The 56,438-nt window shown below is 41.2% G+C and carries 61 protein-coding genes, 3 pseudogenes and 2 riboswitches; of the genes and pseudogenes, 46 read left to right on the top strand and 18 right to left on the bottom strand.

Annotation, left to right across the window (positions count from 1 at the left end; genetic code table 11):
- Window positions 1–64: 64 nt before the first annotated feature.
- Window positions 65–910 carry an alpha/beta fold hydrolase gene (locus D1970_RS02120; RefSeq protein ID WP_119111232.1) on the top strand — a complete coding sequence of 282 codons (846 nt, stop codon included), beginning with the start codon at window positions 65–67 and terminating at the stop codon, window positions 908–910.
- Between the two features lie 165 nt (window positions 911–1,075).
- On the opposite strand, the gene D1970_RS02115 is transcribed toward D1970_RS02120, so the two are convergent.
- Complete coding sequence (locus tag D1970_RS02115) at window positions 1,076–1,963, bottom strand: DMT family transporter (protein ID WP_246370243.1); 888 nt, start codon at window positions 1,961–1,963, stop codon at window positions 1,076–1,078.
- A gap of 194 nt (window positions 1,964–2,157) precedes the next feature.
- Here D1970_RS02115 and D1970_RS02110 point away from each other — a divergent pair, with 194 nt between their 5' ends.
- From D1970_RS02110 to D1970_RS22155, 3 genes are all read left to right on the top strand, one after another.
- A complete protein-coding gene (locus D1970_RS02110) occupies window positions 2,158–2,529 on the top strand; it encodes a VOC family protein (RefSeq protein WP_119111230.1) in 372 nt (123 codons plus the stop codon).
- A gap of 16 nt (window positions 2,530–2,545) precedes the next feature.
- Window positions 2,546–3,361 carry a lipid II flippase Amj family protein gene (locus D1970_RS02105; protein WP_119111229.1) on the top strand — a complete coding sequence of 272 codons (816 nt, stop codon included), beginning with the start codon at window positions 2,546–2,548 and terminating at the stop codon, window positions 3,359–3,361.
- Window positions 3,362–3,519: 158 nt separating this feature from the next.
- Complete coding sequence (locus D1970_RS22155; RefSeq protein WP_181213403.1) at window positions 3,520–3,687, top strand: hypothetical protein; 168 nt, start codon at window positions 3,520–3,522, stop codon at window positions 3,685–3,687.
- A gap of 94 nt (window positions 3,688–3,781) precedes the next feature.
- On the opposite strand, the gene D1970_RS02100 is transcribed toward D1970_RS22155, so the two are convergent.
- Window positions 3,782–5,068 (bottom strand): TolB family protein, encoded by a 1,287-nt coding sequence (locus D1970_RS02100; RefSeq protein ID WP_119111228.1) that lies wholly within the window; start codon window positions 5,066–5,068, stop codon window positions 3,782–3,784.
- Window positions 5,069–5,512: 444 nt separating this feature from the next.
- Between D1970_RS02100 and D1970_RS02095 the strand changes: the two genes are divergently transcribed.
- From D1970_RS02095 to D1970_RS02075, 6 genes are all read left to right on the top strand, one after another.
- Window positions 5,513–5,989 carry a hypothetical protein gene (locus D1970_RS02095; protein ID WP_142920987.1) on the top strand — a complete coding sequence of 159 codons (477 nt, stop codon included), beginning with the start codon at window positions 5,513–5,515 and terminating at the stop codon, window positions 5,987–5,989.
- Between the two features lie 60 nt (window positions 5,990–6,049).
- Window positions 6,050–6,412: a hypothetical protein gene (locus D1970_RS02090; protein WP_119111226.1), complete on the top strand. Its 363-nt coding sequence runs from the start codon at window positions 6,050–6,052 to the stop codon at window positions 6,410–6,412.
- Window positions 6,413–6,440: 28 nt separating this feature from the next.
- Complete coding sequence (locus D1970_RS02085) at window positions 6,441–6,923, top strand: PaaI family thioesterase (RefSeq protein ID WP_119111225.1); 483 nt, start codon at window positions 6,441–6,443, stop codon at window positions 6,921–6,923.
- Window positions 6,924–7,116: 193 nt separating this feature from the next.
- The gene (locus D1970_RS22150; RefSeq protein WP_181213404.1) at window positions 7,117–7,281 is read left to right on the top strand and encodes a hypothetical protein; all 165 of its coding nucleotides are present in this window, start codon (window positions 7,117–7,119) and stop codon (window positions 7,279–7,281) included.
- 45 nt (window positions 7,282–7,326) lie between these two features.
- On the top strand, window positions 7,327–7,605 hold the full coding sequence (locus D1970_RS02080) for a hypothetical protein (RefSeq protein WP_119111224.1): 279 nt from the start codon (window positions 7,327–7,329) through the stop codon (window positions 7,603–7,605).
- Between the two features lie 109 nt (window positions 7,606–7,714).
- Complete coding sequence (locus tag D1970_RS02075) at window positions 7,715–8,245, top strand: GNAT family N-acetyltransferase (RefSeq protein ID WP_119111223.1); 531 nt, start codon at window positions 7,715–7,717, stop codon at window positions 8,243–8,245.
- Window positions 8,246–8,265: 20 nt separating this feature from the next.
- Here the strand turns inward: D1970_RS02075 and D1970_RS22145 are convergent, their stop codons facing one another.
- Window positions 8,266–8,436 carry a hypothetical protein gene (locus tag D1970_RS22145; RefSeq protein WP_181213405.1) on the bottom strand — a complete coding sequence of 57 codons (171 nt, stop codon included), beginning with the start codon at window positions 8,434–8,436 and terminating at the stop codon, window positions 8,266–8,268.
- 214 nt (window positions 8,437–8,650) lie between these two features.
- Window positions 8,651–8,914: a hypothetical protein gene (locus tag D1970_RS02070; protein WP_142920986.1), complete on the bottom strand. Its 264-nt coding sequence runs from the start codon at window positions 8,912–8,914 to the stop codon at window positions 8,651–8,653.
- A gap of 49 nt (window positions 8,915–8,963) precedes the next feature.
- Here D1970_RS02070 and D1970_RS02065 point away from each other — a divergent pair.
- Window positions 8,964–9,676 (top strand): annotated as a pseudogene (locus D1970_RS02065) (IS1595 family transposase); the annotation flags it as partial.
- Here D1970_RS02065 and D1970_RS02060 read toward each other — a convergent pair.
- Window positions 9,673–9,855, bottom strand: a complete 183-nt coding sequence (locus tag D1970_RS02060; protein ID WP_119111221.1) for a DUF4083 domain-containing protein — start codon at window positions 9,853–9,855, stop codon at window positions 9,673–9,675. The pseudogene D1970_RS02065 and the gene D1970_RS02060 overlap by 4 nt on opposite strands.
- Before the next feature lie 393 nt (window positions 9,856–10,248).
- Here D1970_RS02060 and D1970_RS02055 point away from each other — a divergent pair, with 393 nt between their 5' ends.
- Both D1970_RS02055 and D1970_RS02050 read left to right on the top strand, forming a co-directional pair.
- Window positions 10,249–10,812, top strand: coding sequence for a GNAT family N-acetyltransferase (locus D1970_RS02055; protein WP_119111280.1), 564 nt, complete (start codon window positions 10,249–10,251; stop codon window positions 10,810–10,812).
- Window positions 10,813–11,181: 369 nt separating this feature from the next.
- Window positions 11,182–11,988, top strand: coding sequence for a trypsin-like serine protease (locus D1970_RS02050; protein WP_209796917.1), 807 nt, complete (start codon window positions 11,182–11,184; stop codon window positions 11,986–11,988).
- Window positions 11,989–12,308: 320 nt separating this feature from the next.
- On the opposite strand, the gene D1970_RS02040 is transcribed toward D1970_RS02050, so the two are convergent.
- Complete coding sequence (locus D1970_RS02040) at window positions 12,309–12,833, bottom strand: MerR family transcriptional regulator (protein WP_119111219.1); 525 nt, start codon at window positions 12,831–12,833, stop codon at window positions 12,309–12,311.
- 244 nt (window positions 12,834–13,077) lie between these two features.
- On the opposite strand from D1970_RS02040, the gene nadE reads away from it, so the two are divergent.
- On the top strand, window positions 13,078–13,896 hold the full coding sequence (gene nadE / locus D1970_RS02035; protein WP_119111218.1) for an NAD(+) synthase: 819 nt from the start codon (window positions 13,078–13,080) through the stop codon (window positions 13,894–13,896).
- Between the two features lie 257 nt (window positions 13,897–14,153).
- Here nadE and D1970_RS02025 read toward each other — a convergent pair whose 3' ends face one another.
- Complete coding sequence (locus D1970_RS02025) at window positions 14,154–14,741, bottom strand: GNAT family N-acetyltransferase (protein WP_181213406.1); 588 nt, start codon at window positions 14,739–14,741, stop codon at window positions 14,154–14,156.
- Window positions 14,742–14,964: 223 nt separating this feature from the next.
- Window positions 14,965–15,117 carry an aspartyl-phosphate phosphatase Spo0E family protein gene (locus D1970_RS02020; RefSeq protein ID WP_119111215.1) on the bottom strand — a complete coding sequence of 51 codons (153 nt, stop codon included), beginning with the start codon at window positions 15,115–15,117 and terminating at the stop codon, window positions 14,965–14,967.
- A gap of 219 nt (window positions 15,118–15,336) precedes the next feature.
- On the opposite strand from D1970_RS02020, the gene D1970_RS22710 reads away from it, so the two are divergent.
- The 5 genes and pseudogenes from D1970_RS22710 to D1970_RS22695 all read left to right on the top strand — a co-directional run.
- Window positions 15,337–15,540, top strand: a complete 204-nt coding sequence (locus D1970_RS22710) for a hypothetical protein (RefSeq protein ID WP_246370245.1) — start codon at window positions 15,337–15,339, stop codon at window positions 15,538–15,540.
- Window positions 15,541–15,542: 2 nt separating this feature from the next.
- Window positions 15,543–15,641: a DUF1259 domain-containing protein gene (locus tag D1970_RS23325; protein WP_246370246.1), complete on the top strand. Its 99-nt coding sequence runs from the start codon at window positions 15,543–15,545 to the stop codon at window positions 15,639–15,641.
- A gap of 190 nt (window positions 15,642–15,831) precedes the next feature.
- Window positions 15,832–15,990, top strand: a complete 159-nt coding sequence (locus D1970_RS22705) for a hypothetical protein (RefSeq protein WP_246370247.1) — start codon at window positions 15,832–15,834, stop codon at window positions 15,988–15,990.
- On the top strand, window positions 15,987–16,388 hold the full coding sequence (locus D1970_RS22700; protein WP_246370248.1) for a hypothetical protein: 402 nt from the start codon (window positions 15,987–15,989) through the stop codon (window positions 16,386–16,388). Before D1970_RS22705 ends, D1970_RS22700 begins: the two co-directional genes overlap by 4 nt.
- Window positions 16,384–16,590: pseudogene (locus D1970_RS22695) on the top strand (STAS domain-containing protein); the annotation flags it as partial. The gene D1970_RS22700 and the pseudogene D1970_RS22695, both read left to right, overlap by 5 nt.
- A gap of 161 nt (window positions 16,591–16,751) precedes the next feature.
- Here the strand turns inward: D1970_RS22695 and D1970_RS02005 are convergent.
- Window positions 16,752–17,642: a VanW family protein gene (locus D1970_RS02005; RefSeq protein WP_246370249.1), complete on the bottom strand. Its 891-nt coding sequence runs from the start codon at window positions 17,640–17,642 to the stop codon at window positions 16,752–16,754.
- Between the two features lie 167 nt (window positions 17,643–17,809).
- Between D1970_RS02005 and D1970_RS02000 the strand changes: the two genes are divergently transcribed.
- Genes D1970_RS02000 through D1970_RS01985 form a run of 4 tightly spaced genes read left to right on the top strand, consistent with a single transcriptional unit; the run spans window position 17,810 to window position 21,575 of the window.
- The gene (locus D1970_RS02000) at window positions 17,810–18,199 is read left to right on the top strand and encodes a GntR family transcriptional regulator (protein WP_119111214.1); all 390 of its coding nucleotides are present in this window, start codon (window positions 17,810–17,812) and stop codon (window positions 18,197–18,199) included.
- Complete coding sequence (locus D1970_RS01995) at window positions 18,192–19,094, top strand: ABC transporter ATP-binding protein (protein WP_119111213.1); 903 nt, start codon at window positions 18,192–18,194, stop codon at window positions 19,092–19,094. Before D1970_RS02000 ends, D1970_RS01995 begins: the two co-directional genes overlap by 8 nt.
- Window positions 19,066–21,036 carry an ABC transporter permease gene (locus D1970_RS01990; RefSeq protein WP_119111212.1) on the top strand — a complete coding sequence of 657 codons (1,971 nt, stop codon included), beginning with the start codon at window positions 19,066–19,068 and terminating at the stop codon, window positions 21,034–21,036. Before D1970_RS01995 ends, D1970_RS01990 begins: the two co-directional genes overlap by 29 nt.
- A 17-nt stretch (window positions 21,037–21,053) precedes the next feature.
- Window positions 21,054–21,575 (top strand): RNA polymerase sigma factor, encoded by a 522-nt coding sequence (locus tag D1970_RS01985; RefSeq protein WP_119111211.1) that lies wholly within the window; start codon window positions 21,054–21,056, stop codon window positions 21,573–21,575.
- A 39-nt stretch (window positions 21,576–21,614) separates the two neighbouring features.
- On the opposite strand, the pseudogene D1970_RS01980 reads toward D1970_RS01985, so the two are convergent.
- Window positions 21,615–21,871, bottom strand: a pseudogene (locus D1970_RS01980) (transposase); the annotation flags it as partial.
- Between the two features lie 224 nt (window positions 21,872–22,095).
- Window positions 22,096–23,325: a MerR family transcriptional regulator gene (locus D1970_RS01975; RefSeq protein WP_119111210.1), complete on the bottom strand. Its 1,230-nt coding sequence runs from the start codon at window positions 23,323–23,325 to the stop codon at window positions 22,096–22,098.
- Between the two features lie 185 nt (window positions 23,326–23,510).
- Here D1970_RS01975 and D1970_RS01970 point away from each other — a divergent pair, with 185 nt between their 5' ends.
- The 8 genes from D1970_RS01970 (at window position 23,511) to D1970_RS01935 (ending at window position 33,601) form a co-directional block, all read left to right on the top strand.
- Window positions 23,511–24,797, top strand: coding sequence for an NAD(P)/FAD-dependent oxidoreductase (locus D1970_RS01970; RefSeq protein ID WP_119111209.1), 1,287 nt, complete (start codon window positions 23,511–23,513; stop codon window positions 24,795–24,797).
- A gap of 13 nt (window positions 24,798–24,810) precedes the next feature.
- On the top strand, window positions 24,811–26,283 hold the full coding sequence (locus D1970_RS01965; RefSeq protein WP_119111208.1) for an aldehyde dehydrogenase family protein: 1,473 nt from the start codon (window positions 24,811–24,813) through the stop codon (window positions 26,281–26,283).
- A 45-nt stretch (window positions 26,284–26,328) separates the two neighbouring features.
- Window positions 26,329–27,747 carry an MATE family efflux transporter gene (locus tag D1970_RS01960; protein ID WP_119111207.1) on the top strand — a complete coding sequence of 473 codons (1,419 nt, stop codon included), beginning with the start codon at window positions 26,329–26,331 and terminating at the stop codon, window positions 27,745–27,747.
- Between the two features lie 45 nt (window positions 27,748–27,792).
- The gene (locus tag D1970_RS01955; RefSeq protein ID WP_119111206.1) at window positions 27,793–28,074 is read left to right on the top strand and encodes a cupin domain-containing protein; all 282 of its coding nucleotides are present in this window, start codon (window positions 27,793–27,795) and stop codon (window positions 28,072–28,074) included.
- Between the two features lie 184 nt (window positions 28,075–28,258).
- Window positions 28,259–29,719: a CoA-acylating methylmalonate-semialdehyde dehydrogenase gene (locus D1970_RS01950; RefSeq protein WP_119111205.1), complete on the top strand. Its 1,461-nt coding sequence runs from the start codon at window positions 28,259–28,261 to the stop codon at window positions 29,717–29,719.
- Window positions 29,720–29,764: 45 nt separating this feature from the next.
- Window positions 29,765–31,105, top strand: a complete 1,341-nt coding sequence (locus tag D1970_RS01945) for an aspartate aminotransferase family protein (RefSeq protein WP_119111277.1) — start codon at window positions 29,765–29,767, stop codon at window positions 31,103–31,105.
- Between the two features lie 107 nt (window positions 31,106–31,212).
- A complete protein-coding gene (locus D1970_RS01940) occupies window positions 31,213–32,832 on the top strand; it encodes an amidohydrolase (protein WP_119111204.1) in 1,620 nt (539 codons plus the stop codon).
- A 574-nt stretch (window positions 32,833–33,406) separates the two neighbouring features.
- Entirely contained in the window at window positions 33,407–33,601 is a 195-nt protein-coding gene (locus D1970_RS01935) for a hypothetical protein (protein WP_119111203.1), read from the top strand.
- 159 nt (window positions 33,602–33,760) lie between these two features.
- On the opposite strand, the gene D1970_RS01930 is transcribed toward D1970_RS01935, so the two are convergent.
- Window positions 33,761–34,405 carry a phosphatase PAP2 family protein gene (locus tag D1970_RS01930; RefSeq protein ID WP_119111202.1) on the bottom strand — a complete coding sequence of 215 codons (645 nt, stop codon included), beginning with the start codon at window positions 34,403–34,405 and terminating at the stop codon, window positions 33,761–33,763.
- 664 nt (window positions 34,406–35,069) lie between these two features.
- Between D1970_RS01930 and D1970_RS01925 the strand changes: the two genes are divergently transcribed.
- The 5 genes from D1970_RS01925 to D1970_RS01905 all read left to right on the top strand — a co-directional run bounded on the left by D1970_RS01925 (window position 35,070) and on the right by D1970_RS01905 (window position 40,274).
- Window positions 35,070–35,798 (top strand): ZIP family metal transporter, encoded by a 729-nt coding sequence (locus D1970_RS01925; protein ID WP_119111201.1) that lies wholly within the window; start codon window positions 35,070–35,072, stop codon window positions 35,796–35,798.
- A gap of 653 nt (window positions 35,799–36,451) precedes the next feature.
- Window positions 36,452–36,559: riboswitch (TPP riboswitch) on the top strand.
- Between the two features lie 150 nt (window positions 36,560–36,709).
- Entirely contained in the window at window positions 36,710–37,390 is a 681-nt protein-coding gene (gene tenA, locus D1970_RS01920) for a thiaminase II (RefSeq protein WP_119111200.1), read from the top strand.
- Window positions 37,391–37,415: 25 nt separating this feature from the next.
- Window positions 37,416–37,997, top strand: a complete 582-nt coding sequence (locus D1970_RS01915) for an ECF transporter S component (RefSeq protein ID WP_119111199.1) — start codon at window positions 37,416–37,418, stop codon at window positions 37,995–37,997.
- Window positions 37,998–38,007: 10 nt separating this feature from the next.
- Window positions 38,008–39,468 carry an ABC transporter ATP-binding protein gene (locus D1970_RS01910; RefSeq protein ID WP_119111198.1) on the top strand — a complete coding sequence of 487 codons (1,461 nt, stop codon included), beginning with the start codon at window positions 38,008–38,010 and terminating at the stop codon, window positions 39,466–39,468.
- 14 nt (window positions 39,469–39,482) lie between these two features.
- The gene (locus D1970_RS01905; RefSeq protein WP_181213407.1) at window positions 39,483–40,274 is read left to right on the top strand and encodes an energy-coupling factor transporter transmembrane component T family protein; all 792 of its coding nucleotides are present in this window, start codon (window positions 39,483–39,485) and stop codon (window positions 40,272–40,274) included.
- Window positions 40,275–40,317: 43 nt separating this feature from the next.
- On the opposite strand, the gene D1970_RS01900 is transcribed toward D1970_RS01905, so the two are convergent.
- The 4 genes from D1970_RS01900 to D1970_RS01885 all read right to left on the bottom strand — a co-directional run bounded on the left by D1970_RS01900 (window position 40,318) and on the right by D1970_RS01885 (window position 44,288).
- A complete protein-coding gene (locus tag D1970_RS01900; protein ID WP_181213408.1) occupies window positions 40,318–41,007 on the bottom strand; it encodes an ABC transporter ATP-binding protein in 690 nt (229 codons plus the stop codon).
- Window positions 41,007–42,107, bottom strand: coding sequence for an ABC transporter permease (locus D1970_RS01895; RefSeq protein ID WP_119111196.1), 1,101 nt, complete (start codon window positions 42,105–42,107; stop codon window positions 41,007–41,009). Before D1970_RS01895 ends, D1970_RS01900 begins: the two co-directional genes overlap by 1 nt.
- Before the next feature lie 127 nt (window positions 42,108–42,234).
- On the bottom strand, window positions 42,235–43,614 hold the full coding sequence (locus tag D1970_RS01890) for a sensor histidine kinase (RefSeq protein WP_119111195.1): 1,380 nt from the start codon (window positions 43,612–43,614) through the stop codon (window positions 42,235–42,237).
- Window positions 43,611–44,288: a response regulator transcription factor gene (locus tag D1970_RS01885; protein ID WP_119111194.1), complete on the bottom strand. Its 678-nt coding sequence runs from the start codon at window positions 44,286–44,288 to the stop codon at window positions 43,611–43,613. Before D1970_RS01885 ends, D1970_RS01890 begins: the two co-directional genes overlap by 4 nt.
- A gap of 444 nt (window positions 44,289–44,732) precedes the next feature.
- Between D1970_RS01885 and D1970_RS01880 the strand changes: the two genes are divergently transcribed.
- From D1970_RS01880 to D1970_RS01860, 5 genes are all read left to right on the top strand, one after another.
- Window positions 44,733–46,976 carry a PAS domain-containing protein gene (locus tag D1970_RS01880; RefSeq protein WP_119111193.1) on the top strand — a complete coding sequence of 748 codons (2,244 nt, stop codon included), beginning with the start codon at window positions 44,733–44,735 and terminating at the stop codon, window positions 46,974–46,976.
- Between the two features lie 255 nt (window positions 46,977–47,231).
- On the top strand, window positions 47,232–48,767 hold the full coding sequence (locus D1970_RS01875; protein WP_119111192.1) for a spore germination protein: 1,536 nt from the start codon (window positions 47,232–47,234) through the stop codon (window positions 48,765–48,767).
- Between the two features lie 19 nt (window positions 48,768–48,786).
- On the top strand, window positions 48,787–49,878 hold the full coding sequence (locus D1970_RS01870; protein ID WP_119111191.1) for a GerAB/ArcD/ProY family transporter: 1,092 nt from the start codon (window positions 48,787–48,789) through the stop codon (window positions 49,876–49,878).
- Complete coding sequence (locus D1970_RS01865; protein WP_119111190.1) at window positions 49,875–51,056, top strand: Ger(x)C family spore germination protein; 1,182 nt, start codon at window positions 49,875–49,877, stop codon at window positions 51,054–51,056. The genes D1970_RS01870 and D1970_RS01865 overlap by 4 nt, the downstream gene beginning before the upstream one ends.
- 180 nt (window positions 51,057–51,236) lie before the next feature.
- A riboswitch (cyclic di-GMP riboswitch) is annotated at window positions 51,237–51,323 on the top strand.
- Window positions 51,316–51,675, top strand: a complete 360-nt coding sequence (locus D1970_RS01860) for a hypothetical protein (RefSeq protein ID WP_246370250.1) — start codon at window positions 51,316–51,318, stop codon at window positions 51,673–51,675. Its footprint overlaps the riboswitch before it by 8 nt.
- Window positions 51,676–51,898: 223 nt before the next feature.
- On the opposite strand, the gene D1970_RS01855 is transcribed toward D1970_RS01860, so the two are convergent.
- Window positions 51,899–52,369 carry a YjfA family protein gene (locus D1970_RS01855; protein WP_119111189.1) on the bottom strand — a complete coding sequence of 157 codons (471 nt, stop codon included), beginning with the start codon at window positions 52,367–52,369 and terminating at the stop codon, window positions 51,899–51,901.
- Window positions 52,370–52,622: 253 nt separating this feature from the next.
- On the opposite strand from D1970_RS01855, the gene D1970_RS01850 reads away from it, so the two are divergent.
- From D1970_RS01850 to D1970_RS01840, 3 genes are all read left to right on the top strand, one after another.
- Entirely contained in the window at window positions 52,623–52,817 is a 195-nt protein-coding gene (locus D1970_RS01850; protein ID WP_119111188.1) for a hypothetical protein, read from the top strand.
- Between the two features lie 135 nt (window positions 52,818–52,952).
- Window positions 52,953–53,702, top strand: coding sequence for a DUF8453 domain-containing protein (locus D1970_RS01845; protein WP_119111187.1), 750 nt, complete (start codon window positions 52,953–52,955; stop codon window positions 53,700–53,702).
- Between the two features lie 95 nt (window positions 53,703–53,797).
- Window positions 53,798–54,121 (top strand): hypothetical protein, encoded by a 324-nt coding sequence (locus tag D1970_RS01840; RefSeq protein ID WP_142920985.1) that lies wholly within the window; start codon window positions 53,798–53,800, stop codon window positions 54,119–54,121.
- A gap of 15 nt (window positions 54,122–54,136) precedes the next feature.
- Here the strand turns inward: D1970_RS01840 and D1970_RS01835 are convergent, their stop codons facing one another.
- The gene (locus D1970_RS01835) at window positions 54,137–54,319 is read right to left on the bottom strand and encodes an aspartyl-phosphate phosphatase Spo0E family protein (protein ID WP_119111185.1); all 183 of its coding nucleotides are present in this window, start codon (window positions 54,317–54,319) and stop codon (window positions 54,137–54,139) included.
- An 819-nt stretch (window positions 54,320–55,138) separates the two neighbouring features.
- On the opposite strand from D1970_RS01835, the gene D1970_RS22140 reads away from it, so the two are divergent.
- Together D1970_RS22140 and D1970_RS01830 are read left to right on the top strand one after the other, a co-directional pair.
- Window positions 55,139–55,306 (top strand): hypothetical protein, encoded by a 168-nt coding sequence (locus D1970_RS22140; RefSeq protein WP_181213409.1) that lies wholly within the window; start codon window positions 55,139–55,141, stop codon window positions 55,304–55,306.
- Window positions 55,270–56,217 (top strand): hypothetical protein, encoded by a 948-nt coding sequence (locus D1970_RS01830; protein WP_119111184.1) that lies wholly within the window; start codon window positions 55,270–55,272, stop codon window positions 56,215–56,217. The genes D1970_RS22140 and D1970_RS01830 overlap by 37 nt, the downstream gene beginning before the upstream one ends.
- Window positions 56,218–56,438: the final 221 nt, after the last annotated feature.

The following is a 56,438-nucleotide window of genomic DNA, read 5'->3' as shown; positions in this document are numbered from 1 at the left end:
AACGATGTGCGGGCGTTTTTTTATGTGCTTGTGCTATCCTTAAAGTGGAAAAGGAGGAGAATATATGGGGAATTGGGAAAGGAAATTGGTGGCAACAACACGGGGAGAGTTTGAAGTTTTTATAAAGGGGGATGGTCCTCCTGGCGTGGTGACACATCACTATTCGGAGTTTAATGAATCTGGTGATTATTTTGCCGACAGCTTTACCCGTTCGCATAGGGTCATCCTTGTTAACCTTAGGGAGGCAGGGCATTCCGAAAAAGCTACAGAGCCTTACCGGTTAAGTATGCTCGATGCGGTTCTCGATTTGGAGGCTATTCGCGAGGAATTTGGCTATAGTACATGGAGTTATGCAGGCCATTCAACGGGAGGGATGATTGGCGTTCTTTATGGGATTCATTTTTCAGAGTCTCTGACGGCCCTGATCCTCGTCGGGGCTGCTGCACGGGAATACGCTTCTGATTCCAGTGAATGCATTTATCATCCTGAACACCCCCAATTTGAGAACATGCAGGACTTGATGGAAAAGCTGAAATTGCCAACTCTTTCGGCTGATGAACGTAAAAATTTATCTAAAGAACGAACAAAGCTATCGCTGTATCATCCGGCTATGCATGGCAAGTATTTTTCTAAGCCGATTTCAAAAAAAATGTGTGTTGTTCGGCTGAATTTTTTTAACAGGGAGTTTTCAATTTACGACGTGACAAGGCAATTGCACAAAATAAAAACAAGAACCCTTATTCTTTGCGGTAGGCATGATGTGCAATGCCCTGTCGGTTTCTCAATCGAAATGGACCAGCACATCCCCAATTCGAAACTGCACATTTTTGAAAGCAGCAACCACTATCCATTTTTGGAAGAAAAGAAGTTGTTTAAGAGGGTAGTGGAAGATTTTGTTACTAGAAAATAAGATTGTTTGGAAAAACGCCATAACATAATTTGGATTGGCAGCAGTGCGTAAAGATGTGAAAATGTCCAAGGCTGAATTCATTAATATTTATAATGAAATTGGGAAGCGGGCCCTTGCCGTCAACTGACCCAGAATGCAAAAAGGAGTCTATTTAAGGCTCCTTTTTTATGCTGCCTGATCTTTATATACTCTGCCTCTTTGCTGTCTTGCCAGGAAGACAAAAACTCCACAAAGAACGAGGACTCCTCCGGCTGCCTGGACGAGGCTGACTTTTTCATCAAGCAGGAGGATGGCCAGCGCTGTGGCTCCCACTGGTTCGCCGAGAATACTCATCGAAATGGCAGTGGCATTGATATAGTTCAAGAGCCAGTTGTTGATTAGGTGTGTAATGGTCGGAACAATCGCAAGCAGAAGGAAGATTCCCCACTCATGCTGGCTGTATCCAAGGATATGCACGCCTGCTGCCAGGTTATAAACCGTCAATGCAATGGCGGCGAAAAAAAAGACGGTGAAGCTGTATATCCAGTGGGATACTTTTTTTACGACGCTCTGTCCAATCAAAAGGTAACCCACAACGGCAATGACACTTAAGAATGACAGGATATCACCGAGAATGGCCATCTCGCTAAGGGCAAAGTCACCCCAGCCGACCATGATTGCTCCTATCACAGCGATTCCCATGCTCAGTAATGCCGCTGCGGTTGTACGCTCTTTAAAAAGAAAGAATCCTCCTACAAGCGAAATAATTGGCTGCAGCGCGAGTATAATCGTTGAGCTAGCCACAGTCGTAAGCTTTAAAGACCCAAACCAAAGGGCGAAATGCAACGCCAAGAATAATCCTGATAACAATAAAAATGCCCAATCACGCTTTTTTATTTTTGAGAACTCAGTCCGCTTTTTCCACATGATTGGAAGCAAAAACAGGCTGGCAAGCCACATCCTGTACATACTCAAAATCGTGGCGGGCGCATCGGACCATTTGACAAAAATCGCTGCAAATGAAACAGCAATAATTGAAATGGTCAGTGGTATCGCAACCGATCGCTGCTGCAAAACTATCCCCTCATCTTCCCCGATAACTTTTCCTGCAGTATCGTAACGTAGTGTAACACAATCCGCGTTCTTTTTGGAGAGGAACATTTGGTATTTTCAAATAGTTCCTGTTTGCCTCTGTAAAAGTTATACTTTTCAGAAAAAATAATGATAATATGATAATGTATGGATAAATAATGTAAGGATGGTGTCAAATGGGTATTCGGTATAAAAAAATAGACCATGTCCAACTTGCTGCACCTGCTGGGAGCGAAGATCAGGCAAGAAAATTTTATGGACAGATTTTAGCTATGCAAGAAGTCCCTAAACCTGCAAACCTGGCGAAGCGGGGCGGGGTGTGGTTCCAATGCGGGACTAACCAGGTCCATATTGGCATTCAGAATGAGTTTTCACCTGCAGTGAAAGCTCATCCGGCTTTTGAAGTGGAGAACCTTGAAGAACTCCAGCAAAAACTGACTGAGCAAAACATATCTATAAAGGATGATGATTTGCTGGAAGGAGCGGAACGGTTTTATGTTAATGATCCCTTTGGTAATCGGCTTGAATTCTTGAAATGGAAAAAATAAGGAGATTGTTTTAACGATGGATTTGTTTACAGATAAGCTATTAATTATTTCGTTCTTTTTAATGACTGTGACAGTTATTGAGACGCTGGCTTATGCAACGAGGATTTCAGGAGCAAGGGTGAGGCTGATTAGCACAGCGGTATCGCTGTTCAGTACAATGGTCATCTTCTCACGTATGTCTGTTATGTTCCAGCAGCCTCTAATGGGGAAACTCATCGTTGAAGCGCCGAACCGTGATCCGCTTTCGTTTTTACAAGATCAGTACCGAATCCTTATTGCTGTGACAACGCTTGGGGTATTGGTGGGGATTATTATGTTTCCTACTTTTATCAGCATTTTTTCGCGGGGAATCATCGAATTGTCGGAAGAGAAGGGATCTGTTTTAGCAGTGGTGCGAAAATGGGCCAATCTCAGGGGGGGAAGGAAGGTTTTAGCATACATCAGGCTGCCCAGGTTTGCCGACCTGAGAGGGATTACACTGCAAACAATACCAAAACGGCTTTTTGTGCTGAATATTGTTATTTCTGCTGTTTATACGACAGGCGTGATGTCTGCATTATACGCATCCCTGATCGTTCCGGAAGATTATAGACAGGCAGCTGTTCTTTCTTCAGGTATTATCAACGGTATCGCGACCATTCTATTGACATTGTTTATAGATCCAAAGGTGTCCGTGCTCGCCGACAGGGTCGCAAAAAAGGAGAGCAGTTATATTTATTTGAAAAGTTACTCCGTGACTATGATTGGTTCCAAGCTTGCTGGCACCGTCGCAGCACAGCTCGTCTTCCTACCCGCGGCCCTTTACGTCGCCTGGTTTGTCATGTGGATATAGAAAGGGAGTTATTCGGCCGGTTTCCTATTTTTATTTATTGTGGGTATGGTAGGCGTACATGTATGAAAATGTAATGGACTTTTCCATGCTCGTTGGAGAAGGTACGGGAACTATCTTTCTGCTATGCTTACACTTTTTGCTGGAAGAAAGCAGGTACAGTGATTAATTTCGCTGTGCCTTTTCTTTTTGTCTTGGTCAAATCACCTGATGTAGAAAATAAAACTTCCGAAGCAGGCCTCATACCGCGCCAGGAAAATAAAAGTGACAAGCAGGGAAATAAAATCGGTATCTTGGAATGTAAATTAGAGGGGAAAGAAAAAAAATAAAATGTGAAAATAGGAAAATAAAATTTTCGTATCGTACGATCCAACCCAATTAACAAAAGCCCCTGCATTAGCAAGGGCAAAAAATTGAATAATGTTATGATACAAATCTTTTTACAATGAATGCAAAGATCAATGCAAGAATGCTGCAGATGAATACTGCTACTGCCAGTCCTCCCACGGCTATACCGGCCCATGGATCATACTTTGCAGCGATAATAAAGCTGGAAGCAAAAGTAAGCAGGGATAATCCCAAACTAATTAGTCCCGGACGGTACACCTTGCCATGTCGCAGATAATAAGTCGAAAGACAGAGGAGCGCGGTATAGAGCAGTCCAACTGTCCAATCGTTCACCGAGTAGTCAATAGCTTTCATAATTATATTGCTTCTTATAGATTTAGGTAAATCCAATCCAATTTCAGCTGTTTCTTTCGTTTCAGTATTAACTGTCATCAGTTTAAATTTTACAGGTTCACCCGCCCAGTTTGTATTATGAAGAAAAGCGATTTTATTTTCCTTATGGAAAAAGACGGGTGAGTCAATTGCAGATTTCAAGTTGGTCAGCTGTTTTTTCTTGCCTGTTCCAAAGTCTGTGAAGAACAGTTCATACTTGTAAAGGGAACTGTTTTTTGATTCTTTTGTTACTGCTGTATAGGCTGCTTTGATGTTGTCAGGGGACATGGCAATGTTATAGGACTGGGATGGCAGTTTGCCAAGTATACTTGAACTGCTTACTGATGTATCTTTCAAGTCGTATTCTTTCAAGTCATCAAAGTCTTTTAATATTATTTTGTCACCATTGGAGGAGAGCATTAAATTTTCCATTGTATAAAAATCTTGATCTGTCAGCTTCTTTTGGTTTTTGCCATCAATAGAAACGGAGAATAAATCAGAACCTTCCTTTGACTCCCCCTCAGCTTTTCCCAACTCTTTAGAGGGAAAGCCAGAAAAGAAAATTTGCTTTCCATCGGCTGAAAAAATGGCCCCCCCGACAGAAAGTTTATCGTTGGTCAGCTTCTTATCGTGGCTTCCGTCAGCATTCATGATATGCAAACTCTGAACTTTGTCAGGGTTAGCTGATAAATAAAGGATTTTTTTACCGTCGCTTGAAAAGACAGGCTGACGATGACGATCTTTTGCCGGATTTGTGAGTTTTTCAGTTTTTCCGCCTTCCGTCCTTGATGCATAGATAGCTTCTTTTCCATCCTGGTAATAGGAAAAAGCAAACTTTCGGTCATCGTGCGAAAGGGAAATCTTGTTGCCCAAACCAGTGAAATACTTATAATGATCATTTTCTCGCATAAGTAAAAACGCCACACTCGAGATTAATAATATAGCAACCAATGCTATCGCTGTTAACAATCTTTTGTTCGTTTTTTTCATGAAAATCCTCCAGACATTATGGATGTAATCAGCCAGACTCCTTTAGTATTTATTAGGTGGAGACACACTAACTTTTCCTATATTATACTACATTTGTAAATATTAGAATGTAATTTTCCCTTCTTTATAAAACGAATGATTATTTCGGAAAACATAATTTTATAGCAAAAAGTCCATAATTTGTATTTATTAAACATCATTTTTGGTGTAATATTACACAAAAAGGGTGTATTTATGTTGTTGTATATTATAATTGTTCCGTTTCTTTTATCATTTTCAATTTTTTTCTTATCTCCGCTTGCATATTTGGCAATGCTTCTTCCCGCGGGGCTATTGATGGGTCTACTATACGGTAATAAGGAGAATCTTAATGAAATATTCCAAACACGTTATTTGCCTGTATACTTACCGATTTTTTTGGTTACCGGCACGGCGGCTGTTTTAATGCTTATCACCAAAGGATTCCTTGGTCATGATTACTGGCTTGCGTTTATTTTGCTCACCTTTCCTTTCTTGCCATCTAGTGTAATCTCGGCTCTCAATGGTGAGATATTAAATGTCTTTCTGGTTCCGTTTTTCTACTATTTATTCACTCTATTAGGATTTATTATTTTTGAACGCCAAAGGAAAGACAGGGTGATTTTTGATAAAAAGCAAGTTCTCATTGGCACCGGGGCAATTGTCCTTTTCCTTGGAATAAGTGGGGGAGTGATGTGGGAGCGGAGCAAAACGGTTCTTCCGCCTTCATATGGTTTCGGATATGAAAAAGGTTATTCCAGTGTTGATCTGGGACCATACGATGTGACGAACAAAAAGAATAAGCTGGCAAAGCTCAATGGTTCGTCGTCCCTTGTCATTTTATACTTTCTTTCATTTAAGCTTTCCTGTCGGATAATAGGTAAAAAAGACTATAGCTGTTGAAGGATTTTCCGATTCCTAAGGCGAATTATTACTCGATAGAGAAAAAAAGGAGGAAAGAAAATGAAAGCTATAGGATCTCTTCTTTGTGCTGGTGTCATTGCAACATCGCTTGTGTTTGTACCCAGCGGTGCCGTACTGGCATCAGATGATGATTGTAACTGTGATGTCACGATGTTGAATGGTGCAGAAAGGAATAAACTGGTTGCCGGTTTGTTTAAGAGTGACAGCTACAAATCAGCGAACAAGCAGCTGAGAGAAAAGGGTCTGAAGAGGGAAGGTGCCAATAAACTAGAAGTTATTCGCTTTAATGCAGATGGCAGTATGTACATAGGAGTACCGTTTGCTGATGAAAAAGGTGCAATTGAATTTTTTCCGTTCTCAGTGACGGAAACTGGATTCGTACCAATGTTTCCACTGAATTAAAAAGCTCAAAGGGGAATGGGGAGGAAAAATGGAAAAAATATTGAATGCTATTCAGGATGATTATCCGGATGATTTTGCCTGGTGCTACGGATGCGGTCGGCTTAATAAAGCTGGACACCATTTTCGGACCTGTTGGGATGGGGACCAAACAGTTACGATATATACGCCAAAACAAGAAGAGATGGCACTTCCTGGCTTTGTCTACGGAGGTGTGATTGCTTCGTTGATTGATTGTCATGGGACCGGATCGGCCGCACTCGCATTGCACAGGAAGAATGGGCATGAACCTGGAGAAGGGGCAGAGCCGCCGCGCTTTGTTACAGCTTCGCTCCACGTCGATTTTATGAAGCCAACACTACACGGCGTGCCGTTGAAAGCAGTTGGTACCGTCCATGAAATCCATCCAAAAAAGTGGAAAGTGGAAGTTGAAGTTTTTGCAGATGGTAAGACATGTGCAAAAGGTGAGGTAGTGGGGGTCGTAATGCCTGACAGTTTCCTTGCAGGAAAATGAGTACTTATAAGCCTAATAAAAAAGCATCGGCCGGTGCTTTTTTTATTTAGGCGGGAATGACTTGGTATGGTTCCATCTTAATGTTGTAAGACATCATGTCAGGGGGATGGGGACACTAAATAAGTGGTTAAGAAGAACCTAAATTTTCCTAGGGGTACTATTCCTCGTCGCAGCTCTTCTAGCGTTTCTGTTTGTGCAAAGCATGAAGCCAGACAAGGATGAGGAAGAGAAAATAAGATCGCAGGCAAAAGAATATATTTCTCGAAAGTTTGCAGATGTAGTAGTTAATGATGCCCTGTATAACAGCATGGGGAATTTTGATCATTTTGATTATGCGGTAAAAGTAGAGAACAAGTAGGATGGGATTCAATTTCTCGTTTTTGAAAATCAACAGACAGGTAAGATGGAAGACAGTTATATTGCTGCTAAGTGGGAGAATGAGCTTGAGAAAGAGGTTAAACCGCTCCTGAAAAGCCAGTTCCCTTATTATGAGGATATATGGATTCATTATGATAAACGTGTAGGGGCAGAGCTTGACGTGGGAGCTGATCAGGACGCTTCCTATAAAGATTATGAAACAAAACCAAACATCATGTTTTTCATCCCAAGAAAGAAGGACAAGGGTGACAAAGGAAAATTTGATAGGTTCGTCCAATCCGTTATAGTAAAGAGGCAGAGTTAAAGCATGGGAGCATCTCCCTGGAATACAGTAAGGAAGGAGTTCCTCAAGAGAAGGAAGGACTTGCTGAAGAATTTTAATGGTTTTCTGCTGAAAATGGGGGGAGAAATTAGTGTGCAGAGTAAAGATTCGTCCAATTAAGGAAGATGATTTGCCGGAGCTATGGAAAGTGATGCATGGAGAAATGGATCCAGAGTGGAAAAAGTGGGATGCGCCTTATTTTCCGTTCGTCCGACTGACATGGGAAGAGTTCATTGGCAAAAAGGATAAGTGGGTGGACCGTGCCGACCGCTACGCAATTGAAATGGAAGGCAATGTTATTGGCTCTGTAAGCTACTATTGGGAGCACGAGTCTTCAAAGTGGCTTGAAATGGGCATAACAATCTATCATCCCCAATATTGGAGCGGCGGATATGGCACAGAAGCGCTGAAGCAATGGATTGACCATTTATTCCAAACGATGCCTATAGTTAGAGTTGGCTATACGACGTGGTCGGGTAACGAAAGAATGGTCAAGGTTGGGGAAAAGCTCGGCATGATGCTTGAGGCAAGGATACGGAAGGTCCGTTATCACAACGGGAAATATTATGATTCAATTAGGATGGGTATGCTGAGAGAAGAATGGCTAGAGAAAAAAGGTTAGCCATTCTTCTAAGCTGCGGATTACCCGTTTTTTGCTTTTACCGCTGCAAGCAATTGTTTGAGCGTTCTATTTATGTTAGTAAGTACAATCAAAATTACTCCAAGCATGATGAAAGTGACAATTTCTCCAGTATAAAAAGCAAAAATGGCAAGAATCACAATATATAACGTTGATAACCAGTCTTTTTTCAATTAAACCACCCCCATCATCGATATTATAACATGGGAAATATTGGTGTGTAAAAAAGACCAACAAAGCAGCCAGCCCCCGCAACGGGTGCTGGCTTGCTTTTACTCTTTATGACAGAGTCCGTCTGCGGCCATCTTTTCAAGGATTCCTTCGACTTCTTTGACGGAGTGCCCCATGACGATACCGACTGCTTTTGATATACGATTTCCAACGGGGTTAGTCTGCATCCAATAGGCTGAGGGGGACAAACTGCCCAGCAGTCAAGTAATGATCCAAGACTGGGATGAGATCTGTCCATTCTAGGTTGCAAAAGCGCATCTTTGGTTTACCATATTTGTTGAGGATGCTGTCATGCAGGAGAAGGCTGCTGGTCGAGCCGTTAAAGCGGACGTTCAAGTCGATAAAATAGTGCTTTCTGCCGCTGATTAGTACTTCGAATCCAGCGATACCGATATAGCCTTTTTCAATGATTCTCTCCATGACTTTAAAGCCTGTTTGCACAACTTCTGCTAATTCAGGATCAACTTGAGTCGTGGTTGAAGGCTATACGCTGCTTAAAATCGCAAAACGCCTTAAAATTCACATCTCCACAGCTTTTTACTGGAGACATAAAATACTGAATGCTTTACGTTCATTAGACTTTGAACAACTTCCAGGTATCGTTGAAAGTGACGAGACCTTCTTTCGTGAGTCCTTTAAAGGTCGTGAAGTAACTCATCGTAAACTCATCGTAAACTCATCGTAAAGCGAAAAAACGTGCTACAAGAGACGAAAAAAGAGGTATTTCATACTTAAAAATCGTGGTTGTCGTAGCTAAAGACCGCAATCATAATATTATCGCTTTAAAGGCTGGAACAGGTCGTATCAAAACGGAAGAAATAGATGCTGCAATTGGAAAGTATATCAACCCATCTTCTTTGCTATGTACAAATACAGCTACAAACTATAAGAAGTTCGCCAAACTTTTTTACAACACGAAGCAGTGAACGAACGACAAAAGCAACCTGTGGAAAAAGGGATTTTCCAAGTTCAGAATGTGAACAACTTCCATAGCCGTTTAAAGACTTGGATTGACCGCTTTCAAGGTGTTGCGACCAATTAGTTAGACAATGACTTATACTGGTTTCCGAATTAGACAAGGATTTATCCTTTGAAAAACAAGTGGAGCAAATGCTTGCTTCGCGTGTCAACAAATCTAACAAAACAACTGTTGAAATGTTGCGGGCTTGCTATGTTAATTAGGAGTTCTTATCCTTTTCAAGTAATTCTATGATTTTATCAAGTTTCTTTTCAATTTCAACTGATTGATTACTTTTAACTGAAGAATTGATAAGCAATCTTCGGATAAAAAGTGTGAAAGAAACTACGAAAAAGGCGATAAGACCAATGATTATGTACAAATAAACTGCTGAAGCTACCATAACACTACCCGCTTTCCATTTTTTAATAATTTTAACATATTATTGTATTGTTGGGGTTAAAGGCTTGCTTAATCAAAAGCAACAAAGTTTACGAAAACAGCTTAATAAAAAGATAGCCATCACGCATGATGTCAATTGTGCTGTCGAGGCTTTTGTCTCGTGGAATTTGTTCATTCATTGCCATAGTATCTACTCATTTTTATCTCTTTCACAAATACTCTCTCTTTTCTATTAACCCTATTTTTCCAGTATGGAAACCCATCTTCTTTTTAAATTTGTATTGTGTGGGCATCGAATCGTAAACATACGGTGAATACAAATTTTTTTATCTTGGAAGGAAATGGACAAGGGGGTGCCGAATTATAGATGAAATATAGAGGGGGTAGGGAAGATTTGAATCCGATTTTACTTGATTTTCCAACAGAATTCACGACAGAGAGGCTTGTAATCAGAGCAGCAAAAGCTGGTGATGGCAAAATTGTACATGGTGCAATCCTCGCATCCATTAACGAGCTTAAGCCATGGATGCCGTTTGCACAAAAAGAGCAAACCGAAGAGGATGTAGAAATCAATATCAGGGAAGCCTATATCAATTTTCTAAAAAGAGAGGATTTAAGACTGCTTGTCTTTTTGAAAGAGACGGGAGAGCTAGTGGCATCTTCCGGTCTTCATAGGATTGATTGGGATGTGCGCAAATTTGAAATCGGGTACTGGATAGATACCCGCCACAGTGGAAAAGGCTATATTACAGAAGCTGTCGAAGGGATCACTGAATTTGCGCGAAATGAGCTAGGCGCCCGGCGGGTTGAGATCCGCTGTGATTCCTTGAATGTTAAAAGCAGGGCGATTCCTGAGAGACTCGGCTTTTCGCTGGAAGGGATTTTAAAGCAAGATTCGCTGGCTGAGGATGGCTCAGGTCGATTGCGCGATACCTGTATTTTTGCGAAGACTTTTTAATACAAAAAACTGGTCAAAGTGAAGTGACCCCATAAAGTTAGACACGGTTATTTCATTAGGCACCGTCTAGGGCATGAACCCGGTACTGTACTGGGCTCATGCCCTTTAATTATTCCATTTTTCTTCAGCCTGGAGGCCGGATCATTTTTTGCTGCCAGCTTGATCTTTAGCTTCGGCCTTTACCTTATTCACTGCGCCTTTCATTTTATCGGATAAGTCGCCCATATCAAATTCCTCCTTCATTTTGTCTACTATAGCTGTACCCGCAGTGAGGAGCTCTAAACGTACAAAGGCATGGGGAGCATATTTTAGGGGAAGGAGCCATATAGTATTTCGGATGCAAAAAAAATGGGGATAGGTGGTTGAGAAATGGGAGGAAAGAAAAAACTGCTGTTGTTATTACTTCTTTTAGGTTTTGCTTGGGGATCAATGGCTGACTTGGCCGGTGCAGTCACATATGGAGAGCTCGATAATGGCCGGCATCCGAATGTCGGAGCATTGATTGTGAAATCTGAAAAGGGAGGGAAGCGGCAGATTTGTTCCGGTACGCTTTTACAGTCTAATGTCTTCTTGACTGCTTCGCACTGTACATCTGATTTGCCGGAGGATAATGAAGTGTGGGTGAGCTTTGATGAAGATGTTGATCCTGTTAATGCAGAAACAAAGCTTTACTCCGGGCATGCCGTTACAAATCCAGAGTATTCGCACAGGCAGTCAGATACCGGTGATATTGCGGTAGTTTTGCTGGATGAGTCGGTGAAAAATATTAAACCGGCCGAACTTCCAACAGAGAATTTGTTTAATGAAATGGCCGAGAAAGGAAAAATGAAAGATGCAACTTTCACGGCAGCCGGCTATGGTGTTCAGGAGCCAGTCAACCAACCGGGCGGACCGATTTTTCCGTATGATGGATTAAAAAGAATGTCCGTTTCTGAGTTCAATGCGTTAAACGCCACATGGCTCCGGCTGTCGCAAAACAATGCAGCGGGAAACTCTGGCACATGCTTCGGCGATTCTGGAGGCCCTAATTTCCTTGGTGCAGGCAGCGGTGCAACCAACATTATAGCAGGTGTGACAGTCACAGGTGATTCGATGTGTAAGGCTACAAACGCAACATACCGCCTTGATACCCCGTCAGCGAGGACATTCCTGGGCAAGTATGTCATACTTCCGTAATGCATATGAAAAAGCCGTTTTCAACAGTTGAAGGCGGCTTTTTTGTATTCTATTGTCTTCTGAATTCTGAAGTCACTTGGTTTTTCGTAAATATTTTGACCTTCGCGCGAGTAAATACGATTACTGCAAACGGACTTATCACCCAATCCAGCAAAGATATCGATCAACTTGACGCAGAAATCAAACAACTCAGCGACCATATCGATCATCCTGGTACATAAATCAACCAACACAACGAATATATCAACCACCCGTCCAATTACTGCAATCAAAACTCATAAAAAGGAAGCCTGCAATAGGCTTCCATCAAGCAGATATGGTTAAAATCCGAACAGCATTCCGATGATTTTCTTTTTCTTGAATTTGTTCATCAGCTTGGATGGTCCTTCTAGTGAGAGGTCGGGCACTGTTTCCTCTTTACTTTCATTTTGTTGTTCAAGTGTTTCAATCAATGTCATCAGCTGCCGTACCTGGCCGTTCAGTTCCTCGATTTCCCTGCGATGCTGTAAGAGCTGGTAGGTAACAACATCATCAGCTTTTCCATCGATCCTTCTCTCAAGGTCTGAGACTTTTTCGATGAGCTTTTCAACTGCAGCATTGGAGTCGGGCTGTTTTACTTGTTTTACGGTTCCGGTACGGACGGTTTGGCGGGCGGCAGCAATTTCCTGGAGAAGGACACCATTGTTCACTTGTTCCTGGATATGTTTCAGCACCTCAATGCTGTCCTCCGAAAACACATAGTGTCCAAGTTCATTCCGGCTCATTTTGAGATTGGCTTGTTTTACCCAGCGCTGGATCGTGCTTTGAGAAACCCCCAGCAGCTTGGCGACTGCATTTGTATTCATCTCCATCCCTCCTGTTGTAAAAAGAAATTCGCTGTCCGGAAGGCGAATCCTTTGCTGTTGACAAAACAAGTTCTTTTTCGGCAAAGAAAGTGCAGGGACAACGATTTTCTCAAAGGGTTGTCGAATGTGGAGCAGGCTGTGTTTAAGTAAGGACACAATAAGGGAATCTAAGGAGTAGAACCCTTAGACACGCAAGAAAGAGGGAAATCTTATATAATAGAATTTAAAAAAGGCGGTTGATGGTATGAGCATCCAAAAACAAATTATAGAAACACTTCATGTCAAGCCGAGTATTGATCCTAAACAGGAGATAAGGGACAGAGTAGAGTTCCTGAAGGCATACTTGCACAAATCGGGAGCAAAAGGATTCGTCCTGGGCATCAGCGGCGGCCAAGATTCTACGCTGGCCGGCCGGCTTGGGCAAATTGCGGCTGAGGAAATCAGGAAGGAAGGGGGAAATGCCGAGTTTGTGGCGCTCAGACTTCCGTACGGTACACAGCATGACGAGGATGATGCACAGCTGGCACTTGACTTTATAAAAGCTGACAGAGAATATTCCTACAATATAAAGAAATCCGTCGATGCTGCGAAAGAAGAATTTGATCAAATTAGCGGCAGCAAACTCAGCGATTTCCAAAAAGGAAATATTAAAGCAAGGGCAAGAATGATCGCACAGTATGCATTCGCTGGAGAAGAAGGGCTACTGGTCATTGGGACAGACCATGCCGCGGAGGCTGTAACAGGCTTCTATACAAAATTTGGCGATGGCGGCGCGGATCTTCTCCCTCTTTCAGGGCTCAACAAGCAGCAGGGAAGAGAACTGCTGAAAGAGCTTGGCGCCGAAGAACGCCTGTATTTAAAGGTCCCTACAGCCGACCTCCTCGATCGTAAGCCATTGCAGTCGGATGAAACAGAGCTTGGCATTTCGTACGAAGAACTGGATGATTATCTTGAAGGCAAAGAAGTCAGCCTTCAGGCAGCTGAAAAAATCGAAAAACATTACCGAATTTCTGAACACAAACGGCATATGCCTGCATCCATTCACGACAGCTGGTGGAAATAGCGAAAGCGAAGAGCCCAGTTTTCATAAACTGGGCTCTTTTATAGCTTTCTTTTATTTTTCCCTTGTTCAACTACGAGTTCTATTTGCTGGGTATTTCCACTCTGGAAATCAGGTTTGACTTCAGCAATCTTCATCGTTTTTTTGAATATAACGACCTTTAATGGCTGGAATCCGAATCGAAAAGCCAACAGTAGGCTGGAAAGCAATCCCAATCCATAGCTTTTTCTTGTCAAAAATCAATAGCAGCTAATCCCCTTTTATCCCATTTTATTAGGAGTAAAACCTTTTCCTCTAGCACCATTCCAATCCTCGCGCAACACACCCATTTTCACTGTATCATAATAACGGCCGTGTTGGAGATGGCTATTACGGATTCTTCCTTCTTCCTTCATTCCGAGCTTTTTGCCGACTGCAACCATCCTTTGGTTTCCCGACCAGGTGGTAAACCCGATTCTTGGGACGGAGAAAAGCCCGAACAAACGAGTGATCCATGTTTTCAAGGCATCTGTTCCATATCCTTTATCCCAATATTCCGGCTTGTAGATGGAAATTTCAATTTCAAGGCTGTTTGATGACTCATGCTCCCATTCATAGGAAACCACTCCAATGATTTTGTCCTCAACCTTGATTGTGAACTGGTTATCACAGCCTTGCTTCATTAGATTGGCTGTTTGGTCGTGGTATTTTTCATAATTTATTTCATGACATGAAATATTGGGTGAATCCCATTTCTTCCATTCTGGATGCGGATTATGATAGACAAGCTCCCATAAAAGAGGCAAATCGTCCTCCAAGAGCTGACAAAGCACAACATTTTCTCCTTGCAGGCTCTTTTCTGTTTCCACTGCAGCCACCTCCAGCCAGAATTCAAAGTTTTCTTCGAGAATTATAGTCCGATTCATAGGGATGTGTGAACAAACCCTTTCCATTCTATTTTACCATGAAAAGAATGTTCTTGAGTAAACGTTTTCCAGTTAAAACCTTTTGGGAAAAGAAGGGGATAGTCTCTCTTGCAACAAAAAAATGCCTGTTTCCAGACATTTTTTTAGGGTGATATATGAATGACGATTATTGTTTCTGAAATTTGTTTAGCAAAATATCAAGCTCTACACTAAGGTTAATGGTTTTAATATGTTGAAATCCATAGAGAATCCCTGCTGAGACCATTTCACTTCGTAAGGCTTCAATCTGATTTTTCAGTGCCAAATTGCATGTATACATGATTAACCCCCTTATTAAACGAATTAATCTTTTAAAATATTTTATCATAAATTACCAGGTTAATGGCTTACTAGTTTCGAAATTTTCCCAAAGGTTTATAGGTAAAAAGGTCCTTGTGTAATTGGTTAGCCACTTTTTTATCCAACAGGCTGTTTGTCCAAACATGATGAGAGTATTTTTCATATATTATCAGCAAATACAAAAGGAGATGAATATTGTATGAGTTCAGGTTGCAGAAAATTAGCGAAAATTATTGGAGGATCTGTTTTAGTATCAAATGAGAATCTATGTGTTGTGCAGCGGCTTAGGGATATTGATGCGAAAATATTAGGGAGGAAGACGGCATCTCCACTTGCACTTCCATTCGCCTTGTCATTTGAGGATGACAGAAATTATGAGACACTTAATCTTGGGGAACAGTAATATTGCAGGAAGAAATTAATCCTTTCCTTTCCGCACTGCGTGAAAGAGAGATTATCGTAACGGCCCTTCATAACCATTGGCTTTTTGACAAGCCGCGGTAGATGTATATGCATTAGGAAAATACAGGATGTCCATTCGCTTTTGCAAGAGACAGCATCGCGGCTGCAAGAGAAGCAGGACTTTTTTAGCTTAACCGAACAGCTTCCTTCCTCATTTTTAGGTTCAAAATCGTTTTTTGGGGGTAACTATAGAGAGTGAGGCCCAGAAAAGAATGAAGTTAGGGGAAGGATTATGACACAGCTTGATAAGAGGCTTTATGATTATATCGAAGTCAATATGAATGAAATAACGGATGCTTGGTTAGTAACAGTCGTGACAGCTAAAGGAAATGTGCATTCTATTTATACAGATGCTTCAATGGAAAAAATGCTGAGAGATAAAACAAGATGACAATCAAAACTATTTCTAGCCTTTTTCTTGAAAGTACTGATTTGTTTGAGAGACATATGACTGACTGGGCAATGACTGCTGCAAAAAGCAAGGTGGAAACCGGGACACCCATCCATGAAGTAATTGAGGCATTGCGGAAGGTAAGAGAGACGTATTGGAGTTTTGTGGGCAGGTTCATTTCTGAGAACATAGGCGAAGTCAATCATGGCGACATTGTCCGTTGGAGTACTGTTATCAATTCAACATTTGATAAAATGATACATAAATTCACTGAACTTTATTATGAACTAACAAACGCCAGACTGGTTGCCCAGCAGGCGTTGATTACTGAACTAGGCTCGCCTGTCATCCCGATCATCGACAGAGCCGGTGTGATGCCATTGGTAGGGGGATATTGATAGGCAGCGGGCAAAAGAGATACTTGATTTCATTCCGGGAAGATGTTCGGAACTAAAGATTACAACATTGTTTATTGATTTATCGGGCGTCCCAATCATCGACACGATGGTGGCCCATCAAATATTCAGTCTCGTTGGTACACTGAGACTTTTGGGGATTGAGTCTATCCTTTCCGGCATCAGGCCGGAAGTGGCGCAAACTTCCATTCAGCTCGGTCTTGATTTTACGGATATCTCTACTTTCAGTACACTCAAGCAGGCCTTAAAGATAATCAAATATCAGGTAAACATGTTAAAAGCGGCCATCAGGCCGCTTTTGCTTTATATGATCGGTTGCTGCCAACTTTACAAAAGGACACCATTTTACTTTTTCTTTATTTCAATGCTGTCAGAAGAAAAAATTCGCACTGCTATCCGGCCTGAAGCGGCTTTTGCTTTAATTAGAACAGGCTGTTTATACTCATTTTTAAAAATAAAATCGGGGCCTGCCCAACTGACTGCAGCGTCCCGGCCAGGCGGCACGTATGGCACTTCCTTGCTATGCTTATAGCGCCTTAATACTTTCAGTCCGGAAAAATCCACTGCATTGTACAAGGTGGACGATACTTGGCAAATTCCTCCGCCAACCCCCTCTGACAGTTCACCCTTCACAATGACGGGGGCAGGCTTGTATCCCCGTGCCTCTGTCCTTTGGCCAACAATAGAATTAAAAGAAAATGTTTCCCCGGGAAAGACGACCTTGTTATCGATTGCCTTGGCAGCAAGGCTGATATTATGTGACCTTTCCCAATTATGATTGTTATAAGTCGTTACATAGTGTCCAATTTGCTTTGTCTTGATATTGGCTAACAGTTCGCTGTCAACTCTTGCGTACATTGGTTTGACGGGAAGCACCAGAATTTGTTCTTCGCTACTGTAAAAGGATTGCAGGAAGGAAGCTGTGAAAGCGGCTTGGTCCAGTACTGTACCATTCTTTTCCGGAATGATGTTCCCATCGCTGTCAAGTGACGCATCTATCGGTGCTTTGTAGACGATATTTTCCATTTTTTTAGAAAGGTCAGCTATTTTATCGGTGTCGGCGAATGTCAGGTCAGTCACTGGCAGAGAAAATTCTTCTTTACTGACGGTTGCAGCCTCCTTTTTGAGATAACGGACAGTTATTGAGTCTGTCTCGATAAAAGGAGGAGAGGCAGCACTGACTGTATGCATATTCAGGGTTAATAAAAAAAGGCCTAATGTCCATCCAATTTTCAAAAGTATTCACCTCCGTTTTAGTATGGTCACAGCATTATTTTTCATGTGCTTCGGAGGAAAGGTTATGAAAAAATATTTACAAAAAGGGTTTTCTTTTGGAAAAGCATGACATATAATCAAACTGTATTAAGAATAATAGTACACTTAGTACGGAATGGGGTGATTGAATGTTTGAACTTGATTTGAGAAGCCGAAAACCGATTTACGAACAGCTTGTCGACAAGCTGAAGGAATTAATCATAAATGAAGTGCTTAAGCCCGACGAACAGCTGCCATCCGTACGGACCCTTGCGCAGCAGCTGACGATCAACCCAAACACGATCCAAAAAGCATACAGGGAACTTGAAACACAAGGGTTTATCTATTCACAGAAAGGTAAGGGGAGCTTTGTGAATCCAAACAACCAGCAAATAGACCTTAAAAAAATAGAAACGGTCCTGAGGGAACTGGAAAAGCTGATTTTGGAAGCCTTATACCTTGGCATCCGTCCGGAAGAAATGGTGAAGCTGATTCGTGAACTCGATGCTCCAAAAGGGGGAGAAGAAAGCAATGATTAAAATGGAAGGAATCATGAAACATTTTGACCATTATACCGCGTTGTCTGATGTCAGTCTGTCAATCGCCAAAGGGTCAATTTACGGACTGATTGGTTCTAACGGGGCAGGTAAGACGACATTGATCAAGCTTCTTGCCGGCATTTACAGACAGGATAAAGGAAAAGTGACAATAATCGGTCAGCCTGTTTATGAAAACGTAGACGTAAAGCAAAAAATGTTTTACATACCTGATTCGCCAGTATTCTTGTCACAATATACCATCAGCATGATGGCCCGCTATTATAAAAGTCTTTATCCAAATTGGTCAGATGAAAGGTTTGAAACTCTCGTCAAGTCTTTCGCGTTCGATGTGAAAAAGAAGCTTCATACATTTTCAAAAGGCTGGCAGCGCCAGGCAGCATTCATTCTTGCACTTTCCTGCAAACCCGACATCCTTTTTCTCGATGAACCAATGGATGGTCTTGATCCAGTCGTTAGGAAAAAAGTGAAGAATCTGCTGATCACGGATGTCGCAGAAAGAGAAATGTCGATATTAATTTCTTCCCATAACCTTCGGGAAATTGAAGATATCTGTGATACGGTCGGAATTATCCATAAAGGAAAGATTGTCCTACAGAAAGAGTTGGATGATCTTAAATCGGATATTCACAAAATCCAGATTGCCTATAGGGGAGAAGTGCCGAAAGATTTGCTGAAAAACCTGTCGCTCGTACATACAGAAAAGCGCGGCAGTATTCTCTTATGTATTGTAAGAGGGGATGAAGAGGACATTTTTAAACAAGTGAAAAAGACGAATCCGCTCATTTTCGATATCCTGCCACTTACGCTAGAGGAAATTTTTATTTACGAAATGGGGGACATCGGCTATGCCATCGAAAACGTCATCGTTAAATAAGGAAATACTGCTGCAAATCGCTAGAAATACAGGCTGGATTTCAATTATTTATTTCCTCGGCTTGCTGTTTGCCCTTCCGATCCGAATGGTTAACCGCTTTTCTACTGAAGAAAATTATTTTGACGGTGAAAAAATTCAGAATTTATTTTATTTCGATTTTCCCATTCAGCTGATTTTGCTTGTCACATTGCCAGTCATGATGGCTGTTTTCTTGTTCAGGTATCTCCACGTCAAGCATTCAGCCAATATGATACACAGCCTTCCAATGACCAGGACAAAGCTGTTTCATTATCATGCACTGACTGGCCTAGTATTTTTAATAGTTCCTGTCCTACTTACTGCTTTTATCATAATGATGGTTCACATTGCTATGGACCTGGGTACATATTTCCCGTTTAGTGAAATAGCCTCCTGGGCAGGAGTAACAATTTTGCTTAATCTTCTGTTTTACTCGGTGGGAATCTTTATTGCCATGATGACAGGAATATCGGTGTTTCACGCTGTCCTGACTTACATCCTGCTGATTTTTCCTACAGGGTTTACCTTATTGGTTCTTGGGAACCTGAAAAAGCTGCAGTATGGATTTCCAAATGAATATTTTTTTGGACGGAACATCGAAGCACTTTCTCCACTGTTCTTTGCTGTGAGGCTTGATAGTAATAATGTAAAAATGAAAGAAATCATTGTGTTCATAGTATTGTCGTTTGTATTGTACGCATTGTCTCTTTTCTTTTATAAAAAAAGAAAAACCGAATCGGCTTCTGAGGCGATTGCATTTAAAAGCATGAAATCTGTATTTAAATACGGAGTAACGGCATCCACGATGCTAACAGGTGGCTTGTATTTCAACGAATTGCAAAACAGCGCGAACAGCTGGACGGTTTTTGGGTATGCGGCAGGTGCTATTATCGGGTATTTTGTGTCAGAAATGATTCTTCAGAAGACGTGGCGCGTTGCCAGGAGCTACAAAGGATTGATCGTATTCGCAGCTGTGACAGCAATTGTTGCTGTGGCTGTCAATTTCTCTGGAATTTATGAAAAAAATGTTCCTGAAGCAAGTGAAGTGAAGAGTGTATTGCTCTCCGATGACCAAGATTACTATATGGGATACAATGACCAACAGCCCGAATATTTTGTACCATTGCCAATGAAGGAAAAAGAAAACATTGAAATGGTGACAAAACTGCATAAGCAAATTATCAAGGACAAAAAAATCAATCAGCAGGCAGAAAACAGCATGGATGATAACAATACTTTTATTATCAAGTATGAATTGAAAAACGGAAGTAAAATGGTCAGGATGTACTCATTCAATGAGCGCCTGTACGAAGATATGATTAAACCTATTTACACTTCGGCTGAGTATAAACAGACTTCACAGGAGGTATTCCATCTTAACCTTGATATGGTCAAAAGCCTGAGTATTAGTAACAGTTCTCCATACGGGAATTCATTCTCAATTTCGAATCCAAAAGATAAAGAAGAGGCTATAGCGGCGTTGAAAGAAGATATTATGGAGGAGTCGTATGAAGAGTATCACTATTACCGAAACAGTGGATTCTATATGGAGGTTGTTGGGCCATCAACCATATACAACCAAATAGAGATTCGTCCTTCCTTCAAAAAGTTCTCTCAATGGCTCGAAAAGAAAAAATTGAATCACTTTTCTTCTGAGACGTCAAATAATGTGGAGAGTATCTTAATCGGGGACAAAAAATATAAGTTATCAACAGGGGAAGGTAAAATCGAAAAGGATTTAAAGAAGCAGGCAGGAACAGTGAAAGTGGAAGACAAAGCTACAATCGATCTTGCCATAAAAAACGCTTCAGCCAACCCTCAGCGTTATACAGCGGTTGTGAAATATAAAAACGACAGTTATAAAGAAATTATATATTTTGATGAAAAGCATCTGCCAGATGTGATTAAAGAAAAGATGAAATAGACAATGGAGTGGTGAGCATGGTAGAGGTTGATTTTGACGAAATGTACATTGCTCATTCAAAGCGATTGCATTATCTAGCCTTCTCAGTTACAAGGGATGTACACCTTGCGGAAGACGTGGTTCAGGAAACGTTCGTGAAGGCTTTTAAGAAAATGGATACGATAGAGAGTACTGAGAAAGTGGGGGCATGGCTGTCTGCCATTGCTACAAGGACAGCCATCGATTTTCTCCGTGCTGAAAAAAGGAAACACTGGATGCCTGCAGACCAATTGATTATGGAGCAGGTCCTATACTATCCTGAAAGTGGGCTTACTCCTGAAGAGGAAGTAGATATTCGGCTATTTAAGGAAGAGTTGAATCGGTCTGTCTTTACGCTATCCGAAGAGTACAGGGAAGTACTGATTCTCCGGCTGCAATACGGCTTGCAGGAAAAAGAAATTGCCAGCGTGCTTGATTTGAAATCTGCGACAGTTAAATCAAGGCTTCACCGTGCCAGAAAGCAGCTAAAGCAAACGATTGCCGAAAAACATCCTGCCTGATAAAAGCTTGTATGGAGCATTCTCAATTATGATTTGATGTTAGACAAAGCCATTACGAGCAATCCCTACTAGGACACGGGCGAGTTTTCCCACAAAGTTTCATGATGGATTTTATTTTCTTAATCTTCTTCAATTTAACATTATTCGAGTGTAGGGCTTTAAACTCAGGGTTATTCATCACCAGACTCATGGTCGCAAGGAAGAGGTAACGCCGCAGGTGATCTTCCACGTTTGGAAAGAACAATTTGGCCTTTCCACTTCCTAGAGCTTGCTTCAGCGAGATGCAATCCTGCATAAACCCATTTAATCATCAGTTTTATTGGCAAAAAGAAGGATAGATCATTCACCTGATCTATCCTTCTTTTTTTATCAAGTTATTCATTTGATTCTAGGACTACTCCTTTCCCTTTAAGACTTAGGATTGAACGATAACATAAAAATCCGGATACCCATAGTATCCAGTCGGCCTACATACATGTAATGTTAATTAAAAGTGAAAGTTATAGTCTCCCTTTGTGTGCTATTTTTTTGTACTAGCCAAATACATTAGCATGTGGAATTTTTCGTCTATTACATGATAATCAAAAAAAGGTCCTGGATCTGTACAGTAACCGATATTTTCACTTTGCGTAATTTGATATCCGTTGACTGATATATTTTCTTCTATGTATTTTGGATATAAAATATGCTCGTGGGAAAATGGATATAATGCTGAAATATTTTTCAAGGATTTGGCCGAGCTATCATAATAGGAGTACCCGCCGACAATTGTTGAACTGCTATGTAAATAGTTTTTTAGAATATGAATTGGGAACTGCGGATTGAGCAGTGAAAAATCATTTGCTGTAAAACTATCCACAAAAACATCGATGCTAAGCGGTTTCAATGGCAGATTTAAATCAGAATTTAAAATATAAAGGACATTTGGCTTCGGAATCATACGCTCAATTCTTTTTCTAACCTTCTTGAGCATCGCAAGCGAATAGCCACTGAATACATAGGATGCGCTCGTTTCAAGAACATCGATATATTTGGGTAGTGACACAAAAGCGTCAACGTTTGTTTCCACGATTAACTTGTTTTTCAAATCTACATTTTGTAGAACTTTTTGAAACCAAAAATTACTTTTTTCAAATAAGTTAATCATATTGGGATTGATCTCTTTAATCGTTTCTTTATCGTAAAAATAAGATGGATAAGGAGACGTCTCGTACAAGTTCCCGGTAATGATAATACCTTCCTCGATAGCTGCCTCGTATCCACAGGTACAAGTTAAACTCCCAGTTTGAATGTAGACTTTAATCGTCACATCTTTCATTTCAAGTGGAATGTGGCACTTCGGACAATAGAGCAAATTTACAAAGGAAAGTGGGACCCCTGTAAAATTCTCTTCTTTGGATGAAGGCGAGTTGGTTTGAACCGCTTTTTCAATCAATTGGATAGCTTTTGATATGTCTTCTTTTTTCTTGGTCAGCTGGTTCTTTTTATCAATGAGAAAGTTGTTGTAGTAGTCGATATCCTCATGGTCCGAGAAGTTTGTGACACGCTGATACGATAAAATTTGTTGAATTTCTAGCAGTGAAAAATAAAATTTTTTCAGCTCAGTAATAAAAGCCATGTCGTCTAGACACAATTGGTTCATTTGATACTGGGTGTTTTTTTTGTCTGGTATTAATAATCCCAGTTCAATGTAATAACGAACGGTATCGGTGGTAACATGAAAAAGCTTTGCAAATGTACCAATTTTCATAGATGCCCCCCAATAAAGAAAGTGGAGTTCCTCCACTTTTTTACGAAAATGAATTCAAAAAACTCTCAAATGGCTATTGACTTGGAGGAAACTCCAAGTCATATGATGGACTCAATAAGTGTGAATATTGTGAATACAATTTGACTGTATTATAGCATACATGTCACATAAGGAGAATAACAAGCATGGATAAGATGGATCGAATGGATACTCTATCACTGTGGGCGGTGACTGCAAACAGCTATGAAAAAGCAAAGTTTCTTGAAGGAAATGAAGAGGCGGATGTTGTCATTATTGGCGCAGGTTTCACAGGTCTTTCTTCTGCGTATCATTTGCAAAAATTAGGGAAGAGTGTCATTGTCCTTGAGCAAGAAACGATCGGATATGGTGCCAGCGGTCGTAACGGCGGGATGGTATTGCCAGGCTATAAGCCAACGATGAAAGAGCTTGCCAAAAAATATGGTGCTGACGAGGCAAGACAGCTTAACGATCTCTCCTTGTTTAGCGTTGAACTGGTTAAAAAAATCATTGACGAGCATCAAATCAACTGTGACTTTAGAAAGACAGGTCACATTGTGGCGGCTTACAAAGCCAAGCATTTTGAAGAATTGAAACATGAAAGCGAATTCTTAAACAAAAATTTCGGGTACGATTCAAGCGTGCTTGATCGAAGTCAGTTGCATCAAGAGATCGATTCCCCACTTTATTATGGGTGCTTAGTCGACAACTCGAGTTACTCGTTCCAGCCACTGAATTATGCAATTGGTTTGGGAGAAGCAGCTAAATCGATCGGTGCAAAAATCTTTGAGCATTCGAAAGCACTATCTATTGAGTACGGTCAAAACAGAGTGAAAGTTGTAACAGAAAAAGGAGCTGTTACTGCGAAAGACATTATTGTCGCTACAGATGGTTACTCCGGAAAAATCATGAATGAACTGAACAAAGGCGTACTGCCAATTTCGGCACGTATTATTGCTACTGAACAGCTTCCAGAATCACTGGTGAATACCGTCATTCCTAAAAATCGCATGGTTTTTGATACAAGTAATTTCCTTTACTATTTCCGACGGACACCAGATAATCGGATCGTATTCGGCGGTGGCGATATTCGTCCAAACTTAGGCGATGCCGTTTATCAAAGTGTTTACGATGCCATGGTTAAAATAATGCCAAAACTAGCAGGAAGCAAGATTGATTTCAGTTGGGGTGGATTTATCGGGGTTACAATTGATACGTTCCCTGTTATCGGCAAATCCAAAGAAGGCGCATATTTCGCAACGGGTTATACGGGCCACGGCGCTTCTCTCTCGACATTGTTTGGCAAGTTATTGGCACAATGGATCGTTACGGGGAGTGCAGGTGGATATCGATTTGAAAAGGAACGCCTCAAATCATTCCCATTCTATAATCAGAAAACCATGCTGGTAAATCTGGCACATATTGGTTTTAAATTGGTGGATATTATTGCTTAAAGGAGAGTTGTTTATGAAAATAAACATGTTCATTGACGGGAAATGGGTAGAAGCGTTATCCGCTGATAGACGAAACATTATCAATCCTGCAACCGGAGAGGTGATCGCAACGTCTGCTGATGGATCAGCAGACGATGCGAAAATAGCAATCAAGGCGGCTCGTAAAGCGTTTGACAGCGGGATCTGGTCGGATTTATCAGCTGATGAAAGAGCTGACTATCTCTATAAGATTGCAGACCGTCTTGAAGAGAAGGCAGCTGAAATTGCACGTTTGGAAACTGCAAATAACGGTAAGGTTATTCGTGCAACCACCTATGTGGATATTCCGGTATCGATTCAATGCTTCCGCTATTATGCTGACTTGATCAAAGGCATGAAAAAGGAATCTTATACTCGTGCTGATTGTTCAGAAACAATTATTATTCATGAACCGATTGGTGTTTGTGGACTTATCGTACCTTGGAACTTCCCGCTTATGTTAGCTGTTTGGCAAATTGCTCCTGCACTCGCCGCAGGGAATACAATTGTACTTAAGCCTGCTGAGGTCACTCCTGTAAGCGTTTTCAAATTATTTGAAATTATCGAAGAGGTTGGACTTCCGGCCGGAGTGGCAAACTTGCTATTGGGACCTGGATCAACAGTTGGGAATGAGCTTGCCGAGAGCCGTGATGTTGACAAGATTGCCTTTACCGGCGGAACAAAAACAGGCCAAAGCATTATGCGCGCAGCTGCGGGAAATATGAAAAAAATCACACTTGAACTGGGTGGTAAATCTCCACTTATTGTGTTCGACGATGTGGATTTTGAGACTGCAGTCGAGAATGCGTTGTTTGGTATTTTCCACAATGCTGGGCAAGTTTGTTCAGCTGCATCTCGTTTGCTTGTACAAGAGACCATTTACGATAAGTTTGTTGAAAGATTAGCCGAGCGTGCAAGCAAAATTGTAGTTGGCAACGGGGAAAGCGAAAACATTGAAATGGGAGCCCTCACAAACGAGCCTCATATGAATGAAGTTTTACATTACATCAAGAGCGGAATCGAAGAAGGTGCAAAATTAATTTGTGGTGGTAAGCGCTTAACAGAAAATGGTCTTGATCGAGGATTTTTTATTGCGCCAACGATCTTTGCTGATGTAAATGCGAATATGCGTATTGTTAAGGAAGAGATTTTTGGTCCAGTCCTTGTTGTACAGAAATTTAAAGATGAGGAAGATGCCATCCAAAAAGCGAATGATTCCATTTATGGATTAGCTGGTGCTGTATTTACTGAAGATATGGATCGAGCAAAACGTGTCATTAGTAAATTGCGTGCGGGAATTACTTGGATTAATAGTTATCATCTCGCTTATGTTGAAGGTCCTTGGGGAGGATATAAGCAAAGTGGAATCGGCAGAGCCTTAGGTGCTGTTGGGCTGGAGCACTTTATGGAAACGAAGCAAATCAATATCCACCAGCATGCCAATCCTGTAGGTTGGTATGCGAATTAATTGAGCTTAACTTACTACATCTATTATTTATAGGGGGACATGCTCATGAAAATAGCAGACAACCGTCCGTCATCGAAGATAGAGCAAGTAGAAGTAATGAATAAGCCAGCGTATGATTCATTGCTGGGAACTAAAAGTATTCCATTACTATATTTACGATTTGCTTTGGCAGGAATTATGGCTAACGCGATTCTAGGGGTTGCAGCGGTTGTCGATGGCTATTTTGTCAGTGGCTTTCAGGAGGTGGAAGTCGAAGGGATTGGAATTGGATTTACGGTCATGGTTATTACCCGTATGCTTGGAGTTCTTTTGGGTGTGGGAGCCGGAGCGGTCATTTCACTTCGACTTGGAAAAGGGAAAATCGAAGAAGCTAGAGGTATTATGGGACAAACCTTATGGTTTACTCTTTTCTTCTCCATTTTGCTAGCTGTAATTGGAGTGGTCTTTGAAAATCAAATTATGACCTTATTCGGAGCAAGTGATGAAGCGCTTCCATATGCGGTGCAATATAGCCGACTGCTATGGATTTCATTGCCATTAACGATATTGGCTGTTGTATTAAGTGTTTTAACAAATATCGATGAAAAACCTGTATTATCAATGAACAGTTGGTTAGTCGCAGCAGTTGTTGGTGGGATTACAGAATGGATTATGGTAACGAAGTATGACATGGGGATGATGGGTTCCTCATGGGCCAATACGATTTCGCAATCGATCCCTGTTTTCCTTATCTTTTATTTCTGGTTTGGTAAAACAAAACTTAAGCCAAAAATGAAAGATATGATGATTAATCTCAAGACGATCGGTGAAGTGGCTTGGACGGGCTTTGCATCTTTCTCGAGTCTTTTCATGATGTTTATTGCCATTATTTTCTTCAACAACATGCTGCAAAGCTACGGTGGTGGGCTTCACGTTGCCGCTTTCACGATTCAAAACGGTTACATTACAAATATGCTCGCCTTAGCAGCGCTCGGTGGGATGACAGGACTTCAACCGATCATTAGTTATAATTACGGTGCGGGCAACCTTGATCGTGTTAAACAAGCAATTAAGATGGGACTCATTTTTACGGTTGCCTTCTTTGTGATTGTGACAGCCATACTAATCATTTTTGCAGATCCAATTGTGTCATTTTTTTCCGTTGGTAATCCTGAATTGCAGAAACTGGGCATTTGGACGACAGTTGTATTCAATTGTTTGTTTACGCTTAATGCAGTCAGCTTGCTTATCTCCGGTTATTTCGAAGCACAAGAGAGAAACTGGTCCGCAACGTTTATTAGTGTTAGCAAAATGCTGTTGTTCATGTTCCCGTTTTTATTTATTTTCCCGAAATTCTGGGGTGTAGAAGGTATATGGTACGCTGGTCCTGCTGCAGAAATTCCAGGCCTTCTCATTGCCATATACTTTATGAAAAAAGAGTTCAAACGTTTAAAAGATTCAAATGTTAAGACAGTACGTTTATAGAACCTATTCCTTCAAAATTACCTACAAGAAAGAGAGAGGATCATCATGTTTTTTGCGAAAAAACTTACAGCAGTAGAAGCACAACAACTAGGTGTTGACACGTGGGAACCATGGGTAGGCGAACCGGATAAAGGAACGTGGCATTTAGAAGAACAGGAAGTTTTCTATGTGACAGACGGTGAAGTGTTTATTACTGTTAATGGAAAAAAGTATCATATAACAAAGGACTGGGTCGTTTCCTTGTCTAAGGACCTTGTCTGTGAATGGGATTGTCCAGTATTTTTGAAAAAGAATTATAAAATGAACCATGAGATCAATCTGAAATAATGTGAAATGGGGAGGGGGCAAATGCTAAGGAGATGACTGCTCCTGTTGTCAATATTTATACTAGATGTTGACGAAATGTAGTGAAATTTATGCAAATTAGTTTACATACCGTCTAATAAATGCGCTTTCTTTTGCAGATACAATAAATACATAGGACGGTTATCTAAAAATAGGAGGTTTCACCATGGCAGTAACGAAAAATGTACTAACATTGAAAAATTATATTGGCGGACAATGGATAGAATCCACAAGTAAACAGGTTGAAGTTGTACCAAATCCAGCAACAGGAGAGATCATTGCTCGTGTGCCGCTTTCGACTAAAGAAGATTTAGATAGGGCTGTTACAACTGCTAATGAAGCATTCAAAACATGGAGAAAGGTCGCTGTACCTCGACGTGCTCGTATTCTATTTCGCTATCAACAATTATTAGTTGAAAACTGGGATGAGTTAGCTAAACTCGTTACGCTAGAAAACGGAAAAAGTTATGAAGAAGCTTACGGTGAAGTGTTACGCGGGATTGAATGCGTTGAATTTGCCGCAGGTGCACCAACTTTAATGATGGGTCAGCAACTTCCGGATATTGCTACTGGTGTTGATTCGGGGATGTATCGTTACCCGATCGGAGTAATCGGAGGAATAACGCCATTTAACTTTCCGATGATGGTTCCATGCTGGATGTTTCCACTCGCGATTGCATGCGGAAACACGTTTGTATTAAAACCATCTGAAAGAACACCGTTGCTGGTTAATCGCTTAGCTGAACTGTTTAAAGAAGCAGGTCTTCCAGATGGAGTACTAAATGTTGTGCATGGTGCACATGACGTTGTTAATGGCATTCTTGACAATGAGGATGTGAAGGCTGTATCTTTCGTTGGTTCTCAACCTGTGGCTGAGTATATATATAAAACAGCAGCAGCTAACGGCAAACGTGTACAAGCTCTTGCAGGGGCAAAAAATCATTCGATCGTATTAAAAGATGCGGACCTTAGTTCTGCAGCGAAAGAAATTACAAATGCTGCCTTCGGTTCAGCCGGTGAACGATGTATGGCGGCGGCTGTTGTTGTCGTGGAAGAAGACGTTGCAGATGAGCTCGTTAATAGACTGCGTCAAGCGGCTAATGTTATTACTATTGGCAATGGCCTGGAAGAAGGTGTTTTCCTTGGTCCCGTTATTCGTGAAGGACATAAAGAGCGGACACTCGGCTACATTCAATCCGGTGTAGAGCAGGGAGCGACACTTATTCGTGACGGACGTGAAGACGATGCAGCAAACGGCCAAGGTTATTTTGTTGGCCCAACGATTTTTGACAATGTGACACAGGAAATGAAAATCTGGCAGGATGAAATCTTCGCACCGGTTCTTTCTGTTGTACGCGTAAAAGACTTGACGGAAGCGATTAATGTTGCTAATGCATCGCCATTCGCAAATGGTGCATGCCTGTACACCAATAGTGCTAAAGCCATTCGTGAATTCCGTGAAGAAATTGATGCAGGTATGCTTGGGGTCAATCTTGGAGTTCCTGCACCAATGGCATTCTTCCCATTCTCAGGTTATAAGAAATCCTTCTATGGCGATCTCCATGCAAATGGAAAAGATGGCGTAGAATTCTATACTCGCAAGAAAATGCTTACCGCTCGTTATTAAAAGAGTGATGTAAAATCATAAAAGGATAGAATGGAGTTGGTGATTGTGCAAGCGACAGAACAAACACAAAATTTGCAAAAAGCAGATGAAAAGTACCTTTGGCATGCAATGAGAGGAGCAGCTCCTAGTCCAACGAATTTAATTATCACAAAAGCAGAAGGGGCATGGGTGACGGATATTGATGGAAATCGTTATTTAGACGGTATGTCCGGTCTTTGGTGTGTGAATGTTGGGTATGGCCGCAAAGAGCTTGCGAGAGCAGCTTTTGAACAGCTTGAAGAAATGCCGTACTTTCCTCTGACACAAAGCCATGTTCCTGCTATTAAGTTAGCAGAAAAATTGAATGAATGGCTTGGTGATGATTATGTCATTTTCTTTTCTAACAGCGGGTCGGAAGCGAATGAAACGGCGTTTAAAATTGCTCGTCAATATCATCAGCAAAAAGGGGGCCATGGACGCTATAAGTTTATTTCACGCTATCGCGCTTACCATGGTAATTCAATGGGGGCTCTTGCAGCAACAGGTCAAGCACAACGAAAGTACAAATATGAACCATTGGGGCAAGGATTTCTGCATGTAGCACCGCCTGATACGTATCGCAATCCAGATGATGTTAATACACTGGCAAGTGCTGATGAAATCGATCGTGTCATGACATGGGAGTTAAGCCAAACAGTAGCCGGCCTAATTATGGAGCCGATTATTACCGGGGGCGGAATTTTAATGCCTCCTGATGGATATATGGCAAAAGTAAAAGAAATTTGCGAGAAGCACGGTGCGTTGCTCATTTGTGATGAAGTTATATGTGGATTTGGCCGGACAGGGAAGCCGTTTGGATTTATGAACTATGGCGTCAAACCAGATATCATTACAATGGCAAAAGGTATTACAAGTGCGTATCTTCCTTTGTCAGCAACAGCAGTCAGACGAGAGGTTTATGAGGCATACATGGGCAGTGAAGATTATGATCGCTTCCGCCATGTGAATACGTTCGGAGGAAATCCTGCTGCTTGCGCCCTGGCTTTGAAGAATTTGGAAATTATGGAGAATGAGAAACTCATTGAACGTTCCAAAGAATTGGGTGAACGACTGTTATATGAACTAGAGGATGTAAAAGAGCATCCAAACGTAGGAGATGTTCGCGGAAAAGGCCTTCTTTTAGGTATTGAACTAGTGGAAGATAAGCAAACAAAAGAACCGGCTGCCATTGAAAAGGTGAACAAAGTCATCAATGCTTGTAAAGAAAAAGGTTTAATTATTGGTAAAAATGGTGACACTGTTGCAGGTTACAATAATATTTTGCAGCTTGCTCCTCCATTATGCATCACAGAAGAAGACTTTACTTTTATTGTTAAAACAATAAAAGAATGTTTATCTCAACTTTAACTAATTATTGATAAATCTTGTTAAAAAGCGGAATAGCATATCGAGAGATATAGCTTTAAATACTGAACTGATCACTCTAAAAGAGTAATTTCGAAAGGGATGAGTTTATGAAAGCTGATGTTGTATTGATAAATGGAGAAGTTATTACAGTAGACCAAAAGAATACAGTAGTCGAAGCTGTAGCAATAAAAGATAATCGTATCGCAGTTGTTGGTTCAAATCAGGAGGTTAAGAGTTTTATAGGAGAAAAAACGGATGTAATTGACCTGCAAGGAAAAACGCTTCTTCCTGGATTCATTGATTCTCATATTCACCTCATTTTTTATGGGGTGAATCAGTTGGCGGTAAGTTGTAAAGCCGAACATATCGATTCTATCGAGGCTTTGTTAGATGACCTGAAAAAGAAAGCCTTAGAAACTCCTAAAGGTGAATGGATACGTGCTTGGGGCTTTAATGAAACCTCTGTGAAGGAAAAGCGTTATCCAACAATCGCTGAGCTGGATGAAATTTCAGTTGAACACCCCATTATTGTATCACGTACTTGCAGCCATATAAGCGTGGTGAACAGCATAGCATTAGAAATTGCGCAAATTAACGAGAACACCCCGGATCCTAATGGGGGAGTTATTGAAAAGAATCAGGCAGGAAGGCTTACAGGAAAGTTAATTGAAGCAGCAAATATGGGTATGAGCGAGGTTGCAAGTTATACAGAAAGTGAACTGATGAAGGCTGTGAAAATTGCATCAGATCATTTCGTTGCAGCGGGCATAACAAGTATACATGAGGCAGGTGGAAATGGTCCTGAGAGTTACCGTTTACTGCAACAAGCTGTGAAGAGTAAGGATATTCGTGTCCGAATATATGCAATGATATGTCAGGTAAATAACTCCCATGAATTTGTTAATAAAATGGTCGAAGCTGGTGTGGTAACTGGTACCGGAGATGAGAGATTCAAAGTTGGACCAGTTAAATTGTTTACAGATGGAAGTAGCACCGGGCCTACAATTGCAACCCGTGAGTCGTACTCCAGTGACTCTAACAATTATGGCATTCTTTATTATAGTGAGGAAGAAATCTACCAGGTTTTAGGTGAAGCACATAAAAAAGGCTATCAAATCACTGTACATGCACAAGGTGATAAAGCCATTGAAATGTATTTAAATTGTGTGGAAAAGGCGTTGGAGGAATCACCAAGAAAAAACCATCGTCATCGGATTGAGCACGCGGGAATTTCTTCACCAGATTTACAAGAGAGAATGAAAAAACTTGAGATGGTTCCTATTCCAAATCCTCCTTTTCCATATGAATTTGGAGAGATATATGTCCACCACTATGGTGATCGTGTTAATCAAATGTACGCTGTTCGTGATTTTATTGATCGTGGCATCATGGCAGCAGGTGGATCGGACGCGCCAGTTACTGACTATAATCCTTTATTAGGAATTCATGTTGCTGTCAATAGAAAAAGCCAGTCTGGAATGGAGTTTGGTGCTAATCAATCTATAAGCGTAATGGAAGCTATTAAACTATACACCTGGAATGGCGCTTATGCGAGTTTTGAAGAAAAGATAAAAGGAAGCATAGAGGTCGGAAAGTTGGCGGATTTAGTTATATTAAATGACAGCATTTTAAGTGTCAACCCAAACCAAATTAAAGATTTAAAAGTAGAAACAACTATTATTGATGGTGAAATTATCTATCAAGAAGAACAATCAGTGAAAATTTAATATATCATAGTTTGCATAAAAATGAAAAAAGGATGGTGTATTTATGAATGCAAATCTAGTATTTATCAATGGTGAAGTTATTACATCAGACTGTTTGACCCGGTGAGACCGGGGAGCAGGAACCTTTTTTATTGCTCGCTGAGGGCGGTTTTTTAGACGATGTTTTTAAACCTTTTCAGCTTAACGCCGCAGCCGCAAACCGTGCTATGCTTTAATTGTTTGATTTTTGTATGGCATCTTTGGCACACATCTGGTGTGACTTTCATAAGGTTCACCTCAAGTTAAAGTTTTAAGTGGGAAAATTTCAAGGAATATTAGGTAATCTTATTATATACCTTTTAAGATGAAAGTAAATACTTATTTATAATAATTATAAAATAGATGCATTTTAAACGGCTGACTAAGTTTTTTTACATCACTTGTTTTTGGGTTAAAGATCCGACTAGGTAAGCCAGTTTGTATGGGACCTTAAAGTGAAGACATCGACAATAGTTGCTTATTGGGTCATTCGCCCAACCCTGCGTCTGGGTAATTGAATAATGTTAATGGAGCGCTAAAAGAGGAAGAATTAAGTATGAATCCAGAAATGCAATTTATGTATGGTCTGCCCGGCCAAGATTTACAATACGAGAAATTAAATGAGAGAGTCCGTCCTTATGGCTACGGATTTGGAAGGCCTTGGTGGGGTTACGGCCAACCGTGGGGCTGGTTCCGGCCAAGACCGTGGATTTGGGTAAGGCCCGGACTATGGGGCTGGGGCGGTCACTGAGGTCCATTTTATGAATGATATGGACTTGGTGAAACTGTTGATAGCAGCACAATGATGAATCCTTACGGCTATGTAAATTTATAGAAAACAAAAAGGCTGCCACGATGAGTAGGCAGCCTTTAGCAAATTTTCAATAAATGTCCGACACATTGATTTTGTTTATTTTTTTACATAAAGAGTTCTGGACTTTTCTGCCACCGGAACATGTAAGAGTTCAAAAACGATGCCGTAGACGAAAGTAGTCAGAAACATTGAACCAAACATATCAAGGATGAAGTGCTGTTTAACGAATAAAGTGGAAATAATGATCATTGAGCCTATCAGCGGGATGAAGACAGAATGAAACAGAGATTTATTTTTGATATGGATTGATCCAAGCATGATGGCAAAAGTAGTCAGGACATGAATGCTTGGGAAGCAGTTGAATGGCTGATCGTGCTGGTAAATCATTCCGACTAAATCTATAAACAGGCCGTCCCCGCGGAGCATAGGTCTTGGGACTGTTGTTTGGAAGAAGAAGTAGATGATGAAGCAGATCAGTTCACCGATGACAATGACACCCAGCGTTTTCAAATACACTTTTGTATCCTTGAAACAAAAGTAAACGAGATAGCCTACTATAAAAATATACCAAAATATATAAGGCACGATAAAGGCCGGAATGAACGGAATCGCTGTATCCACCTTAGTAGACAGAATCACAGCATCCCTCGGGTGATTATTCAGTAATTTATAGATACTGCCCAAGATAGGCATAACGAGCAAAAATAGCAAAAAGGGAGCCTTTTGCAATTTATCTCTCATTTTTTATCCCTCCCTTTCCAGGTTTCTTGCTACTACATACCACTTTTATGATTATACTAATCTTCAAAAGATTAACAGGTCCAGTATCTAGGAAAAAAGAGCATTATTACGAAATGAGTCTATAAGACTATTATAAACCACAAAAACTTGGTTTGTCTGAAAACTTTCTCATTATTTAGCGGTTTTTTAAAACTATTGGCAAAGCTTAAAGCACTTTAGATTTACTGTTTTTCCTATCAACAACTCTACCCTCCCATTAGACGAAAAAAAGGTAGGCAGAGTTTCACCAAAATAAATATTTTTAACACAATACCGCACCACCGCGCCGGGGGTCAGGCACGCTTTGGGTGGGTAGCGTGCTAATGTGCGTTAGCGTTTTCCATATTTGGGGTCATAGTGATAGACCGGGAAGAATGGATCCGCGGATATTATTGGCGTCTCTGATGGCTATCTAGTGGTTGTATCAAACGGAAAACAAGTCACACGGGTTAACACATTTACAAAGAAAAAGCAGACTGAAAAGTTTGTTCAAAGTTTATAAATTAATTCCCGCTGAATATAAAAGATTAGAAATAAAATAATAAAGATACAGCTCTTATGAAGAAAAAGACACAAATGGTTCTTTTATATTAGGTATCCGTCATTCAGACAGGCAGGTGGAAATATGTGGCAAGCAGCATTGTGGGGAGGAATCGCAGGATCCGCAGTTTTATTGGGAGCAATTGCAGGAATTCTTTTTAACATTAGGAGAAACATCATCGGGGCCATTATGGCTTTCGGAACCGGAGTCCTGATTGGTGCAGCCTCCTTTGAACTTTTGGCCGATTCCGTAAATGAAGGGGGTCTAGCTGCGACTGTGGCCGGCTTTCTCGCAGGTGCTCTCATATTTACAGTTGTGGATATTCTCCTTTCAAGGAAAGGCGGAAAGGAACGGAAGCGTTCGAGGGAAGGTTCACGTAATTCTACTGGACTTGCCATTTTTTTCGGTACAGTGTTCGATGCGATACCTGAATCTGTCATCCTCGGAGTAAGTCTGTTGGAGTCAAAATCGGTTAGCTGGCTTCTCGTTGCAGCCATTTTTATCAGCAATATTCCAGAAGGAATGTCGAGCAGTGTGGGTTTGAAAAAAGATGGCTATTCGAACCGTAAAATCCTAATTTTATGGCTGGTTGTCCTCGCTTTATCCGCAGTAAGTTCATTTGCAGGCTATATCCTGCTAGCGGATGCATCACCCGTCCTGATTGGAGGAATCGGGGCATTTGCAGCAGGCGGCGTGGTATCAATGGTATCATCCACCATGATGCCGGAGGCATATGAGGAAGGAGGCCCAATTGTTGGGCTGATTGCAGCAAGCGGCCTCCTATGCTCGCTTGTCCTCAGCCATTTATCGTAAGCGGCGTCCTAAGAAGGATAGGAGGCCCGGAAAGTCTAATATATTTAAAAAATGAGATAAGACAAAGATCGTCATAGCTTAGCTAAGGCGATCTTTTTTTTGGAACTTACGAACCTTAGTGATTTTTTAAAAAAACACAGGAAATTTGGCGTGATTTAAGTTAAAAAAAAGAAGGATTCTGTCCTTGATTAGCCAACGTTCTTGTCCAATATCACCTGTAACCGGTTTCGCGATAGTATCTATTATGCGAATTTCTCATGCCAGAGTGCCGTATCTTCGATTACGGCCAATCTATCTCCGGTAAAGACCATTCTATCTACGGTTGGTTCATATCTGGTTAAAATCATCTAAACTTTCTTCACCATCAGCCACTTCAAATTGAGCAAAGCTGGGTTTCGGGACAGCTAGGCCCTCTCCATTAGCCAGAGCTCTTTTTTTAGAAGATCAGAATTTTAAGCATTTATACCTTACTAAATCTCCGCTTTAATTTTTGGTCCAGTGTCATTGGCTAGCGTGATGCAAATAGCGAGCAGCGCCAAGCGTCCTTTCCGCTCAACCACAAAACCAAAAGTCATACCATCAAAAAGTTTGACTTTTTTGTGAATCATGTTACGATGAACATAGATTTTTTTGTAAGAAAGCTAATTTAATAGTTTTTCCACTAGGGGAGCCTTAGTTTAAGGCTGAGATGAAAGTGATACTTTTGACCCTTGGAACCTGATCTGGATCATACCAGCGTAGGGAAGTGGAGTAACGGGCCCATATTTTTTTTTTCTTGTAGCCACAAGGCTATCTGACTATGTCCATTACCAGCCACTTTCTTTGCGCAGGCAAAAAAAGTGGCTTTTTTAGTGGCTTTTTTTGCGAGCAGGGCAGGAAGCCGGCACCACTAAAAACAGGAGGGAACATTCATGACATTTTCAGAAGAAATCCGCAAAGATGCAAGTGCTATTTGGGAGGCAAGCTTTACACATCCTTTCGTAACTGGAATAGGAGACGGAACTCTCCCGCTTGAGAACTTCAGATATTACGTGCTTCAGGACGCCTACTACTTGTCCCACTTTTCAAGAATCCAGGCAATTGGTGCTTCCCAGGCCCCAGACTTGGAAGGAACAAGCCGTCTGGCTTCACATGCACAGTCTACATATCAAGCTGAGCTTTCACTTCATGAGAACTTTTCAAAGAGGCTCGGCATTACCGATGCAGAAAGAAAAAGCTTCAAACCGTCGCCGACAGCCTATGCCTATGTTTCACATATGTACAGGGCTGCTTTGACAGGGCAGTTCGGAGATACTCTCGCAGCACTATTGCCATGCTACTGGCTTTATTATGATATAGGCGAATTGCTGAAGGACTGCAATCCAGCTGAGCCGATTTATCAGGAAATGATTGCTGCTTACGGCAGTGATTGGTTCCGCGCAATTGTTGAAGAAGAAGTAGCAAGATTAGATCAAGCAGCCGAACATGTTACAGCAGCGGACCGAGTGAGAATGAAAGAGCATTTCATGATCAGTACGGAATATGAGTACATGTTCTGGGAGATGGCCTATACACGGGAAGAATGGCCATTATCAGCACAGCCAGTAAGATAAGTATGATAACAGGGAGACTTATAAAATGAAAAAAAGTATGAAATTAACGGAAATCCTCATTACAGTCATGATCGCGGTTGCTTTCGGGCTAGTATATATCCTCTGGGGAACATTATATTACGCTTTGAAGCCTCTGGGACTGCAGATGGACCAGTTTATCTACGGTATGTGGTTTATTGCAGCTCCGGTTGCATTCTTAATCATCCGAAAGCCGGGAGTTGCGCTGCTGGCTGAAATTGCAGCTGCTTCAGGAGAATTTTTGCTAGGCTCAGCCTGGGGCCTTACCATACTTCTTTATGGAGTCGTCCAGGGTCTATTTTTCGAGTTTGTGCTGATGGCTTTTAAATACAAAAAGTTCAATATTGGCGTTATGATACTTGGCGGATTAGCTGCAGCCGCCGGGTCTGTCATCATGGATTACTATTACGGTGAAATCGGCAGCCTCTCCGCCTGGAACCTCACATTATTTATGATTGCCCGCTTCCTTGGCGGTGCATTGTTTGCAGGCGTGCTGCCATATTATCTGGTGAAAGCACTCGAAGCGACAGGTGTCACAAATCTCGTGCGTCCTGCTACAGACAAAGACTATGACACATTGAATCAGTAGGAGGAGAAAGTTGAAGCCAATTGTACAGGTTGAAAAATTGCGTTTGGCGTTTCCAGGAAGCAAAAACATGCTGTTCAAGGATTTCTCCGTGTCATTTAACAAAGGTGAGAAGGTATTGATCCTCGGTCCTTCAGGCTGCGGGAAGTCCACATTCCTGCAGCTTTTGTCCGGCATTATCCCTGGCTCTATCGATATTCCCTGCCGTGCAGAAGCGTTAGAGATCCCTCAGGAGTGGGGATATGTTTTTCAGGATCCTGATGCACAGTTTTGCATGCCATACGTTGACGAAGAAATGGCTTTTGTTCTCGAAAATCTCCAGACTCCGAGAGAAAAAATGGCGGAAAGGATGGAAGAACTGCTCTCAGCAGTTGGTATAAGACTTCCCGCCCTTCACACAAAGATACAGTCACTTTCCGGAGGAATGAAACAGAGGCTTGCGATCGCATCGGTTCTTGCACTGAAACCGGAAGTGCTTTTTTTAGATGAGCCGACAGCCATGCTCGACCCTGAAGGAACAAAAGATATTTGGGATACGCTGAAAAAGGTGGGAAGAGACAAAACTGTCATCATTGTGGAGCACAAAATCGATCATGTGCTCGACTTTGCTGGCAGGATCATCTTGTTGGATGGAAATGGAAACTTAATGGCTGATGGAACAAAAGGAGAAATCTTTGCAAGGCACAGAACTGAACTGAGGGAACAGGGAATCTGGTTTCCTGGAGTTTGGGAGGAATATATCAGCCAAATACCAGCAGGGAGTAAGAGTATCCCGGCAAATGGGAAAGAAGTTATCAGCCTTAGTGATTTCAAAGGCATTCACGGTAAAGAAGTGAAAATCCATGTCGATGATCTGAAAGTACAGGCCGGGGAATGGGTAGTCATCACTGGGAAAAATGGTGCAGGCAAAAGCACATTCCTTCATGCTTTAATGCAATTTATCAAAACAAAAGGGAATTATCTTTTAAAAGGGAAACGTATTCTAAAAGGCGTGAATCCCGCTAAAGAAGTAGCTTTTGTCTTTCAAAATCCAGAGTTTCAGTTTGTTGCAGGCACAGTATATGAAGAAACTGCTTTTTCATTAAGGATGAAAGGCTTAGAAGAAGGTAACATCGCCGCCATGGTTGAGAACACGCTGAGGGTTTTCGCTCTCGAGAAACAGCAGCATCTACATCCGTATCAATTGTCAACTGGGCAGAAGCGTCGATTAAGCGTGGCTGCTTCTATCATCGCAGACCCGGATATTCTTCTCCTGGATGAACCTACGTTCGGGCAGGATGCAAAAAACACGTTTGCTATTCTCGACAAGCTGGAGGAATTCAGAAAAAAAGGGGCGGCAATCATCATGGTGTCACATGACGAGCAGATTGTCGAAGGCTTCGCCACGAGAGTGTTGGCAATTGATCACGGCCGTATCATCAAGAATGAATATATCCTGGAAAGTGAGCGGGCAGGGATGACCTGCACCGTGTAAAGAGAGGGAGAATCATGTACATCGAGTGGAGTCCAAAAGAGACATGGCTGCACCAAATTAATCCCAGCCTAAAACTGCTGGTTATTATCAGCCTTTTTACCGTCATGCTCTTGATCGACGATCTGAACTATCTGTTTTCTTTTACAATTGCGGTTCTTCTCTTATTCATCCTATTCACAGGTCACCCTTTTAAACGGATTTTACTGTTCTCCATTCCTTTCTTCGTCGTATTTGTATCGACCTCCTTCACCATGATTTTGTTCGGTAAAGGGGAGACCACAATCCTGAAATTTGGGCTGATCCATATAACAGAAGAGAGTTTCTATAGGGGATTGCTTGTTGGATTGAGAGCTCTTGCAACAGCTGCACTTGGACTAACCTTTGCCTTGACGACTAAACCGGTCCTTCTGTTCTACTCGCTGATGCAGCAGATGAAACTCCGTCCGGCATACGCATATAGCTTCATGGCTGCCATGAGGATGCTGCCAATCATGGCAGAAGAATTCCAGACAATCCGGCATGCACGCAAAGTGCGGGGGTGGGAAGGGAAGAAAGGGGCGGGAGGCTTTTTTCGAAAAATATCTGCCTATTCTATTCCGCTGCTTTCGCAAAGCATTCGAAGGGCGCACAGAATCGCAGTAGCCATGGAAGCAAAAAGGTTCAGGATGGCCGGACAAAGGACCTATTATTATCAAACGGGATTTTCGTGGAATGATGTGCTTTTCATAGGTTACTTTTTGGTTGTTCTGGCTGCGGGATATTATTTTTCAGCAGAGTGGCCTTATTTCAAACAGGTAAATTTTTAAGCAAAAAAACCGAACCTCATATATGTGAGGTTCGGTTTTTAGGTTATTCTTGATTTGAGATTTCAGTTAATTTTCCATCTTCAATGTACACGACTCGGTCGCATAGGTCGAGCATACGCTTATCATGTGTGACCATGATGGCAGCCTTACTTCTTAATTTGACTTCATCTGCAAGCATGTGGACGACAGATCGTCCTCTTTCGGAATCAAGACTCGCAGTCGGTTCGTCAGCAAGAATGATTTCAGGATCATTCATCCAGGCGCGGGCAATCGCCACCCGCTGCTTTTCACCGCCGGATAAGCTTTCAGGATAGTGGTCGGCCCGATGATAAAGACCGAGCCGCTTCAGTAAATCATCCGCTTTTTCCTCATCGTCTTTTGTATGCTTGCCCGCAAGCTTCGGGATAAGGAGCAATTGTTCCTTTACCGTTAAATAGGGGATAAGGTTGGCGGACTGAAACACAAATCCAATGCTTTCCATTCTGACTCTGTTCAATTTTTTCTCAGAAAGCTTATTGATTTCTTTATCGGCAATGACAATTCTGCCTTTTGTCGGACTAAGCAGTGCACCCGCAATGGACAGGAATGTGCTTTTTCCTGAGCCGGAAGGGCCGACAACAGCCACCAATTCTCCAGCTTCCACTTTCAATGAGACACGGTCAAGTACTTTAATCGAAGTATCGCCATCTCCGTAAACTTTGCTTATATCTTCAAGAATGAGTTTGTAATCCATTATACAGCCCTCCCAATCGCATCTATTGCATCAACTTTCGCTACCCGGTAGAGTGACAATGCAGCTCCTCCAAGTGAAACCACCAGGAACAGTCCCGAACATATAAGGACCACTGAAGGGGTAAGGACAAATGGCATTCCCGCAGGGAGGATAAAGCTGAGTCCATAAGTAATCGAAACGCTGACGATGAGACTTAATATTGTCAGGAAAGTTACTTGCGAAACAATGTTGATCGACAGATAGCTTGTTTTTGCGCCAATTGCCTTCAATACTCCAAACTGGTTGATTTTCTGCAGTGTGATGACGTAGAAGAAGACAGCCAGGACGATGGCAGAAATGATGAACAGGAAGACAATCATCATCAATAGTGAGCTTTGTTCCTGCGAGTAGCCAGGTATCCCTTTCAGGGACTCATCAACAGTGAGGACATTTACGTCCTTCATTTCTTTTTCAATTTTCGCGGCAGTTTTGTCCGTCGCCTTCAGGGCAATTGCGTTCACAGTTGTTTCTTCCTGACCGACTGAAGATTGGATATTGCCCCACTCTTCGAGGTTCACGAATACGACAGGAGTATGGCTGAAGGATTGGCCTTCAGTAAAGCCTTTAATGGTAAAAACTTTTCCGGATATTTGGTCTTTGATTTTGTCTCCAAGGCGGAGGCCTTCGTTTTTCAAAGAAGCATTCGCAACAATTCCATTTTTGTCATTGTTGTCTATTGCTTTGCCTTCTGTTATTTTCGGTGCTAAAAATCCCTCTTGATCCACTGCAAAAAATGTAACATCCAATTTCTTTGATGTTTCGCCTTTCAGGACAGTGGACATTTGCAAGCCGAGTTTTTCAGTATCAGAAGCATCGGTATATTTGCCAGCCTCTTTGGCTAGGTCTTTCGTTATTTCAGACCGGTTAACCTGATTGTCCGAGTCTTTTTGAAGAATTAAATAATCAGCGTTCATGTTCTGAATTGATGAAGCATTATCAGATGAAAGCCCATTTGCAAGGCCTGTTACAAAAAGTACCAGCCATGAAATGAGGACCATAATCAGTCCGATTAATAAGTAGCGCAGCTTGGCATGCTTCATTTCACGAAGTGCGAGAAACATATAAACCAACTCCATTCCTATATTGAAAAGCAGTATAAGCAAGATTCATAAGGAGCATTTCCTTTAGTGTTGCTTAACTCTTAATCACAGTATAGGTTTGGAATATGAACACAATATGAACAAAGGTTTACAACTTGGGAATCGTGATATGAAAAGCTGTTCCCTTCGATAATTCACTCTCTGCGTAAATGGATCCATTGTGGAGATCAATGATTTTTTTTGTAATCGCAAGACCAAGGCCGCTGCTTCCTTCTTTACGGCTTCGGGCTTTATCTGCTTTGTAAAATCGGTTGAAAATATGAGGAAGGTCTTTCTCGGATATTCCCTTGCCTGTATCCTTTATTTCAATATGGCATTCCTTTTCGCCTTTTATGATCTTTATTGAAATCGAACCTCCGCTGTCTGAAAATTTGATGCTGTTAGTAATCAGGTTCACCCAAACCTGGTACATCAATTTTTCATCTGCATATATCATGGTTTTCGGGATATCAAGGTCTATAGCCAAATCCTTTTCCCTCCAACTCCACTCTGTCATGAACAGCACTTGTTTAATTTGGGCGGCGACATCAAAGGTGCTTTTATCCATGATGGTCTCTTCTTTTTCAAGAGAAGCAAGCATTAGTAGCTGTTTGCTGAGTTGAGAAAGACGCCTGCTTTCTTCTTCAATAATCGACAGGTAGTGTTTCCTCGTTTCCTCAGGCAGTTCCTTGACTTGGAGAGTCTGCGAAAATCCCTGGATGGAAGCGAGGGGAGACTGAATTTCATGGGAAACATTAGAGACAAACTCCTGACGCATTTCCTCAAGCTGTTCAATGCTTTTTGCCATGTGGGAAAAGTGGTCCGCAAGCTGGCCGATTTCATCGCGCCGGTTCACCTTAAGATCAATCTTATAATTGCCCTGGGCAACCTGTTTTGTAGCCTCCGTTAACCGGTAAACCGGACGGACGATGTATCGTGTGCTAATCATGACAAGAATGATGCTAAGCACAAGAGACAAAGAGAGAATGACAGCGAAGAAAATGCGCATTTCACCAAACTGGTATCCAACATCAGGCCTCACAAACATGGCGTACGATATTCCATCCGCAATGAGCGGAACGCCAATGGTATTAATGACAGAACTGTCAAAGAAACCCGTGATAAATGTCTTTGAAGGGAAATCCCGGATGCCATGATAAATCTTACCTTTAAAAACATTGCTGACTACTTTCGTATCAATATCCTTTTTGCTGAAGGACCCTCCATAGTATGATTCTTGGCCGTCTTGATCAACAAGATAGATCTCATAGCCAAGCTCTCCAACATGCGACAGGTAATTATCTTTGTTTAGTTTTGGGTTTTGTAAATAAAAATCAGCAATGTTATTGGCCATTGCGGTAACTTTTTCATCGTTATAAGATTTTAAATACACTTGATAATAAATATTAGAAAAAAGGAATGAAATGATTCCGCTCAGTAACATTGTGGATAATGTGACCGCTAAAATGTGAGAATATAGAGATTTCACTTTTCCTTAACCTCCAATTTGTAGCCAACGCCTCTGATCGTTTTGATAGTGAAATCGTCTGTTTTTGCGAAAAAGCGGTCACGTAGCCGCTTGATATGGACATCCACCGTCCGGTCATCCCCATAAAAATCAGCTCCCCAAATACTATGAATTAATTCTTCCCGGCTGAAAATCCGATTGGGATAGCTAGCCAGCTGAGATAGTAGCTCGAACTCCTTCATCGGCAGCATTAATACCTGACCGCTGCAATTGACTTCATAGCTTTTTTGGTCAATCACAGTGTTGTTGAGCCTGATTGTGTTTCCATTAACCATTTGGTAACGTCGCAGCAATGCCTTTATTCGAAAAAGCAGTTCTTTTGGTTCAAAAGGCTTCGTTAAATAATCATCAGTTCCGACAGAGAATCCTTTTTCCTTGTCCCGAAGCTGGTCCTTTGAAGTTAGTAAAATGATCGGGAAGTCATAGTATTTTCTAATCTCTTCAGTGAGCTGGTAGCCATCTTTGTTTGGCATCATGACATCAACCACAGCAAGGTGCATCTGTTTTTCAAGCAGAAGTGCGGACGCTTCTTCACCATCCACAGCTTCATGCACCTGGTACCCCTCCGATTCCAAATAATATTTCAAGAGTTCCCGTATATTCGGGTCATCATCCGCTACCAAAATATTTAGCATGGCAATTCATCTTCTCCTTTCGAATAGGTCCCCTCCGGTTTAGGGAAACGATCACTTCTCTAAAAACTGATAAAGCTTAAATTTCTCTGTTTCGACGGCTCTCCATCTCTAAAGTAACGGAAGTCCTATGCTTAGTGCATCAAAATGTGCCAACTTAGCCGGCTCCACATATTGAGGTCATTAAAAATGAAGAGAGACGGGGGAATTAGGGTTCTGATTTATGTAAATGGTATGGTTTGTCCATCTTTTTCATTATAAAATGAAATCAGCGATTTCGCACATGGTGGTAAAGAGTTCCGTAAATGTTCACAACGGTTTTCACTAGATAAACGATGATATTTTTAATACATTAACTGTTGAAAAGTATCCTTTCAATAAAATATAGTGGAGTATAATAGTATGACATGAACCATCCTTTCTTACTATAGAAATGGGGGAAGTTGCATGACAGAGAAACCTGTTGATTTCGAATCAAAACAAGCAGTTGACTTCTCCTTATTCGATGCCGTTGGCGCAGGCATTGTCATTCGGAATCGCGAAGGAGAAATCCTCTTTGCTAACAAAGCGTTTTGTAACCTGTTTGGTACAAATAGGGAGGAGCTAAAAGGCAGGATGTCCTTTGGCTCACTGATTCGTTTTGTCACGGAGGACGGGAAAGACGTTCAGGAATTTGCTGAATACCCTTCATTTCAAACGATTCACACAGGAAAAAAATCCGAAGCTGTTTGGAGTCTGAAAGAACAAAAAGAACGAGCAGCCTGGTTTAGACTTGCAGCAGATACAGCTTATTTCGGTTCAAACCATCAACCATTAATCATTAGCACTGTAACAGATATAACGGAAGAAAAAATGGCAAAAGAAAAGTGTCTTGATAGTGAACAAAGGTTCGAATGCCTCATTCAATCAATGGATGAATTAATCTTTACAATTGACTCAAACATTCAATACACAGCTGTTTATGGGCGATGGTTCGAGAAAAATGGTATCCCTGAGTCTAGCCTGCTTGGGAAAAGTGTTTATGGGATTGTCGATAGGGAAAAGGAACCGCTTCACCAGATCGCCATCAACCATGCTTTTAATGGAAAATCTTATACCTATGAATGTCAAATTGAAATAGGCGGGAAATGGTATGACTTTCATGTCTCTTTTTCACCATTGAAATCAAAAGATGGGTGGATTAAATCCATCATCGGGGTGGCGAGGGACATTACTTCCGAAAAACGGATCAAAAAGCAGTTGAAGCTAAGCCAGGATCTCTACGAAACATTAATCGAACTGTCGCCTGAAATGATTTTTGTCCAGATGAATGGCAAAATTGTCTATATGAACGAGGCAGGAATCAAATCGTTAAAGGCGAGTTGCCTGACTGAGCTAAAGGGAAAATCCATTTATGATATCATCCATCCTGACTACCATAAGGTTGTTAAGAACCGGATTAGAGAGTTAAAGAGAAATAAGCATGTAGGATTGCTTGAGGAGAAGTATATTTGTATGGATGGCTCAACTAAATATTTTGAAGTGGCATCAACGCTGATCAAAATTGGGAAAAAGACGGGATCAATTGTATTTGCCAGGGATGTCACAGCAAAACGAAAAGCGGACCAATTATTAAGGGAGAGCGAAGAAAGATTCCGCCAGCTAGCCGAGAATATAAATGATATTTTTTGGATAAAAGATATCGAAACAGGTGAATACATTTATATCAGTCCTGCTCTGGACAAACTTACTGGACCGGTTAGTATCCATAGCTGTCCGGAAAGCGTCAGTCCGCTGCAGCCTCTTATTCCCGCAGGAGAACAAAAGAATCTGATAAATCAAGACGGTCTGATAAGATCATACAGGATTCAGCCTGAAAGCGGAGAGACGAGATGGATAAAAGAGCGGATTTTCTATATATATAATGACAGTCCCGAACCGATTCGAATTGCCGGTGTTGCCGAGGACATTACCATGTTAACAGAGAGGCAGGAGCTCCTGCAAAAGCAGAAGAGGCTGATGATCATCCAAAACCTTGCTGCTGGTATTGCACACGAAATCCGTAATCCGCTGACTAGCATTAAAGGCTTCATGCAGCTATTGCAAAATTTTGTGCCTGAAGAATATTTTTATATCATCGACATTGAAATCAAGAATATTGAGAAATTCATTAAACAAATGCTGCTGCTTGGGAAAGATTCAGAAGGAAAAGAAGTCAAAAAAGTCAGTATTCTAAGCATTCTTTTGGATGTGATTCAGGTCTTCAGTCCCACTGATTTGTTCCCATGTATTCTATTCGACCATGGTAATCTGTCCCGTAGCGATTATATAATGGGTGACGCAGATCAATTGAAAGAAGTGTTAATTAATATATTAGATAATTCAATCAACTCGATTATCAGAAAAGAAACTGGGCAAGTATGGATTGGGACAGAACGGATCGGTGACAATGTCTTTATTACCGTAGCTGACAATGGGAGTGGAATAAGTCCCGACAGGTTCGAATTATTGGGTGAACCCTATTATGCCAACCATGAAAAAGGAATTGGCCTGGGCCTGATGATCTGCCAAAAAATTATCGAAAATCATAGCGGTGAGCTTACCATTATCAGTAAGGAGGATGAAGGGACAACAGTTAAAATTAGGATCCCGGTGAATGGATTGGCCAAAGACAGTTTTGGAAAACAAAATCCGGGTATCAGTATGGAATAAAAGGCGACCATGGCGGTTGCCTTTTTTATTTGCCTAAAAGACACAATATTGGTAGAAGAATAAAATCCCTGAATTAGATGAATGCTACATGTAGACGAATATGGCAGGAATTTCGAGGTGAAACATGCTGGCAAAAATATCACAGTATATCCCGACTTGGCAAGTGTTTATGCAAGCAGGCATTACAATGGCTGTCCCTTTCCTGCTAACAAAGTTATTCTCATCGATCGAGGATAAAGAGGGGAGGAAAAAGCAATGAAATCATTAGATAAAGAAGAGCAAAAAAGCAAGAAAAATGGAAAAGAAACGAAACAATCCCCCGTATTTACAGGGAATTTCGAATCTGACTTGAAGAAGGTTAAAGATCTTTTAGGAGAAAATTCCGATATCTTGTTCAGGAAGTTCCGTTTAAATAATACGAAGCTTAAGGCAGCTCTTTTTTATCTTGATGGTCTGTCAGATAAGGAATTGATCGATAAGTTTCTCTTAAGTTCTTTAATGAAACCTTTTTCTGAAACTGATAAGGAACAAATTAAGCAGGATGGCCTAAAGGATTTTCTTAAAAACAATGTATTGTCAATTGGGGAAATCAAGGAATCCGATGAGCCGGAAAAGGCAGTCATTGAAATATTGAACGGGTCGGCAGCTTTGATCATTGAAAGTGTCCCAGAAGTGCTGGTTCTTGGCATCAAAAAACCGAAAACCCGTGATCTTCAAGAACCGATTTCAGAACCATTGGTAAGGGGCCCTAGAATCGGCTTTACAGAGAATATAAAGGATAACACTGCAATACTCAGGAACCAGGGCCAAAACGAGGACTTGTTTTTCTTGAAAAAATCGGTAGGTGAAAGGGCCAAAAAGCAAACGGTGATTGCCTATATTAATGGGATTGCAAATCAGGATTTAGTGGACGAAATTGTGAGACGAATAGATAAAATTAAAATAGATTTTCTTCCGGAGTCCGGGTATATCGAGCAACTCATTGAAGATAATTTTTTAAGTCCTTTCCCTCAAATTCAAAGTACGGAACGCCCTGACAGAGTCATGGGAGCATTGATGGAAGGAAGGGTAGCCATACTGCTTGATGGTACTCCATACGTTCTAATTGCACCGGTAACACTAAGCATGCTGCTGCAATCGCCTGAAGACTATTACGAACGCTGGATTCCCGCAACTCTTGTCAGGTTGCTTAGATTTTTAGCAGCTTTCATTACGCTTTACGGACCTTCCTTATACATATCTTTCATATCCTTCCACCCCGGTCTTATCCCAACGAAACTGGCAATTTCCATTGCAGGGTCGCGCGAAGGTGTTCCATTCCCTACATTGCTTGAGGCCATGTTGATGGAGATTGCGATTGAAATCCTTAGGGAAGCAGGTCTCCGCCTGCCAAAACCAATCGGACCGGCAATCGGGATCGTTGGAGGTTTGATTATCGGCGAGGCTGCGGTCAGTGCCGGAATTGTGAGTCGAATCATGGTTATAGTTGTCGCCTTAACAGCAATCTCCTCGTTTGCCATGCCACAGTACAGCCTAGGGACTTCACTAAGGATCCTGCGGTTTATCTCGATGTTGGCCGCATCGATATATGGCTTGTACGGTGTTGTATTGTTTACACTGTTGTTTTTAAGCCATCTGGTCAGGCTGTACAGTTTTGGTGTTCCATATATCAGTCCATGGACACCTTTACGCATGAAGGACTTGAAAGATTTTATCGTCCGTGGGCCTATGTTTTTAATGAAGAGCCGGCCTGTCCTTCTTCAGACCAAGGAACCCCGCCGTAAAGGTTAATGAAGAAAGAGGGATCACAATGTTGATGAATAACCGTAATAAGATTACAACAGTCCAGGCAACTATCTTTACGTCCAGTTATATCCTTGCCTCGGGAATCCTTACACTTCCTCGTACTGTAGTTGCGGTAGTAAAGACACCGGATGCCTGGCTCAGCGTGTTGATCGGCGGCTGCATCGCGATTGTTTTAGGAGTAATAATGGTTAAGCTTAGCCAGTGTTATCCTGGTAAGACGATTTACCAATACGTTAACATATTAATTGGAAATTGGGCCGGGAAAACATATGGCATTTTGTTGGTTATTTATTTCGTGGTATTGTCAGCCTATGAGGTTAGGACGCTGTCGGACGTGACGAGTTATATGATTCTGGAAGGAACTCCCGCCTGGGCCATATCGATGCCGTTTATTTGGATCGGTTATTACCTTTTGCAAGGCTGGATTACCTCACTTGCACGGTTGTTCGAAATCGTTTTTCCGATTTCCGTTGCTGTCTTTTTGCTTGTCATTTTGATGAGTACGAAAAGTTTTGAAATGGATAATTTACGTCCTTTTCTGGGAGAGGGCATCCAGCCCGTGCTTAAAGGTTTGACTAAAACAGTGTTCGCTTATATTGGGTTTGAAAGCATGCTATTTTTGGTGGCCTATATGGAAAAGCCTGAAAAGGCAGTGAAAAGCACAATATTTGGAATCGGCATTCCGATTCTGTTTTACGTTATCACGATGGTGGCAGTCATTGCAGCCCTCTCGATAGACGGTGTCGTACATCGAACATGGCCGACATTGGATCTGATTAGAAGCTATGAGATGAAAGGCCTTCTTTTCGAACGGTTCGAGTCATTTTTGCTTGTGATTTGGTCCATGCAAATATTTTCGACATTCTGTATTACTTATTTTGTAGCTTTCCTGGGAATAAGCCAAATGTTTAATATAAAGACACAAAAAGTATTATTAGGTCTGCTGCCATTTTTATTTCTAATTTCAATGACGCCGAGAACAATTGATGAAGTTTTTTCACTTGGAGACATACTTGGGAAGTCAGCGATCATTTTGTTTGGCTTCATCCCGCTACCACTTCTTATTCTGGCAAAGTGGAAGGGGAGAGTGAGATGAAAAAAGCATTGTTGCTTCTGATTCTTCTTATTTCAACGGTGCTCTCTGGCTGTTGGAGCAGCAAGGAAATTGAAGATTTAAGCTTAAATGTGGGAATTGCGATTGATGATGGAGATCAGTTAGCAGAAGAAATGAGGCATATTGATCAAGTGTCATCAAGCCAGGAAAAGGGTGACTTGGCTGTAACATTCCAGTATATCAATACAAGCGCAACAACGCCGGATTCAAAGGGTGGAGGGCAAAAGCAGTTTACAAATGTATCTGCGATCGGAAACACAAATCATCAGAACATCCGGGTGATTTCATTGCGGGAAGAGAATCCAATCATGTTTCACCATACAAAAGTAATTGTTGTCAGTGGAGAACTTTTAAAAAAGATAGGGATCAGGGAAATAATGGATTTTTATTTACGTGACAGCGAAGCCAGGCTCAGTTGCCTTGTCCTTGTTAGTAAAGGTCCTGCTAAGGATACACTGCAATCCAAGGATCCTGCAGTAATTCCTTCTTTTCGCCTTCTCGGCATTGTTGATAACGCCTACAGGTCGTCGAGAATCCTAAATCCAATGACGTTGGCGAAAATACAGGGGGAGTCCTACTCAAAATCAAGTTACCTTCTGCAAAATGTATATACAGAGGATGGAGAAGTCAAGTTTTCCGGTGCAGGTATTATGCGTGGGAAAACAAACAAGCTGATCGGTTATATTAGTGAAGACGATTTAACCGGGATTACGTTGATTACTGGCGATGCAAAGGGCGGACCTATCCCCGCGTTTGAAAAGCAGTCAGGTAAGCCAATGGTTTATGAAATCGAGACGATTAAAAGTAAGATCATCCCGCATGTGAAAAGAGGGAAAATTTCTTTTGACATCAAGATTGACTCAGAAGGAATACTATCAGAAAATTGGAAGGACTCTAAAGAGCCGTCAGAAAAAATTGCTAGTGAAGCAGAAGAGTTAATTAAGGAAGAAATGGAAAAAACCCTAGCCAGAACACTGAAAAAGACGCAAAAGCATTATAAAGTAGATGTTGTTGGCTTTGATAATGAGCTACGGATTAAATACCCGAAAACGTGGAATAGAGTCAAGGATGATTGGGATGCAACCTTTGCTGAACTCCCGATTAAATACTCCATAAAAGTAAAAATTATAAATTACGGTAACACAGATGCCCGGTCATAGAAAAGACAAAAACAACCAGACTTTACCCCTAGGGGAGGAGGCCTGGTTGCTTTTGTTCTGTTACAGAGAAAGTGTTTGTCAAGACCTCAATTCTGTTGCCGTTGGAGGACGGGAAATCTAGACTTTTAAAAAACAGTAATAAAGTTCTAAACCTTCGCATGATTCATCCGATAATATTCAAGATGAAAAAGGCAAACTTATCGAAAGATAAGGACGCAAAGCCACGGGTCTAAAATTCTTTTGAATGATGATAGCCGGGTTGCCAAATGTAGCGCCGCATTTGGGTATTATGAAAAAGAAAGGGACGACCATGCGGAAGGATAAAGAAGGACTAAAGTTTATTATTAAGAGATTTTTTCAATTGATGGAGGAATTTGAGGATCATCCAGGATCAACATTTACATTTGTTAGTTTTATAAGAAATTTTTTAAGACATAATTCTTCAGATGTATTACCAACCATTGAAATCATGACGATTATAAGGGAACTAAAACCTAATGTTTTTTCAAGTATGAAGCAAATGGCTAAACAGGATCCTATTTTAGAATTTTTAACTGGTTTATCAATGGACTTGCAAGTGGCTGAAGAAAAACTTCATTCCATCCTGGAAGCAAGATAACAAGCATGAATACTGAATGATTTAAAAGACGATTCGAATATCGTCTTTTTTTATTAATATTTATTCGGGCAAGGAACTCATTCACATGTTTTAAGAGAAGGCGACTGCCCTTGCCCGGTATAAATTCAGTAGCCTATAAAAAAGTGAAATGCATGTAATCAAAATTAGGACTAAGAGAAAATGAAACCAACGTTACAAATGGGTATTTACACTTGAACTATTTTTAAAATGAACCCGTCGTAGCCCATATATTATAGTTGGGGCCGTAATATTTCCCAAAAGCATAAGATGTCCGTGGATCTAAATCATAAACCATTGGTGTGTAGCAGGATTTTTGCCCGGCAACAACCTTACCATTTCCACCTGCTGAGTCGCAGCTAAATCGTTTTTTATCTGTATTCCGAGTTACTTCAGCATTTGCTTCGAATCCAGAAGGTACATTGTTATTCATCGTAATTTTAGCCCAAGCAGTTTTACAAGTAGAGCTGAATTTTAACTCAACAACACCTATTTTTTCATTTTTTTCATTTATTAAGTATGAAGTAGCCTTAGTAGTGGCACTTGATGCACAATCATTATAGTAAGGGCTTTTTCCATCATAAGAATGATCTTCAGCATTGGCTTTCATATTTCCGAAGAAGAGTAACGGCAAAATAAACAGCAGGGTGGAAGCTTTTTTCATTAAATTTTTCATTAATTTAAACCTCCGACTTTATTAGGGATTTTTTTGTGGACTGTAGTTCCGGTTTTCCTCCTTTTCCAGAATTTTTTAAAATTACAATGTTATGTTAAAGGGGAGTTTTCATGAAGTCAATCATTTAAGAAGAAAATGGTAAATATGGTCTGGATATAGTAAATGAGACGATGTAAAAAAAGGAGATTTAAGTTTCATGATAAAGGACTTAGTAAACAAATGTGGGTGTCATGGTTCAAAGGATAAACGATGAATGAAAATTGCCCGGGGAAGAACAAAAGATTTTAAAAACGCTGCAAATTCGGCAGAAGAAGTTATAAAACAGCCAGCAATATTACTTGAGGATCTCGGCAAAAGCGGCTGTCATTATAAGTTAGGGGAATCTCTAGTGATGCTGAAAGAAATACGATATAAATCAGAGCATAATGAAACTGGAATATTTATATAATGATGCAAAGGGAAGTCTTATCATCGATGTGTGCAATGGTTAACTTAAGTTCACTCTACTGCCCGACTACGGAGAAAAAAGTTATTCATCAAAATGAAAGGTGAAGTGGGTTAAGTTTGATGAGGGGGAAGAAGTTTGAATCTATATGGACTTAGCATAGTGGATTGGGTGCAAATCCTTTCCGCGTTAGGAACGTTAATTGCTGCTATCGCTGCATGGAAATCCGCCATTGCGGCAAAAACATCATCCCGAATTACATCTGAGCAATTGGAAGAGATGAGGCAGCAAAGAATAGATCAAATTAGGCCTTATGTCCATATATCGGATGCAGGATACAGTTTAAACTTTAATCCCGAAAATGGTTATGGGAGTTTTTGTAATGAGGCGGTACAGGAGCCAAAGTTGGTGGTAACTAATATTGGAGTAGGTCACGCGAAAAAGTTAAACTTTAAATGGTTTTTTGATATGGAGAACAGTATTAGATTGATCCAGACTTATGAGATTGGACAACGGAAAATATATAAATATGTACCTGATTTTGAATTAAGTACGGAAAATGGTGTCACTTTTCTAAAAAGTGATTTGAAAAACTATTTTCCTATTTTATTAAAAGATAAAGAATATCCATTATCATTCCCCTTTTCATATCTGGAAATTTTATCATTTTTATATCATTTACTTCTCGAGGAACACCTGGATTTAAAAGTCGTTCCAAATCTAAACCTCGAAATAGAATATATGGACACGTTTGAACAAAAAGTGTCCAGGAACTTTATCATTATACCAAAGTTAATCAAAACCATTGCAAGTGAAGAGGATGGTAAGTTAACAGATTATAGCTTCAAGATAAATTTCCAAGTTGATGAAATTTCTTCCACGTTCTGATAGTAAACTAGACCTCATTAAATGATCCTAGTGGAAAATGTTTGACCTGGAGAGATGGATGCCCTGGTAACGATAGGGTGATGGCAGGGATGGCAATGGCAACCGAGCAATTAGTAAAGAATCCTGATTCGTTAGAGGTTAAATATAGGGGGGCGGGCAATAGCTATAGAGCGAAAAACAAGGTTGTCACTATGTCTGTGACTGTTTTGAGTATGGCGATTGAACATTGCATACCAAAATCCTTTCATATGCTCCTAATTGTTCGAAATGAATATCAGCAGCTAACAAAAAAAGGGTGTTTAAAATTTCTGAAAATTCACGAACGACGCGGATTCTATTATTTAGAGAATTATGATGCCGTACATGTTGGATTAAGTCCAAGTGAGTTAGAAACAATCTGGGAACGTAATGGCTGGTAATTAATACATGAAAAATTAAGTTTCCATTTTTCGTGTAATCACTTGATACTTGTAGATCAAATAATCGAGTTCTTGGCTTGCTTTGATGGTCATCTCGTGATTGAAACCAAATTGAGTGCCCAGAGAAATCATATTGCTCCTCAGGTATTCGATATATTGATGCAATTCTTTCAGAATAAGAACTGTGGCACTTTCCATTATCAGACCCCTTTTGACAAATATGACACTAACAATACTTATTTTACCAAATAAGGATAACCATTTAAATAGGTTATATGTACAAAAAATGACATTTTTTCCTTGTTGGGTATAATTTACTATAACAAATTATACTAGTCATGCAACAACAAACAAGCTTTGTATGTTATTAACCGGGTATTGAAGAATGAGTGATGCAGGATTGAACCATTCTAGCATAGGTTTGTATAGGTTTATTGTAAACTAGATAGATTGGCTTGATATGCCTTGATAGTGGTATAAAAAGTGGTAAAAAAAAGCTTACCCTTTAAGGCAATCTTTTCAGGTGTTACATTTCTTTAGTGTTTTCTTTATCTTCATTAAAAAACCAGCTATGGTTACAAAAAATCAAATATAATTTGGATGATCTTAAATCAGATTTTACGGAAAAAATGGTGGAGTGCATAAAAGACTATGAAGAAAAAAAAACGAAAAGAGTGTGGATTTGAAATAAAGTCGCGATGTTTATAAAAAAAATGTGAAGCTTTACCCTTTTGGATATTTTTGTCTGAAGGGGTGTTTTTATGACTAAAAGAAAAAGAACATCTGAATAAAAGGTGGATTAAGGAATTATTGAGTGACATAGAGTTGTTCCGTTAAAGGGCCATTTAATGGAATCAGACTTCCAAACAAAACTAGATAATTATGTTAATACTGGTGTGAGATTATGAATAAATGTACTTAAAGGGGGGGAATTAGTTGAAGAAGAATTCTTGAAATTGAAACATAATTTCTAAATAACTCTATATTAACTAAGGAAATAAACAGGAGGGGATAAATTTGGATAACATTCTTTTATCTAAAGGTCTAAAGGCAAAAGGAAGGGGATCAGAAATGACGATCATCACTCACTCCCGCGAAGAGGGAACACTCATTAAGGGCACCGCCCGCCCGGAGGCCGAGGTGACGACATGGCAGGAACGGAACATCGTCTACCCTCAGGATTGATGAAGATGCGTAGAATCTGTGGTTATTGCGCCGCCATAGCGGTGACGCCGTATCTGTTGATCAAAATCGCCTGGACTTTCGGCCTCTTCCTTCCGACTGAGCAAATGGGTGACGCCAGTTGGAGAGCGATCAACGCAGCTACCGTGGTTGTCGCCGCGGTCGGCATCCTGCTGGCGATGGCGTTCAGCAGGCCGTGGGGTGAACGGCTGCCCGCGTGGCTAGTGGCTCTGCCCGTGTGGGTGGGCACTGGTCTTCTTGTTCCCATGCTGTTGCTCGCACCGGTGCTTGGCCCGGCCGCCATGACCCGGGACAAGGAGGCAGGCGCCGCCGACTTCTGGGGCTACGAGCAGATCTTTGTTATGGTCTCTCTGGTCGGGGTCGGTATTTGCTTGCCGCTCGCTTTGGCGGGTTACACCAAGTTACGGTGGCCGGAGGCGTTGGACGGTCCGATCGACTACGGGGAGCTGCCGGGACACACCCGGCAGCTACAGATCACCCTGGGCAGGATCGTCGTAGCCGGCTGCATCCTGCTCGGCATCATTAAGGTGTTCTGGGCGGTGGGCGGCACTCTCGGCATCGACCCGGCCATGCTGGATGACCGTGATCTGTGGTGGTACCTGCTGACGTTGAATACCGGCGCGTGGGCCTTAGCGGGGGCGTGGGGCCTGTTGGTGCTGATCACACGCCGCGGGTCACAGAGGTTCCTGCCCCCAATGGCAGCGGCATGGATCTCGTCGGGAATGCTGTTCTCTTACAACCTCTTTTCCGTCATTCGCCCCGATTTTCAGTCCACCCCGGAGTACCCGCTGGCACGGGTGCTGACCACGGAGGCCGGTATCGTCCTGGGCGTGATAATGGGGATTATCATTCTGCTGGTACTGCATGACCGTCGGCGAGCCCTGATAAGATAGGAGTAATGGGGACAGAGGAACAAATAGGAACTTTAACTAGCAACGATAAAACATCGATAATGGAAGTATAGAACTTAAAACCTTATAACTCTGTTTTTTTAATTTTTTATTGAAGTAACGTAACGGATATGTTATTTGAGAAAGATTAAGTGATTTAAAGAATGAGACTATATTACCACAGTTATTACATTATACCAGCTAATATAAGTCAATACTTTTGA

Source organism: Mesobacillus zeae (assembly GCF_003570705.1).
Classification (GTDB): domain Bacteria; phylum Bacillota; class Bacilli; order Bacillales; family Cytobacillaceae; genus Mesobacillus_C; species Mesobacillus_C zeae.
Note: the sequence above shows the minus strand (reverse complement) of the source record. Positions and strands in the feature narration are given on the sequence as shown.

What these genes read in the sequence shown, in the direction of transcription:
- D1970_RS01895 (WP_119111196.1), bottom strand. Translation starts at nt 42,107, where the DNA reads ATGTTTCTCGCACTTCGTGAAATGAAGCATGCCAAGCTGCGCTACTTA.
- D1970_RS02070 (WP_142920986.1), bottom strand. Translation starts at nt 8,914, where the DNA reads ATGGAGAGAATCATTGAAAAAGGCTATATCGGTATCGCTGGATTCGAA.
- D1970_RS01935 (WP_119111203.1), top strand. Translation starts at nt 33,407, where the DNA reads ATGAATCCAGAAATGCAATTTATGTATGGTCTGCCCGGCCAAGATTTA.
- D1970_RS01835 (WP_119111185.1), bottom strand. Translation starts at nt 54,319, where the DNA reads ATGGAAAGTGCCACAGTTCTTATTCTGAAAGAATTGCATCAATATATC.
- D1970_RS02020 (WP_119111215.1), bottom strand. Translation starts at nt 15,117, where the DNA reads ATGTATACATGCAATTTGGCACTGAAAAATCAGATTGAAGCCTTACGA.
- D1970_RS02085 (WP_119111225.1), top strand. Translation starts at nt 6,441, where the DNA reads ATGGAAAAAATATTGAATGCTATTCAGGATGATTATCCGGATGATTTT.
- nadE (WP_119111218.1), top strand. Translation starts at nt 13,078, where the DNA reads ATGAGCATCCAAAAACAAATTATAGAAACACTTCATGTCAAGCCGAGT.
- D1970_RS02105 (WP_119111229.1), top strand. Translation starts at nt 2,546, where the DNA reads ATGGATTTGTTTACAGATAAGCTATTAATTATTTCGTTCTTTTTAATG.
- D1970_RS01875 (WP_119111192.1), top strand. Translation starts at nt 47,232, where the DNA reads ATGAAATCATTAGATAAAGAAGAGCAAAAAAGCAAGAAAAATGGAAAA.
- D1970_RS01840 (WP_142920985.1), top strand. Translation starts at nt 53,798, where the DNA reads ATGGCAACCGAGCAATTAGTAAAGAATCCTGATTCGTTAGAGGTTAAA.
- D1970_RS01915 (WP_119111199.1), top strand. Translation starts at nt 37,416, where the DNA reads ATGAAAAAAAGTATGAAATTAACGGAAATCCTCATTACAGTCATGATC.
- D1970_RS01960 (WP_119111207.1), top strand. Translation starts at nt 26,329, where the DNA reads ATGAAAATAGCAGACAACCGTCCGTCATCGAAGATAGAGCAAGTAGAA.
- D1970_RS01995 (WP_119111213.1), top strand. Translation starts at nt 18,192, where the DNA reads ATGATTAAAATGGAAGGAATCATGAAACATTTTGACCATTATACCGCG.
- D1970_RS01930 (WP_119111202.1), bottom strand. Translation starts at nt 34,405, where the DNA reads ATGAGAGATAAATTGCAAAAGGCTCCCTTTTTGCTATTTTTGCTCGTT.
- D1970_RS01870 (WP_119111191.1), top strand. Translation starts at nt 48,787, where the DNA reads ATGTTGATGAATAACCGTAATAAGATTACAACAGTCCAGGCAACTATC.
- D1970_RS02000 (WP_119111214.1), top strand. Translation starts at nt 17,810, where the DNA reads ATGTTTGAACTTGATTTGAGAAGCCGAAAACCGATTTACGAACAGCTT.
- D1970_RS02060 (WP_119111221.1), bottom strand. Translation starts at nt 9,855, where the DNA reads ATGGTAGCTTCAGCAGTTTATTTGTACATAATCATTGGTCTTATCGCC.
- D1970_RS01905 (WP_181213407.1), top strand. Translation starts at nt 39,483, where the DNA reads ATGTACATCGAGTGGAGTCCAAAAGAGACATGGCTGCACCAAATTAAT.
- D1970_RS01990 (WP_119111212.1), top strand. Translation starts at nt 19,066, where the DNA reads ATGCCATCGAAAACGTCATCGTTAAATAAGGAAATACTGCTGCAAATC.
- D1970_RS01855 (WP_119111189.1), bottom strand. Translation starts at nt 52,369, where the DNA reads ATGAAAAATTTAATGAAAAAAGCTTCCACCCTGCTGTTTATTTTGCCG.
- D1970_RS22710 (WP_246370245.1), top strand. Translation starts at nt 15,337, where the DNA reads ATGAGTTCAGGTTGCAGAAAATTAGCGAAAATTATTGGAGGATCTGTT.
- D1970_RS02080 (WP_119111224.1), top strand. Translation starts at nt 7,327, where the DNA reads ATGGAAGACAGTTATATTGCTGCTAAGTGGGAGAATGAGCTTGAGAAA.
- D1970_RS01940 (WP_119111204.1), top strand. Translation starts at nt 31,213, where the DNA reads ATGAAAGCTGATGTTGTATTGATAAATGGAGAAGTTATTACAGTAGAC.
- D1970_RS02040 (WP_119111219.1), bottom strand. Translation starts at nt 12,833, where the DNA reads ATGAATACAAATGCAGTCGCCAAGCTGCTGGGGGTTTCTCAAAGCACG.
- D1970_RS01950 (WP_119111205.1), top strand. Translation starts at nt 28,259, where the DNA reads ATGGCAGTAACGAAAAATGTACTAACATTGAAAAATTATATTGGCGGA.
- D1970_RS02110 (WP_119111230.1), top strand. Translation starts at nt 2,158, where the DNA reads ATGGGTATTCGGTATAAAAAAATAGACCATGTCCAACTTGCTGCACCT.
- D1970_RS01975 (WP_119111210.1), bottom strand. Translation starts at nt 23,325, where the DNA reads ATGAAAATTGGTACATTTGCAAAGCTTTTTCATGTTACCACCGATACC.
- D1970_RS01955 (WP_119111206.1), top strand. Translation starts at nt 27,793, where the DNA reads ATGTTTTTTGCGAAAAAACTTACAGCAGTAGAAGCACAACAACTAGGT.
- D1970_RS01885 (WP_119111194.1), bottom strand. Translation starts at nt 44,288, where the DNA reads ATGCTAAATATTTTGGTAGCGGATGATGACCCGAATATACGGGAACTC.
- D1970_RS02100 (WP_119111228.1), bottom strand. Translation starts at nt 5,068, where the DNA reads ATGAAAAAAACGAACAAAAGATTGTTAACAGCGATAGCATTGGTTGCT.
- D1970_RS22700 (WP_246370248.1), top strand. Translation starts at nt 15,987, where the DNA reads ATGACAATCAAAACTATTTCTAGCCTTTTTCTTGAAAGTACTGATTTG.
- D1970_RS02120 (WP_119111232.1), top strand. Translation starts at nt 65, where the DNA reads ATGGGGAATTGGGAAAGGAAATTGGTGGCAACAACACGGGGAGAGTTT.
- tenA (WP_119111200.1), top strand. Translation starts at nt 36,710, where the DNA reads ATGACATTTTCAGAAGAAATCCGCAAAGATGCAAGTGCTATTTGGGAG.
- D1970_RS02050 (WP_209796917.1), top strand. Translation starts at nt 11,182, where the DNA reads ATGGGAGGAAAGAAAAAACTGCTGTTGTTATTACTTCTTTTAGGTTTT.
- D1970_RS01900 (WP_181213408.1), bottom strand. Translation starts at nt 41,007, where the DNA reads ATGGATTACAAACTCATTCTTGAAGATATAAGCAAAGTTTACGGAGAT.
- D1970_RS22705 (WP_246370247.1), top strand. Translation starts at nt 15,832, where the DNA reads ATGACACAGCTTGATAAGAGGCTTTATGATTATATCGAAGTCAATATG.
- D1970_RS02090 (WP_119111226.1), top strand. Translation starts at nt 6,050, where the DNA reads ATGAAAGCTATAGGATCTCTTCTTTGTGCTGGTGTCATTGCAACATCG.
- D1970_RS01830 (WP_119111184.1), top strand. Translation starts at nt 55,270, where the DNA reads ATGGCAGGAACGGAACATCGTCTACCCTCAGGATTGATGAAGATGCGT.
- D1970_RS01985 (WP_119111211.1), top strand. Translation starts at nt 21,054, where the DNA reads ATGGTAGAGGTTGATTTTGACGAAATGTACATTGCTCATTCAAAGCGA.
- D1970_RS01880 (WP_119111193.1), top strand. Translation starts at nt 44,733, where the DNA reads ATGACAGAGAAACCTGTTGATTTCGAATCAAAACAAGCAGTTGACTTC.
- D1970_RS01965 (WP_119111208.1), top strand. Translation starts at nt 24,811, where the DNA reads ATGAAAATAAACATGTTCATTGACGGGAAATGGGTAGAAGCGTTATCC.
- D1970_RS01865 (WP_119111190.1), top strand. Translation starts at nt 49,875, where the DNA reads ATGAAAAAAGCATTGTTGCTTCTGATTCTTCTTATTTCAACGGTGCTC.
- D1970_RS02095 (WP_142920987.1), top strand. Translation starts at nt 5,513, where the DNA reads ATGCTTATCACCAAAGGATTCCTTGGTCATGATTACTGGCTTGCGTTT.
- D1970_RS01925 (WP_119111201.1), top strand. Translation starts at nt 35,070, where the DNA reads ATGTGGCAAGCAGCATTGTGGGGAGGAATCGCAGGATCCGCAGTTTTA.
- D1970_RS01970 (WP_119111209.1), top strand. Translation starts at nt 23,511, where the DNA reads ATGGATAAGATGGATCGAATGGATACTCTATCACTGTGGGCGGTGACT.
- D1970_RS01850 (WP_119111188.1), top strand. Translation starts at nt 52,623, where the DNA reads ATGAAAATTGCCCGGGGAAGAACAAAAGATTTTAAAAACGCTGCAAAT.